Here is a 57,671-nt window from a genome sequence, read left to right on the forward strand (position 1 = left end):
CTTCTTATTTTGATCGCTCAAAAGGGCAGCAATGCCAAGTCAAACATCAGACAGGGTTTAGCGGTCCCGTGCGGCGTTTACGGACTTGTTACACTTGTGAGGAGGAAGCACGAGCTGCTGCTGCTTCCGAGTCGGACAGGTTGTGTCGTGCTGTAGGCAGTGGTTCTTTGTCTCTTGAGGGACGCCCTGAAATCATGGCGGATCAACCTCTTTTATTGCAAGGGTTTCGTGGGCAAATCAATGGTCCATGGAAAGCCGCGACCGTCACCCACCGCTATGAAAAACAAAGCGGATACACAACAGAAATCACACTCGAGGCACCAAACAAGGGAAAAGAGGCAGGAGAAAAGGAAACCTCTGAGTGACAGAAAATCAAAGGGACAACTTGACCCTTTGATCGGTCGTGATGAGGAATAGGTGCAACTTGCACCAATTGCATGAGTACAGCAATAGGGTATTGTTTACCCAATTCCTCAAAGGAGCAATGGTGCAAACATTGCACAATTGCATACTGAAGAGCAATTTGGTCAAGTTGACCGAATTCCTTAAACGCTTCTCTTATTTAATAATGTCCTGAATAATGTGCTTAGGATACAGAAAAATCATCAGTCAATTTATGCTAAAAGAAGTCATACCATCTTATATACGCTGCTTCTCAAATAATACGATTCCAACTCAATGATTGATCATCTCAAATTGCGATTTTGAGCAGAAAAGAAAAAGAGGCTTTAAATGATCTTTGAAAGGTCTTTGAAGACCCTTTGAGAACACCTTAAAAACTCTTTGAAAAAAATAAATTGGTACAAAACCTAGTGGCAAAATATACAAAACCTGCTGGCAAGCTACACTGCTGGCAAGCTACACACACAATAAAAAAGTAATGGTAGCGGAGGAGGGATTTGAACCCCCGACACAAGGATTATGATTCCTCTGCTCTAACCTACTGAGCTACTCCGCCAAAATAAGCAATCATAATTGTCAATAATTACATCTTTTGCGGATATAAGGGGTAGAATAGTAAGATGTCAAGCATCGTTTTTAAGCTTTTCTCTTGTCATTCTATTTTATCCTCGATATGTAAAAGTGTAATTTTCATATGATAAAGTAAGGTAAGGCATGAAAATGGTGCCACGTGTAGCGGTTTTAGGATGCGGTCATTGGGGTGAAAATCATATACGGACACTCCACTCTCTCGGGGCTTTAGCAGCAGTTTCTGATATTGATAATGATCGTGCTGCTAGTTTTGCAACACTGTATGGTGTAGAGGTTGTTACACCAGATGATCTTTTTACTCATCGAGATATTGATGCGCTGGTATTAGCGTTGCCGCCACAATTGCATACGCAAAATGTGCTCCGTGCTGTTAAAAATGGTAAAGATGTTTTGGTGGAAAAACCAATAGCCTTGAATGTTTCTGATGCTAAACGCCAAATTCAGGAGGCTGAGGCCTATGAGCGAGTTTTTATGGTGGGCCATATTTTGCGTTTTCATCCAGCTTTTGAAAAAATGTGTGAATTGGTGAAAAACGGAGATGTGGGAGATGTGCGATATATTTATTCTCATAGATTAGGCTTTGGAAAATTTCACACACACAGTGATGCTTTATGGGATCTTGCCCCTCATGATCTTTCAATGATTTTGGCGTTGACAGGATGTGAACCTTCCGAAATTCGCGGTGAGGGGGCTGCTGTCGTTGATCAGATTTCTGATTTTTCTCATATTCATATGATTTTTCCAAATGGTGTGCGTAGTCATCTTTTTACTTCACGCTTGAGTTCTTATCGTGAGAGGCGTTTAATTGTTGTTGGAACAAAGGCTATACTCGTTTTTGATGATATGGAACCGTGGAGTCGTAAATTGGCAATGCACCATTTTGCCGTTTGGAAAGAAAATCAAGAGTGGGCTTTTAGCATGGATGAGCTGAATTACATTGATGTTTGTGAAGATTTGCCGCTTACTTGCGAATTACGGCATTTCCTTCATTGTATTGAAACGCGTCAATCACCTCGTACAAATGGTGATGATGCTATTGCGGTTTTACGGATTTTAACAGCTGCTGATGTCAATTATAATAGATAAAAGAGATAGGTAGCGCTTTTGCATTCTTGTGATGATCAATGGAGTTAATATGCAATTCATCGACCTTGGGGCGCAGCGTGCGCGTATTGAAGATAAAATTAATTCTGCAATTGCGCATGTAGTCGCTAGTGGTAAGTATATTTTGGGGCCAAAAGTAACAGAATTTGAAGAGAAATTGGCAGAATATCTTGGCGTTAAACATGTGATTGCATGTGCTAATGGAACAGATGCTTTGAAGATGCCTCTTATGGCTAAAAATATTGGTCCAGGCGATGCTGTTTTTTGTCCTAGTTTTACATTTTCAGCAACGGCTGAAGTGGTTGCTTTGGTGGGGGCTGAACCTGTTTTTGTCGATGTTTTACCTGATACATTCAATATTGATGTTGAAAAACTTTCTCACGCTATCGAAATGGTAAAAAAAGAGGGACGTCTAAAGCCAAAGGCTATTATTGCCGTTGATTTATTTGGGCTTTCTGCTGACTATGTGCAAATTGCTCAAGTGGCTGCAAAGGAAAATCTTTTTGTAATTGAAGATGCTGCTCAATCTATGGGGGGGAGAAGCGATAATACTATGTGTGGTGCTTTTGGTGATGTGGCTGCTACAAGTTTTTATCCTGCAAAACCATTAGGATGTTATGGTGATGGAGGCGCTATGATGACCAATGATGATCATTTTGCAGAACTTTTACGCTCTATTTTGTTTCATGGTAAAGGTGAAACGCAATATGACAATGTACGTATTGGTATGAATTCGCGCCTAGATAGCATTCAGGCTGCAATTTTACTAGAAAAGTTTGCGATTTTTGAAGATGAAATGGAAAAGCGTGTGGAAATTGCTCAACGCTATTCCAATGGCTTAAGAGATATTGTTACAGTTCCAGAAATAGGAGAAAATATTCGTTCTGCTTATGCACAATATACGATTAAGGTAAAAGAACGGGATAAATTAAAAGATTTTTTACAAAAAAATTCTATCCCTACAATGATTTATTATAAAACTCCTTTACATCAACAGCCAGCTTATAAACACTTCCCTTATGTAAAAGATTCCCTTTCTGTTTCAGAGTCTTTAGGAGAGTGTGTTTTAAGTTTACCAATGCATCCTTACTTGACACAAACGGATCAGGATATGATTATCAAAAAAATAAGAGATTTTTATCACTCTTGAGAGCGTGTTTTTATCCTTAAAATTATGGTCAAATCTCTATTGGTGATCCATCTTAGAAGGTATTTTTTGTTAAAGTGTGTGGCCAATATTTTGGTATTATTTCCTTTCTAGGACCTATGAAATGTTGTCCTTTAGAGCGGTGATATGATTAGAAAGTGAAGCTTCTAGACAAGAAGATATTTTTTAACAGAACCGTATGGGCTAAGAAACTTTGTCCTTTAGCTTAGCAAAAAAGTCACGTTTAGTAAAAAGGATTTGGGTTATGAAAGTTACAATGAACCTTTGTTGATTTTACTCTTCATTTAAGGTGTTTTAAAAGATAACTTATTTAACAGGGCTTTTGGAGAGAAAAGTTATTTTTTGGCGAATACGTGATGCTAGGTCATTTTTGCTTTTGGATTTTTGAATCAATGTGTTGATGGGTGATGTATTCCCCTCTTGTAGTGCTATTTGAGCCGCCAATGTTGCTGCAAGTTCTTTTGTTTCTTCTCGGAGTTCTTCTAGCAATTGGTGGTTAGCAGTCGTGTCCAGCTCATGAGTTTGGATTTTTTGTAAGCGTTGCTGATAGTGTGCGACTTTTTCACGCATCATTTGTCTTTCCTTTGGAAGTGTGTAGTGTGGCGATATTTTGTTTGATTGCTATCGCTTCTTTGGTGAGAGTATCTTTTGTGGGGAGGCATAGCCGATAAAATTGTTCTGTTACTTGGCTCAGTTGTATTTTTTGTTGGACATATTTTTTTTGCAAAAATTCGTACTTTTGTTGGTTGTTTGCTAATTCTACAGCATGTTGTGCACGAAGAAAATCGTGATTTGCTTCTATTTCCGCGAGTGATAATGGCATTTTCGCACAAACATCTTTATACGCAAAATGAACGGCTTTACGCCAAATAAAAGGAGATAAAAGCACCAGTAACCAGGAAGTGAAAGCAACTCCAAGTATAAAAAAAAGAAATGATTGAATAAGCATAATACCCCTTTTCAAATAAGAAACCGTTTAAAACGGATTCCATGTCGGTCTATGTGTTAATTTTAAATATCCTATATTGATACCAAGGCGTGCGCCGACTCCTGTACGTATTGGGATTAACAAGGTATTATGGTATTTTAGGACATGAAAACCAACACCTGCAATTAAATAGGCCGAACCTGAAATACCACCATAGCGTCTCCATAAATTATTTATGCCACTAAGATTGTAAACTAAGATCATTAAACGGGAGCCTTGGCCGCCAAAATCCCATCCTACTGAGGGACCTTGCCAAAAAACTTTATGTTGACCATAGCTTTTGGTAAAAACCATTCCTTCGCCATAGGTTAATCCAGCAAAAAAGGCACCAGAAGCTTCTTCTCCTAAAATATAGGCATTGGGATAACCATATTTTGAAAAAATATTTTGAATTGCAACAGCCAGACCACTGGCTGTTTTTCCAAAAAAAATATGACCAGAATCAATAATTTCTTGGAGTGAATAATGAGGTTCGTTTTGCTCTATTGGTTTTAGTCGAGCTTGTGTAGTGTTTATGGTGATGAATAAAAGGAAGATTAAAGATATAATATTTTTGTACCAGTATTTGAGCAGAGAGAGAGCCATGGAGTTTTCTCCTTTTATTAGTGATAAACAAAAAGATAATATTAGAATTTTCATCCTATTCAAATAAAAAATAAGATATAAGGTTATTTAAATTCTTGAATTTATTTCTGAATTTTTTAGCATGATTGTTAATGTTTCCTATTATGCATCAGATGTTAAGAGTTTTTCTTTAAAATAAAGTTTGTTTTTTTGAATCTAGGAGTTTTCAATCATTATGACGTTAGATATTTCTTTGAAGCCTATGGATCTTGCTGCTTTGCTTTGTAGTCGTATTTGCCATGATTTGATTTCACCTGTGGGGGCTATTCAAAATGCAATGGAGCTTTATGATGAAGGAGGAGCTGAAGAAGATGCTTTACAATTGGTGCGTTTATCCGTTGCGAGTGCTGCTGCACGTCTACAATTTGCGCGATTGGCTTTTGGTTTTGCTGGTGCAAGTGGAGGACAAATAGATACACGGACTGCAGAGCAGGTTGCTCAACAATATATGAAAGAAGAAAAAGCAACTTTAAAATGGCAAGCTTCTTCTTTATTGTTAGAAAAAGATGAAGTTAAACTTTTGCTTAATTTATTATTGATTGCAAACGCAACAGTTTCTCGTGGTGGTGAAATTGTTGTTATTATTTTGCAAGAAGAAAATAAACGTTCTTTTCGATTTGAGGTTTTCGGTAGAACTCTCCGTATACCCCCTCATTTTCTTGCGTTATTTCGTGGAGAAGTTCAAGAAGAGCTTATTGATGCACATGTCATCCAATTTTATTACACAATGTTACTTGCTCAGATGACAGAGATGAAAATAAATATTGATGAAAGTGATGGTTGTATTGTTTTAGAAAGTGTAAAAAAGCTTTGAATAAGAGAGAAGCGCTTAAGCTGTGTTGGGAAAAGTGGTTTCGATTGAACTTATGAGCGATAAGGTTATATGTGTAAATTGGGTGTGGTTACTTCTTAAGCTTTAAGCGCTTTCTATATGAGATTTTTAGTGCGCGAGTTCTCTACTTTTAATAGAGAAAAGATCTCGGGAAAAAATCTCGGCCCGCTACACTCCGAGATTTTACAATGTGCATGTTCACTGCTTAAGCGGTTTTTCGTACGTTCTCTTCAACTGGATCACGTAATACATAACCACGTCCCCAAACTGTATCAATGTAATTTACACTGGAAGAGACTGCTTCCAATTTTTTCCGCAATTTACAAATAAAAACATCGATAATCTTTAGTTCTGGTTCATCCATTCCACCATAGAGATGATTGAGAAACATTTCCTTGGTAAGGGTGGTACCTTTGCGTAAAGAGAGAAGCTCTAACATTTGGTATTCTTTACCGGTTAAGTGAACAGGGCGCCCTGCAACTTCGACAGTTTTTGTGTCAAGGTTAACGGTGAGATCTCCGGTAACAATAACCGATTGTGCATGTCCTTTTGAACGACGAACAACTGCATGGATACGTGCAATGAGCTCATCCTTATGAAAAGGCTTCGTCATATAGTCGTCTGCTCCAAAGCCAAAACCACGAACCTTATCTTCAATGGCATTCATACCAGAGAGGATTAGGACAGGAGTTTTTATTTTTGCCAACCTTAGAGTCCGCAAGACATCATACCCTGACATGTCAGGCAAATTCAGATCAAGCAAAATGATATCATAATCATAGAGTTTTCCTAAATCGATACCTTCTTCACCCAGATCAGTGATATAAACATTAAAGTTAGCCGACTTTAACATCAACTCAATGCTTTGAGTAACTGCTCTATCATCTTCAATTAATAATACGCGCATTTTAGATCCCTCACTTTGCTCCTTCACGAATCATAAGGAGCATTTCTATTTTATATCAGTTAGCAAAACCACTGTTATAAAAACAATTCATTAAATCAAACACTTATAACAAAGCGTTTATGAACATTTCAGTAGTACGCGTAACAATCACTACTAAATTCCCCACTATCCATGATAGTGGTTAACAAAATATTTTTATTTTTGAAAGAGGCTACAAAATTATTTTAGAAAAATCCTATATTTTTTAACATAATAAAGAAGGAGGGCTTTTTCTATAAACTTTAACTTAAAAAAATTTGTAAAAGAGCTTTATAAATTACTTTTTTATAATTTCAGTGTTTATTTACTGAGCTTTAAACCTCTTCAGTTTATAATGGGGGAAAAGTTAAAGAAATAGTTATTGCTCTTTAAAGCAGATTGTATTTTCAGATGCTTTAATGCAAGGCAAAAATTATTATAATTTCAAGTTAATAGACTGTTTTTGTCGGATAGATATATAACTAAAAGATATTTATTGGGTGTGAATGCGAGTTTTGAGTTGGCGCAATCAAGGAGTAGTGAGTATGAAGCCACGAGAAAATATGGTGCGATTGAGGATGTTTCAAGTGCGTGGAAAGCGCCGTGAAATTGCACAGCTTGAGATGATGATCGCAGAATTTGAACGAATGGTGTTAGAGTTGGAAGCACAGATTACTCATGAAGAACGTAAATCTGGAAACAATGATGTTCACCATTTTGCTTATTCTGCTTTTGCGCGTGCAGCGCGGCAAAGACGTGATAATCTGATCAATTCAATTCGTGATTTAGAACTTCAAAAAACAAATGCTGAAATTGCTCTCCATGAAGCTAATACAGAGCTGCAACGTGCACAGCTTTTGGAAGCACGAGAAAAGAAGATTGCTGCGGATGATAAGGATATTTTGATTCAATCTAATTCAATGGTTGGCTAATTTAATGGCTGGATGATAAAAGCAATTATTGAAAAATCCATTCTTTCAGGTTTATCTTTTGGATATAGTATAAAACAGCCAAACTTTTATCAAGTTTGGCTGTTTTATAGATTGCTTTATGTTATTAATCAATGGCAACTTAATGCCTGTAGTGTTGAATCTTGGTCGTTCGTAATCCCGCTAAACCGTGTTCATCGATTAAACTTTGCCATGAAAGAAATTCTTCTACGGTCAAAGTATAACGGTGGCACGCTTCGTCAAGACTTAACAATCCACCTCTGACAGCCGCAACAACTTCAGCTTTGCGACGAATCACCCAGCGCCGTGTTGTTTGCGGCGGTAGGTCGGCAATTGTAAGCGGACTTCCATCTGGCCCAATAACATATTTCATTTGTGTTTTTATCAAGTTGCTCATTCGTATCCTCTACCTTTAGTCAAGGACTTGATTCGTTTATAGAGCATGAAATTTAAAAAAGAGCTAAAAGCGCTGAAAGAAAAAATTAATAAAGTGATTGGGTATGTAAAAAGAAGCTCAAGTTGAAGTGTGTAGAAGAGATTCTTGCAATATTTTACCGGATTTTTCAAAAGAGAAAAAAGGTTTTCTCCTAAACGATTACCATTATGCCTTATTTCTATCATTCTTTTTTTGTTTGCAGCAGCTTTTAAGAAAGTAATGCCTATGGTTGTGGAAAGGATAAAAAAATAATATAAAGGCAATCAATCGTGTAAAAGTGCTAAAGAGCGTGCATCAGAATGTCAACATATGGCTAGCCATTAAACAGAGCATTAAATAGAGAATGAATACATGTTTTTAAACAGTCTTGATTTACCAGGACAACCTGAGGATTCTCGCATTGTTGTTGCAATGTCGGGGGGGGTTGATTCATCGGTTGTTGCAGGTCTTTTGAAAAAGGAAGGGTATAATGTTATTGGCATTACGTTGCAGCTTTATGATCATGGGGAAGCAACGCATCGGGTGGGGGCGTGTTGCGCAGGACAAGATATTGAGGATGCACGCCGCGTTGCAGAAACACTAGGAATACCGCATTATGTTCTTGATTATGAAAAGCGCTTTCGCGAAGCTGTTATTGATCCTTTTGCAGAAAGTTATGCTCATGGAGAGACCCCAGTACCATGTATTGCATGTAATCAAACGGTTAAGTTTGCTGATTTATTAACAACGGCACGCGAATTGGGAGCAGATGCTTTGGCTACGGGACATTATATTCGTTCGCGTTCCCACGGAGCGCATCGAGCACTCTTTCGTCCTCTCGATAATGATCGTGATCAGAGTTATTTTCTCTTTGCAACGACACAAGAACAGATTGATTATTTGCGTTTTCCACTTGGTGATCTTCCAAAAGCCCGCGTTCGTGAAATGGCAGCAGAAATGGGCTTTGTGGTTGCCAATAAGCATGATAGTCAGGATATTTGTTTTGTTCCACAAGGAAAATATTCAGATGTTATCGCAAAACTGCGTCCAGAAGCAGCTAATCCTGGCGTTATTGTCCATATTGATGGAAAGATTTTAGGTAAACATTCGGGAATTGTTAATTATACGGTTGGTCAACGTCGTGGTATTGGGGTGTCAACGGGTGAAGCGCTTTATGTGGTTTATCTCGATGTGGAAAATGCACGTGTTATTGTTGGACCGCGTGAAATGTTAGAAACGCATAAGCTTTTTTTACGTGATGTAAATTGGCTTGGTGATGAGTCGTTATATAATTTCCCTTCTCAAGGTATTGAAGTGGCTGTAAAGGTGCGTTCAACGCGTCCTCCTCACCTTGCGCGCTTACATTATAAAGAAGGTATTTTTTCCGTTGATTTATTGGAATGTGAAAATGGTGTGGCACCAGGGCAAGCTTGCGTTCTTTATGATGGAAATGGTCATGAGGCGCGTATTCTTGGGGGAGGATTTGTAACACATTCAGAACGTGCAGCTGATACTGAAATGATGTTGAAGCGCGTTTTATGCAATCTCGAAACAAAAGATCCTGTTTCCTCAGAACTAAAAACAACAGCTTTATAAAGCATAGTAAATTGATTTATAATGATATTTTTTAATCTTAAACTTGAATGAGAGACTTCCGGAAGATTTTCTCATTGAAAGTTTGTTTTATGATTGAATCCATCAAAATTATATCTTCTGCACGTCATAAGCGGGGTTAGGGTGTGGAAAGTGATGAAAAAAATGTAAAAATGTTTTTTATCAATGCTTTCAAAGGCTAGGGAACGGCAATATTATTGGAGACTGGTAGATAACATACAACATTAGGTATGTTCTATAACTTGAAGTGTTATCATCTTTAGTGGTCAAAGTTGGTAAAATGAGCAAGTGCAATACCTGAGGCTGTGGCAACATTAAGGCTGTCAAAACCGTCAGTCATGGGAATACGTAAGGTGTTTGATTGTTTTAGTATGTGGAGTGGTAAGCCATCGCCTTCTGTTCCAAAAATAAGTGCTATTCTTTTGCTTTTGTTGGCTTGTTTGAGAGTGTGTGAGGCAGAAGGGGAGAGTGCATAAAGATGAAAGTTTTCATCGTTTAGAGCAGCTATAATGTCATCTATATCAGCGTTTTGCGTATAGGGTACTTTTAAAGCAGCGCCGGCAGAAACTCTTATTGATTTGCGATAAAGTGGATCGCATGAGGTTTTGTCGACAATAATGCCATTACTGGCAAAGGCTGCTGCATTACGAAAAATTGATCCCATATTATCGTGATTCGAGATACCACATAAAACAAGAATCAAAGCTTTTTCTGGAAGATATTGTAAAAAACTTTGTAAGGATGGCAGTATTTTTCGTTTACCAATACCCAGAACACCACGATGAACATGGAAGCCGGTGATATTATCCATAACTTTTTGTGGAACGCAATAAATGGGACATAGGGGCTGTGTTTTTTCTAAAAGCGGTAGAAGTCCAGAGAGACGGTTTGCTACGATGAGCAGTGAGATGGCAGAAAACTCTTTCGAATGTAGTAATGCGGACAATGTTACTTTGCCTTCAGCAATAAATTGATGTTGCCGTCCAACAAGATCTTTTTCACGGATATTATGATAGGCTTTTAGGCGTGGATCATCTGTTTCATTGATTGTTATGATATTCAAATGCATGCGAGATTTTTAGTGCTTTTTTCTTATGATTTCCAGATGTTAGAATTTGTTTTATTTAAAAAGAAGAGATAAAAAAATATTTTTTAAAACTTATGGTAGAATTTGTATTGACAATATGCAACCATAGGTATAATGTAAAAATACTGATACGGAATCATATATTTTTTCTCGTATCGGGTGCAGTGTCTTGGGTCCCCGCTATTTCCCGAGTTCTGTATGCCCTTAGTTTTTAAGGGAAAAGAATCTGGGTCCCCAATGCCCAGATTCTTTTTTTTTGAGGGTAATCATTGTTCTTCTTTTTATATCTAAATTTTTCAGTAAATCATATTTTAAAATCCTGTTGACCTGTAAAGTTACTGTAGAGTGCTAAGATATTTTTTCTAAGGTGCAAAGATGGCTTATAGATGGGTTATAATGCACATCATAAGACTGAAAAATAATGCATGATCATGATAGATTTGAGCAAAAACAAGTTTTTCGTTTATGAGAAGTGAGATGGCTTTAAGTTATTCAGAAAACGATTAATAATGAAGGTTATGTGTTTGATTGCTCTTGGGAAAGCTCTTTTCTCTATTATTTTCTCTCTTCTTTATTTATTGGTGCTGTTCGTATAACTGAGCAGTTTTTACGATAATAATGGTGAGCTGAGGCGTTTATTGTATGATGAAGCTTCTGTAATATTGAGGAAAGATCGTCGTTATGCAAAAAGTATAATGATATGGTTGAAAATATTAATTCCCTATTTCGTGAAGAAAAGGATGAGGTTCATGGATGTAAAAATCAATATACAAAGCTTAACTTTATACTCTATTTTTATTGCGTGTATTGTTTTTGCTTTGAAATATTGGGCATATCACATCACAGGTTCGGTTGCACTTTATTCTGATGCATTGGAATCAATCGTTAATATCCTTGCGTCATTGGCAGCATGGTGGGCTGTTAAAGTGAGTATGAAGCCAGCAGATCATGATCATCCCTTTGGGCATCATAAAGCGGAATATTTTTCCGCAATTCTTGAAGGGGTACTCATTATTATTGCGGCATTTGTTATTTTAAGAGAAGCATGGATAGCTCTTTCTACCGTTAAATTGTTGCAGAAACCTGGAATATGGCTTGTTATTCATCTTATTGCAACTGTCATAAACTGTATGTGGGGAATGGTTCTTATTGGGCAGGGAAAACTCCATCGCTCACCGGCTCTTAAAGCTGATGGAGTACATTTTATAACTGATGTTTTTACGTCGCTTGCAATTTTAATTGGTTTAATTGCCGGTTTTGTCGGAGGATGGGGAGCTTTAGATCCAATTTTAGCGATAATCGTTGCCGTTAATATTCTCTTACAGGGCTGGAAGGTGATTAGAAATGCTGTTCAGGGATTAATGGATGTTGGCGTTGAATTGAATGAAAGCATGCGGATTCGTGAGCTGATTTCTGCAAATGCATCGGGTGCGCTTGAGGTCCATGATTTGCGGACGCGTGTTGCTGGGAGGGTTACTTTTATAGAGTTTCATTTGGTTGTACCTGCTATAATGCCGGTAGGTGAAGCACATAAAATTTGTGATAAAATCGAAGCTGTTCTTCAAAAAGAATTTGATAATGTGCGTATTTCTATTCATGTCGAGCCTGAAGATGAGGCAAAATTGCCTCCCGGTACAACGGTAATCCCTTTTATATAAAAAGATTTTTTCAAATGGGTTGTCATGTTACGAACATTAATTTTTTACGGTGTGGCAACTCATATCTCTTGAAAATACGATGATGCTCTTTTGTTGATTGTATTTTTGCATCAATAAAGGGGAAGATTAAACAGAGTCTCTTAAGGCAAGATTTATTCTGTTATCGTACACTGTCATTTAAGGTGTGGTGAGATAAGACCTATAAAATTTGATCTCTTAAGCATTTTTTGAGTGCGCGGTCAATGCCGAGCAGTAAGGCTTGCTGGTGGCGTTTAATTGAATTACATGAAATGGTTATCCGCTGAAATTGGCTTAAGAAGATGTATTGTTTACGGGGCTGTCAAGAATAGATCTCTTGTTTTTGAGGGCGAGAGGAAATAGAGCTTAATTATAAATTTTATATAAAATACTTTGTGAGACAATAATCATAACATACCTTATTTTACTTATGCTTGCAAAAAAATATTTTTTATATTCATAAAGATTAGAATGGCGGTGGTCTATAGATAATTCTTAGCTCGAGCATATGAAAAGAAAGTATGATACAAGAAATAACAGAGTTTTGCTTGCCTTCAGCCTTCAGTCAGTAAAGGTAATTATAACCGCCATTCTTCAAATATGATTTTATCCGTGTAGATTATACAAAGTTAGACGTTTATCTGAATTATGATTTTATCCGTGTAGATTATACAAAGTTAGACGTTTATCTGAATAGCTTCAGTATATCTATTAAGAATAGAAAAGCTATTTCATATCGCTATGATGTTATTCAAGGGCTCTTAAAACGACGATTCCTGGTGTTTTTGCAACATAATCCATAAAAGGGGTATCGACGACTTTTTCATTTTCTTTGTGTGAAGGAGCATGTCGTAACATCGGCCCTTTATCTGTCATGATAAAGAAACTCACATGTGTTACATCCAATCCAGCAAGTTTTGCATAAATACCAATGAAATCCCCTGATTTTAAACGGCTTATAACCTCTTCATTAATAAAGTTACTTGGAATATACGTTATTGTGCGTTTCACAACTGGAAGTCCAGGAAGATAGCTTTCACCATCAGCTTTTTTGTTGAGATATTTTTCTATTTTTACCGCATGGGGACTTATTTCAGCGGTAATATCAGTGGCGAGTTTATATTCTCTATAAGCCCAATCCGTAAAAAAATGTTTCCGATTTAAAAAATCAACATTACCGTTAATATAACGCGTTTTTATGACGTTATTTATGAATTCTGTTTGGGATGTTGATTTGCGCAATGCTTCAACATAATCCATACAAGTGAAGTTATCTAAGCTTCTAAAATCAATAATCAGTTTTTCTGGTGTATTTTCTGAGCCATGTAACATATTAGCTTTGTAAGGTGTTCCTAAAAAAGCTTCAGAAAGAAAGTCAATCACGGCTCCTTTTTCGTGATCATTTATTTCTGAACGTTTTTTGAGAAGAGCATTTAATTTATTTAAAGTATAGGGATCTAGCTCTACGCTGGTTGTTTGTTGTGTTTCTATTTTATTTTCTATCCCCCCCTCTTGTGAATAAGAATTTTGGACATCACGTCCTATCACTAACATTAAAGTGAGAATTAATAGGGATATTTTTTGCATTTTACACACCATTTTTAAATTTAACAGTTCACGGACAACACGTACTAAAAGAACTGTTTTCTCATGCTTATTAGCATTTTAATGTAATAATAACATATAATATTGATTGATTCAATAAATATAATCAGTTTTTACAGTATTAATATATTTTACGATGATTATTAAATATTTAAATTATTATATGGCATTGATTTATCTAATAGAGTTGATGTTTTAAAAATTAGCAGTATGATAAGTTGTAATAATGTATTATAAAATTAATCATAATATCTATCAAATTATTTTGATATTCTATGTCTTACGATTAATTGTTAATGATTTATTCTCATAAGTATTTTTTTCATTTAATATAAAAGATATTTTTTATACTTTGATAATGATATATCAAGTAAAAAATAATTTTATATTTTTATCTTGACTCTTTTTGTAATTTTTAATTTGTTATTATTTCATATATGAAAATTATACAGCATAGAATACTTTTAAAAGGAAAAGGGAGTTAAAAGAGAGCGGGGGAGTCATTGTATGCGTAAAATAGTGTGTATGTTATGCAAGACCAAATGCTCAATCCGAAATTTGTTCAGCGTGGGCTCATTTTAGTGTTCATCACTTTATTGTTAGATATTCTTTGTATTGCGATCATTTGTCCTGTTTTGCCTGAATATTTTTCTCAATTAACTGGAAAAGAGGTCAGTACATCTTTTGTAGAAAGAGGAAAATTACTTGCAGCTTATTCAGTGATGCAGTTTTTGTTTGCTCCTGTTATTGGCAATCTCTCTGATCGTTATGGTCGTCGTCCTATTTTGCTTCTCTCTATTATTTGCTTTGCTCTTGATAATCTCATATGTGCTATAGCATGGAGCTATTCTATGTTATTTATCGGGCGTCTTTTGTCAGGGATAAGTGGCGCTAGTTTTGCAACTTGTACAGCTTATCTTGCGGATATATCTGATGATAAAACCCGTACACGCAATTTTGGTCTGTTAGGCATTGCATCCGCATTGGGGTTTATTTTAGGATCGTTTATTGGTGGTTTTTTAGGTCAGTTTGGTCCGCGTATTCCGTTTTATTTTGCTGTTGGTTTTTCACTCATTAATTTTATTTTTTCTTGGGTTATGCTTCCAGAAACCCTTTCTTTATGGAATAGGCGCTTTTTTGATATTAAGCGGGCAAATCCCTTAGGTGCTTTTTGGCATCTGAAACAATACCCGATGGTTCTTTGGGTGTTATTGGTCTTTTTTCTTTATTGGTTTGCGGAATCTGTATGGTTAAGCATTTGGGCTTTCATTGCAAAAGAACGCTATGATTGGAGTTCTTTTTCTATTGGACTCTCCTATAGTGTTTTTGGGATAGGCCAATTTATTGTAGTCGCTCTCATTTTGCCTTATTTTTCTAAACGATGGAGTGATTGGCATATTGTTATAGTAGGGCTTTTGTTTGCCTCTGTTGCTATGCTGGGTTATACATTTGCGACGCAGGGGTGGATGGTTTATATGGTTTGTGTGTGTACTATGCTTGAGTATCTTGTTCATGCACCTATACGTGCTATTGCTTCAGCGCAGGTACCGACAAATGTACAAGGAGAACTGCAAGGAGCGATGACATCTGTTATTTCGTTGAGTTTAACATTTGGTTCTGTTTTTTATGTGTTTCTTTTTGAATGTTTTACAGATAAAAATGCACTGTTTTATTTTTCTGGTGCTCCTTTTGTTGGAGGCTTTTTTCTTCTTGTTGTTGCGACAGTTATTTTTGTCTTGCGGGTACGTTAATTTGTTGAGAGGGGCTGGTACGTACTATTTTGCTAGAGAATGCACAAGATAAACAAAATGTATCATTTTATAGGCAGAAAGTTTTTTGTGATATTTGTTTCACAAAGTGTTGTATAGAATATCGATATATCCTTCTCATTTAGTGAAAATAATTTTTTTATTTTGTGATATTGTTTGTATAGGGGAGACCGTATTTTTTCTATTGCTTGCAAATTAATATCCAGTGCTAATGTAGCAGCATATTGAAAAAAAAAGATTAAAACGTATCTGAGTTAGATGTATCAGTATTGTATGAACAATTCCAAATTTTATATGGCAAATTGGAAGTAAAATATTGCTTATATTTGTTGGCATCATTTCTGGAATCGAAAGACAACCTCATTTTGGAAGAATATAACGTTGTAAAATTGAAAAGATGTTTTCTGTTTTGCGATTACTTTTTTATTCGACTTTACAGTTTTCAAAACCATCTACGGCAATATCTTTTAAAAAGTAGAGATTTGTTGCACTGTCTCACACTTTAATTTTTTTATTCTTTAGGAGGAGTTATGCTTCTCATGCACAATAGAATGCTTAAAATTGTATTGTGAATCAAATGCTTATTTGAAGTTTAGACACTTTACTCTTTTTAAAAATAGTTTTTATCGATACACTTACCTTGCTTGGGGGGAGAAGCCAATGATTTTGATGGATACGACCTTAAGAGAAGAGGAGGGAGAAAAATTTAAGTTATTCAGTGCGCTCTTTTTAGTTTTAGAATGATCAATAAGAATATTTATTCAATAAGTTGTAGGTATAAAAATAATATAATTGTGCGTAGGAAGATGATATAATTTAAAGGAGAGAAGTTAAAAGGTGAGGCTTTTTATTTTAAGATATTTTTTTATAATTCATAATGAGATCACTAAAATGCTGAAAGAGGTAGTGGCTATCTTGTGGTCCAGGAGAAGCTTCGGGGTGATATTGAACAGAAAAAACAGGTTTTCCAATGATTCGAATACCACAGTTTGAACCATCAAAGAGAGAAATATGTGTTTCTTGAACATGTTGTGGTAAAGAGGAAGAATCTACGGCAAAACCGTGATTCATCGATACAATCTCAACTTTTCCAGTGTTAAGGTCTTTAACTGGGTGGTTGGCACCATGATGTCCTTGGTGCATTTTCACGGTCTTTGCACCAACCGTAAGAGCGAGAAGTTGATGACCAAGACATATTCCAAAAATTGGTAAATTATGATCAATTAATGTTTTGATTGTTGGAATGGCATATTGAGCCGTAGCTGCGGGGTCTCCTGGTCCATTAGAAAGAAAAACGCCATCAGGGTTCATTGCCAGAATTTCTTTTGCAGTTGTGTGGGCAGGCACAACAGTAATGCGTGCTTTTTGTGTTGCCATAAGGCGAAGAATATTACGTTTAATACCGTAGTCAATTGCAATGATATGAAGATTGTGCACATTGTTTGTACCGTATCCTTTATTCCAACTCCATGGTTTTTCATTCCATTGCATTGATGATTGAGATGTCACGTCTTTCGTAAGGTCAAGATTGACGAGACCTTGCCATTTTTGCGCACGTTTCTTTAAAGAAGGAATATCAAAGTTTCCATTAGCATCGTGTGCAATGACAGCATTTTGTGCACCTTTTTCACGAATAAGAATTGTGAGTGCACGTGTATCAATACCACAAAGTGCAATAATTTTACGCGTTTTAAGCCATTGATGAAGATTTTCATTGGATCGATAATTTGAGGGATGTGTAATGTCTGCTTTGAAAATAGCGCCAACAGCACCATGACAATTGAGAGGAGAGAGATCTTCAATATCTTCGCTATTTGCCCCTACATTTCCTATATGAGGAAAAGTAAAATTAACGATTTGTTGTGTGTATGACGGGTCTGTGAGGATTTCTTCATAGCCTGTGATGGCGGTGTTAAAACACACTTCAGCTTCAGCTATACCTGTAGCACCTGCTCCTTTGCCTTCAATAACGGTTCCATCTGCTAAGACTAAGAGGGCTGTCGGTTTTTTGATACTCCAAGGGTGGCTGGGTGAAGTCGCTTGTATCATAGTATGTATCCACAATTTATTCTAAAGGTATGATGGCTTATTCTCTGAAAGGTATAATGATCAACTTTACACAAAAATCATACCTTTAGCAGATGCTGTGCATATTATTCTGGTAACGTTTCGCTTGAAATAGGCAGTATAAGTACATTCCATGAAGAGGTAAAGTCTTGTTTTAGCTTTTCGAAGATCGAGTCCTTAATTATTTTTTTATTCTCCATTGCAAGATGGATAAAGATTGGTTAAAAGGCATCTTCTTCTTGAACAAAAATTGGATAAATTTATGTTGCGTAACCAGATTGATGGGGCTCTTAGGGCTGCTTTGAAAGCGCAAGATAGTGCGCGTCTTGCTACACTTCGTTTAATGAATGCTGCAGTTAGGGATCGTGATATTCTTTATTATGATGAAGGGAAGCTAGAAGTGGATGATCAGCAGATACAGTCTGTTTTCACTAAAATGCTTCAACAGCGTGAAGAATTGATGCGAGCCTATAAAGAGTCTGGTTGCTTGGAATTGGCAGAGAGAGGACAAGCAGAAATAGAAGTTATTCGTGAATTTCTTCCCTATCAACTTAAGGAGATGGAAGTAGAACAGGTTCTTTGTGAAGCTTTGGCACAAACAAAGGCAGAAAAATTACGCGATATCGGTAAGGTGATGGCATGGCTTAAGGAACGGTATGCGGGGCAAATGAATTTTTCTAAAGTGTGCAATAGTCTTCGTCAAAAATTGCAATAGATCTTGTTAATTCAAGGGGATTGGAAAATATTTTTTATTGTGCGTCGCCTTTGTAAGTCAGTAGGATGTTGATAAATATCATTTATTTTTTATATACATACTATTATCAAAAAAATATTTCTTTGATATCAACGAAATTTTTTTGGCTCTTATAGAGCAATAAACATTCTTTTAAGTATTATATTTTTCTGTTCTTCAAAGCTGTTAGACCATTAAAAAACAAAAAGGTTATAGAGTTTTTACTTTTTAAAAAAAATCTATTATTCGCACTGTTAAAAATTTTTAAACAGGATGATTAAGTTAATTGATACAGATTTCCAATTTTGGGGAGTGTATTATTGTCTTTTTTGCTGTTTCAAAGCATTTGTTTGATAAAGAGTTACCGTATTTTAGAGTAGTGATTATTCAGCAAGAAATTTAAATATAGATGGTTTTATCAATATGGTGTGTATCTTTTTAATTCAAGTGCTGGTTTTAATGATAAGAAAATCAGAATTTTAGAACGTTTTTTCTAGGGAAGAGATTTTTTAAGCTGAGTTGATGAAATAAAAGGATATTTTGAAAAGAAATCTTTGTTTTTAATGTGTTCTTGAGATAATTTTGAAATTCTTTTCTCTGATTAAATCCCTTATAAGCTATATGAAATCTATAAGTTATGCAGAATAAAATGAGTAACCTCTATTTGTGGGGATACAGTGGTGAATCTGTTAAAAATAGTTCAGTTAGCAACAATGGCTTACCCGTTAACCGCAAACGGGAACGGCGTGCCCATAGCGCACCTTGTTGACCAATATGAATGTAATCGCGGGTTAATTTGTCATTGTTAAATAAATAATGTCCTAGAGGTACAGTTCCCAAATGCATCAAGGCTTGATTGTGTAGGAGGGTTTCTTGTGGAATTACAGTGCGTCCAAGGAGCCAAGGTTTATTATCTCCCATTAATATGACTTCGCGTAGCCAATAACGCGCATTTTCGGGGAGATGCTCTGCTTCTTCTGTTAATTTATCTCGCGTAATAAAACATTCGCGTTGTGGTTGAACTTGGAGGCAGGTACAATATTTCTTTAATCGAAGCGTCATTGAGCCCGATTCCATGAGCCAATCGCGAACATTTTCTGGTATTGGAGGATTTTGATCAGAGAACCACTTTAGAGGTGGTAAGATGGAATCTTCAAGATCAGACATCGTTTTACTCCACAGCTAAAGTCTTATTCCATATGTTATGTTGGGTTAAATAGATAGCTCTATTGTAATACAAGGAGTATAAAAGCAGCAAGATTTTAACAGGAAGATATCAAAGGGAAAATCGAAAGCAAAGGTCTTTAAAAGAAGATATGCAGGAAGTATATATTATAGGATTATTTTCATTTAAAAAAGCAAAATAAAGTATTATGTTTTGTTCAAGGCGCTTTCACAATGCATTACGGAAATTTCTTTATCGCATGAGAGCAATGGGAAAAATGTTTCGTGCTTTAAAATTCGTTTGTAACGCATATAAAGAAGAGCTAAAAATTCATCTATGCAAGATGATATAAAGAGGAAATTTTAAGAGGAACAAAACTTTATTTTATACTTTAGAAAGAGAAGAGATATTCAAATCTTTTGAATTGAGATGTAAAGGAGATCGTATTCTTTATAATCAAGAAGTTTATAGTAATGCATATATTTTTGCAAAATATATTATATTATTAAAATTTTGAAATATTACATCACATAATGTGTATTAATTTTATAATAAATTTGCATTAATATTATTAATTTTTACTTATATATTTTTATTATTAAAAATAAATTTAAAAAAACACATTATAATTTAATTTTCATATTTATTTTAGATACTATTTTATTTCATAGATTAGAAAAAATATTTATCATTTTATTCTTGCCGTCTCTCTTTATTTCTTAAGAATGTAAAAAAGCGCTTCGAGTTTTTCGGTAAAAAGGGTATTGTTGATAGAGTGTATAGGTGTTAAGCATTATACGGTAGAATTTTTAATCATCGTTAGTGATTTTTGTAACCTTATGAATTGTTATTACAGTGAGATATGCTGGATTTGCGCACGTGGTACATAAATCAGTTCGTATTTCGTTAAAATAACGCAACATATCTCTCCTGATATGCGTAAGTTTATATAGGTATGAAATGGTGCGTTATAAAGTTCTTTACTGCATTTCGTTTTATAATACGGTGATGGTGTATGCCTAAAATCGCAGCTTAAGCATCTCACCATCATATCAAAATTGGTAACACCAAGTTACAAGAAAATATTTCAAACTCTGCTCGTTGTTTCCTAGTTTTGTATTGAATTCCAAAAGGTGTAAAAAATAAATACTCTATGATCGAATTTTTTGTCCTATCCATATAAGAATACAGGCTCCTATAAAACCTGAAATAAGATAGCCAAGCCAACCAGCAAAACTTACACCTAAAAGACTAAAAAGAAAGCTTGCTAGCGCAGCGCCAATAATCCCTAAGATAATATTTAACAATATTCCTGTTTGGCTTTTCATAATATACTGTGCAGCCCAACCTGCAATCCCGCCGATAATAATAGCAGCAATCCAACCTATGTTTGCATTTTCCATGATACCCTCCTTTGCCTGAATTTAAATTCTAACTAGAGTAAACTTTGTAAAAATCAAGGTTTATTCCTTTTTTAACCAGTGGAAAGGATATTTCTTTTAGATATTTTACTTATTACTTTCCTTTATATAAAAATAATATTCACATTTATATCATAATAATACTTAATAAGTATAAATATACAACATATTTTAATTTATAAATAAATTAATTAATTGATAAATATGAATAAAAGAAGAAAATATTAGTAGAAATGTTCTAAGAACTCATAAAGTGTATTTATAAGCTTTTTAAGCTCTCTCTTACATTAAAAAAACAATTGTGATTAAAGAAAGTAATAAGTAAAATGGATATTTAAAAGTTTGGAGCTTGCCAATTGATATCAATGATGTTTGAAATGAAAACTGTTTCGTTGACACGTTATAGCATGGCTGTATAGGTTGAACCTCTACCAATCTTGATATAAATGTTGCATTTTTGTGGGGTTTTGTATTTCTTATAGAGTATTTCTGTTTCGCTGCTACTGTGAAGCGGTTCCCTTTTTACAAGGCGGGTTTAGGTTGGAACTATCATACTCTTGACCTATTCTTTATGTGTTTAACAGTCTTGGCTCTGAGATGGTTAGGCATTTTTACGTCTTTCTTCAAGAATTCTATTCTACATGCTGCTTTGTTTGTAATGTGCAAGCAGATGACTTTGAGCAATTCATCATGTATAGATTTTAAATGAAAGAAACTTACGATGCAGAAAGCTCATTTAAATTGTCGAATAATAAGATATTATTGATTAGATCAATATCTTGACCATATTCAAAATTGAATAATCGATGTGATGTGTGTTTTATTCAAGTTATTTGAAAAGTTTAAGTTTTTTCTGCTTGTTCTTCAGCAGGGTTGCGTAGACGAGAACTTTGAAGAAGTCCCTGTTCTTCTAAAATGGGGTAGATCATTGAGGTCAAAAGAGAGTTGATTTGTTTGAGGTCGCGCACAGTGTCGAGATGAAGACTGGATGATTCTACATTTTTGAGATCCCCTTCACGCAGACGTTTAAAATGTTTTAAACTCATCTCTTTTTCTAAGTTTCGTAGTTGATCTTTTTTTTGTACCAATAGGTGTGCAGTGTGTGTATCACGTGAGACGAGAACGTTAAATGCTATATGCGCGTTGGCTAGTACAATGGCGTGGAAACGAAGGAGGTCACTCCAGCCCTCGCTGCTGAACTGTAAACCTTTTTGTTGTTTCTTTTTAACCAGCATCAACATATTATGAATAATGATATCGCCTGCTTGGTCTAATTTTATACAGGCACCTAGAAGTTCTTGCGTTTGAAGAGCTTCTTCGTCAGATAATTTTTGTCCCGCTAATCGTGCAAGATAAAGTTTGATGGCGATATGTTTTTTGTCCAATATGGTGTTGAGTTGGTTGAGTTCACGAATAATATTGGGATCAGGCTTTTCATAAAGTCCCATAATTTTTTCTAGCATGATGTCTACAAGATCACAAATATGAATGACTTCACGCATGACATTCGAGAGGGCGAGAGTTGGGCGATCAAGAACACTGTCATCAAGAGCTGTTTGATCGGATAAATTGAGCGTTTTATCGGTTTGCGTTTTTTTTGCACTGATATGAACAATTTGAGTGGTCAATTTTAAAACCCACTTTGAAAGCGGTATTCCAGCAAGGAGAATGAAAACATTAAAAATGATATGGGCATTAATCACTTGAGTAGGGGTGTTTTTGCCAAGCCATGTGATGGGTGGTTGAAAGGAGAGAAATAAGACAAGTACAAGGATTGAACCAGCCCCACGCATGAGTAAATTCCCCAAGGGAACGAGGCGAGTATTAGGAGAGGCGTTGCGCGTTAAAAGTGGTGCTATAAGAGAAGAGCCAAAGTTGACACCAAGAACCATGACAACACAGAGTTGCGTATGGATAAGATCGTAGTTGGCAAAATTGACTAGCAAAATGATTCCTGCAATGGATGAATGTAAGAGGTAGGTTAAGCCAGCAGCCAACAAAAAAGTGGAAATAGGATCGGTTGAAAGATAACGAATGATGCTAGGTAAAATTTCGCTTTCACGTAAAGGTTCTGTCGCGGTACTTATCATCTCTAAAGATAAAATCAAAAGACCAATACCGATGACAATACGTCCTATTTGACGCCATTCACGTTTTTCTGTTGTCATGAAGATACAAGTGCCAATTAAAAGACACAAGGGTACAACAAGAGTGAGGTCATAGGTGAGAATTTTTACAACGATTGCTGATCCTAATTCTCCTCCACGTACAGCCATAAGTCCTGCTACTCCAGAGACAAAACCAGATTCAACGAAAGAGCCAACGAGGAGTGTTATTGCTGTAGAGCTTTGTAAAATCATTGCTGTAAAAAGCCCAAAACTTACGGCAAACAATGGTTTTGAAACGACGTGGCACATTTTATATTTAAGTCTGTCACCATAGGCGCGTTCAACTCCTGTGCGCACCATGCGTGTGGCCCAGAGAAGTAAAGAAATAGCGCCGGCAAGATGAAGGAGTACCAATGAACCATTCATGATACTTTATTCTTTCTTTGTTGTTGTGAATGTGGTTGCCTCAAATTAATAAATTGAAGTTTATTGTTTTTATTTCACTTTTGCTTTTAATACTTGATTAAAATCATAACCGCTTGGATTTTGAAAAACCTTTAGACCGAAACAGGGTAGAATGGAATAAAGGTGATCAAAGATATCGCCTTGAATTTGTTCATAGTCGATCCAAACGGTGGTGTTCGTAAAGCAATAGATTTCTAAGGGTAAACCATTTTCTGTAGGAGGTAATTGTCGTGCCATATAGGTCATATTAGGGTTGATGTTTAGATGCTGTTGTAGATAAGCAAAAACATAAGCACGAAAAGTTCCAATGTTGGTTAAACGGCGCGTATTGGCTAAGACATCATGATTTTTATCTAATTGAGCGTTCCATTGTTCGATTTCTGCTACTTTTTGCGTGAAATAATTTTCTAATAAATTAAATCGGGAAAGATATTTTTGTTCTTCTTTTGTGAGAAAATGGATACTTGATTGATCAATAAAAAGGGAGCGTTTGATGCGTCTTCCACCCGATTCTTGCATTCCACGCCAATTTTTAAAAGGGTCGGTCACAAGTTTACGGATAGGAACTGAGGTGATGGTGTTGTCGAAATTTTGAACTTTAACAGTATGCAAGGCAATTTCAATAACATCACCATCGGCACCGAGATTGGGGATTTCAATCCAATCACCAACGCGAACCATATCAGTAGATGAAATTTGAATACCGGCAACGAGAGAAAGAAGCGTATCTTGAAAAATTAACATGAGAACCGCGGCCATTGCACCAAGACCGGAGAAGAGAATAAGAGGGGAGCGGTCAATCAATGTAGCGACCATTAAAATTGTTGCAACAGCAAAAAGTGCAATTTTAGCAATTTGAATATAACCTTTTATTGGTTTTAGTCGTGCTGTTGGTCGTTGTTCGTAAAGGATGTTAATGACATTGAGACAGGAAGAAATTGTCAGGACGACAAAGAAGATAATGAAGGCGTTGGCAACATTACTGATGACAGTGCTAAATGCATCGGGCAATGTTGAGATAAAATTAACACCAATTGAAAGAATAAAAGCTGAAATGATATCCGCTATGTATTGAATAGCATTATTAATATCGATCGTTGTATTTTGGGGGAGAAAAGAAGAGAGTTTTTTTGCTCCGTGAATAAGTAATTTTCGTCCTAGAAAGTTCACTAAAAGGGCAGCTATAGTAAGAATAACAAGCCAAGAAATAGCCTCTAACCAAGGATATTGAGCAATAAATTCGATCACTTTTTATTCTCCATTTCTAAAAATATATGCAGTTGAGGGTTTAAAATTTTACAACTGCTTAAGAGGAAGTATTGGAATTATGCTCTAAAGTCGTTAAATATGCAAAAAAGAATTTTCAAACTCTGTGAGAGATAATGCGTTTTCCGCCCGATTTCCTTAATGAACTGCGTACGAGACTCCCAATTTCAACAGTGATTGGTCAACGGGTGGATTTTGATCCTCGAAAAAGTAAGCCTTCACGGGGAGACTTTTGGTGTTGTTGTCCATTTCATGGTGAAAAAACGCCAAGTTTTCATTGTGATGATCATAAAGGGCGCTATTATTGTTTTGGTTGTGGTGTAAGTGGAGATATTTTTACCTTTTTGTGTGAGCTTGATGGATTGCACTTTTCAGAAAGTGTAGAGCGTTTGGCTGATTTTGCGGGAATGAAACTCCCTATTTTGGATTCACAAAGTCATAAACGTCAACTGGAAAAAGCTGACCTTTATGATGTGATGAAAATTGCCACAGATTTTTTTCAATATAATTTACGCGATAAAGGAGGTATACAAGCACGTCGTTATCTGGATGCACGTGGTGTTACACCAGAGCTTGTAGAGCGTTTCCGCATTGGTTTTGCACCGGTAAGGCGTACGGCTTTGAAAGAAGCTTTAGGTACACGGGGCATTTCAATAAAGCAAATGGAAGAATGTGGGCTTCTCTCAGTGCATGAGGAGAGCGCAGATTCTTATGACCGATTTAGAAATCGCATTATGTTTCCTATCGAAGATTTGCGTGGACGTGTGGTGGCTTTCGGAGGGCGTGCATTAGAGAAAGAGACACGAGCAAAATATCTCAATAGCCCTGAAACAGTGCTGTTTCATAAAGGAAATATACTTTATAACGCGGCAGCAGCTCGCAAAAATAGTCGCTTTGTTGGCGATGAAAAAATTCATTCACTCCTTGTTGTTGAGGGGTATATGGATGTCATTGCATTGACTAAAGCTGGTTTTGAAGGAGTTGTAGCACCCTTAGGGACAGCATTAACGGAAGCGCAAATTGAGCTTTTATGGCAGATGGGGAAGGAACCTATTTTGTGTTTTGATGGTGATGATGCTGGTTTAAAAGCTGCTTTTCGTGTTGCTGATCGTGTGTTGCCTCTTTTAAAGGCTGGGGTTTGTGTACGCTTTGTTTTGTTGCCACAAGGGAAAGATCCTGATGAAATTGTTTGTGCTGGTGGAGCTCAGCTTTTTTCTTCTTTTTTGCAAAAAGCTATTCCTTTGAGTGAGCTTTTATGGTGGCGTGCTACCTATGGAAAGCATTTTGAAATTCCAGAGGCACGAGCAGCGCTAGAAAAACAACTAAAACAACAAATTTTTACGATTAAGGATGAAGATGTCCGTCGTTATTATTTGCAAGATGTAAAAAAACGCCTTTTTGATTTTTTTCGTCCCTCTTTTTCGAAAAAAAGGGGGGAAGGGCGATATGGTCAATCTTCACCAAATAGGACCTTTAAAGATCAAACCTTTTCTCTGTTAGCAAATTCTGAAATAGTACGAAATTCTTCGCAATCTATCCCTTTGCGTGAAGCAGTGATTTTACTCACTTTAGCTTACTATCCTGAGTTGTGGTATGAAAATTTTGAAATTCTTTCTGAGTTAGAATTAAAAAATACTCAATTGATAATTTTTCATCAAGCTATGTTGGAAATTCTTGGGGACCAACAGCTTCATGATAAAGAGACGATGGTTGCGTTCTTAGAAAAAAGAGGGCAAAAGGCTCTGTTAGAGCGTATGAAACATCTTGTGCAAAATATTGGTATGCGTATTATTCCTGGTGGAGCCCCTATAGAAGATGCGCGTGCTATATTAAAACAAGCTGTCTACTTGCATCTTCAAGAACACCACCTACATAAGAGGTTACAGGATATTGAAGAGCAACTTGTAGAAAATCCTAAGAGTGAGGTTTTTGATCTGCTTCGTGAGGTAAAAAATGAGCTGGAGCAGATGCAGGCAACAGAAGCGTTAATTGAAGGATTTGGAAGTTGGTTGGATGAAAAAATAGACGGGAATACACAAGATACGATAAAATGATTCGCTTTTTTAATGCGAATCAGTCACTTAAATTTTAGATGAGGAAGTTTATGTGGAGTGACATTTTTATAAAGATGACAATTAAATTTTAGGAAAAGCGGGTAAATTTTAGGAAAAGCGGGAAATTGGTTCTTACGATAGGGTGCAGAGATTATCTCAGAAGGGCTGAGAGGTGTCGGGGAAACTTCTGGAGTTTTCCCGCGTTTTTGTCTGGATGTCAAGTTTGTCTGGATGTCAGGGCGTATACAAAATGTATTCTTTCCAATGGTAATCTCTTAACAGGAAGTATATATGAGTAACTATTGGTAGATTTTAGTGAGAACAAAAAAACTGGTCACATGGAAACTGTGAAGTGATCGAGTGGAGTTATGGTATGGCAACAAAGGTTAAACAGAAAGATAATGCAGAAGTAACAAACCAAGCGAGTTTGGATAGTCCTCTTCTTGATTTTTCTGATGATGCCATCAAGAAAATGATTAAACTTGCCAAAAAAAATGGTTACGTAACAATGGATGAACTCAATGCAGTTCTTCCTTCTGACGAGGTTACATCCGAACAAATTGAAGATATCTTGGCGATGTTCTCTGAGATGGGGGTTAATGTTGTGGATGATGAGGATGAAGTCGAGTCTGAAAATTATGAAGAAGAAGTTACGGTAGAGGGGGGTGATTTAGTAGAAGCCTCTAGCCACGCAATTGCAACGACAACGAATAAACGCGAAGTAACAGATCGTACGGATGATCCGGTGCGTATGTATTTGCGTGAGATGGGAGCTGTTGAGCTTCTTTCGCGGGAAGGCGAAATTGCCATTGCTAAGCGTATTGAAGCAGGGCGTGAGACAATGATTGCAGGACTTTGTGAGAGTCCTTTGACTTTTCAGGCTCTTATTATCTGGCGTGACGAGTTAAAAGAGCAGCGTATTCTTCTTCGTGAAATTATTGATCTTGAAACGACTTATGCTGGTCCAGAAGCAAAGCAGGCTCCTGTTATTGAGCGAAGTGAAGTTGATAAGACCGTAGAAGAAAAAATGTCTTCTGGTATACGTAATATGGGGGAGAGCGCAGGAGAGAGAAACATTGAAGACGATGATGAAGAGGACGAGGACGATGTTAACTTATCGCTTGCTGCAATGGAAAATGAACTTTGTCCTCAAGTTATGGAAACATTAGATTTTATTGCTCAAACCTATGTAAAATTACGAAAATTACAAGATCAGCATGTTGAAAGCAGTTTGGCAGAGCGTAAAGAGGGGGCCCTTACATCTTCTCAGAAGAAGAAATATATTCAATTAAAGGGTGAGTTGATTCAAGCAGTAAAATCTCTTTCTTTAAACCAAAATCGTATCGAAGCTTTGGTTGAACAGCTTTATGACATTAATAAGAGATTGATTCATAATGAAGGTAAGCTGAAACGGATTGCCAATAGCTATGGCATTGGCCATGAGGATTTTTTAAAAGAATACCAAGGGCGTGAATTGGACGCAGATTGGATGAATTATATTGCTGCTTTGCCTACACCTGGTTGGAAAGAGTTTTCGGTGCGTGAAGCAAAAGAAATCCAAAAACTGCGAAGTGAGATACAAAATCTTGCGCAAGAAACGGCTATTTCGATTGGTGAATTTCGTCGGATTGTTATGCAGGTGCAGAAAGGTGAACGCGAATCAACAATTGCAAAAAAAGAGATGGTAGAATCTAATTTGCGTCTTGTCATTTCAATTGCAAAAAAATACACCAATCGTGGTTTGCAGTTTCTTGATCTTATTCAAGAGGGCAATATCGGTTTGATGAAGGCTGTGGATAAGTTTGAATATCGGCGCGGCTACAAATTTTCAACTTATGCAACATGGTGGATTCGTCAAGCTATTACACGTTCAATTGCTGATCAGGCACGTACAATTCGTATTCCTGTTCATATGATTGAAACAATTAATAAAATTGTTCGTACCTCGCGTCAGATTCTCCATGAAATTGGACGAGAACCAACACCAGAAGAATTATCTAGCAAGCTTTCTATGCCGTTAGAAAAAGTACGAAAAGTTCTTAAAATTGCAAAAGAACCCATTTCTCTCGAAACGCCTGTTGGTGATGAAGATGATTCCCATTTGGGTGATTTTATTGAGGATAGGAATGCTTTATTACCAATTGATGCAGCTATCCAAGCTAATCTGCGAGATACGACAACACGCGTTCTTGCTTCATTAACACCACGAGAAGAACGTGTTTTGCGGATGCGTTTTGGAATAGGGATGAATACCGATCACACATTGGAAGAAGTGGGACAGCAGTTCTCAGTTACAAGAGAGCGTATTCGTCAAATTGAAGCAAAGGCACTTCGTAAATTGAAACATCCTAGCCGTTCACGAAAATTGCGCAGTTTTCTCGATTCTTAAATAAAAGAATTCGTGTGCATTTTAATAACTCCCTCTTTCTTCTTAATGAAGGGGGGAGGTGCTTCATGTTGTACTTGGATACTTTCTTGAGAAAAACATAGGAAGAATTTGAACAATCTAGAAAGTTTTCGATGTTTAATGTTTCTCTTAGCTTTGGGGCTTTATACTTCTCTGTCTCAAAAGAATAGATATAGGGCAAAGGGTGGTTATGGAGTAGAGAGTAGGGGGCTTTCAAGAAATGAACGATAAAAACATTACCTTGCGTATAGCGCGGCTCGTTTTTAAGAAATGAGATCTGTTAGGAATAAACTTATATTGCAACATACGGACTTTTTGATGAAAAATGTATATTCTTTGCGGAATTTTTCTATCATTTTAGGTGACGCATTTTATTCTTCGTTAAGTTTACAAAGAGATGTTTCAATAGGTTATGTTCATTTATATGCGCTATTTTTGAATATTCTCTTTTTATTCAGATAGCTTTTAAGAACATGGTTTAAAGTATACATTGAGTTGAATCTTTTTAAGAGACAGAAATAGATAAAATTATAGAAATTAAACGTTTCATTTTTTATAGATCGTCTTAATTAAAAAAGGTGTGTCTGAGTTTATGAGTGGAGAACTTCCCTTTTGGAAAGTAAAAAAATTAGAAGAGATTTCCATTTCTGAGTGGGAGAGCCTTTGTGATGGCTGTGGCTGTTGTTGTCTCCATAAAGTTGAGGACGATGATACGGGTGACCTTTATGCAACCAGTATTGCTTGTCGTCTTTTAGATGGGGAAACCTGCAGGTGTCGAGATTATGCTCATCGTAAATCAATTGTACCAGATTGTATATCGCTAGATATTACGACAGTTAAAACAGCGCGTTGGCTTCCAGAAAGTTGTGCTTATAGATTAATTTATGAGGGAAAAGATCTTCATTGGTGGCATCCATTGGTATCAGGGGATTGTCAGACGGTACATACAGCGCGTATTTCTGCACGCGGACAAATAGAGATTTACGAAGACGAATTATTATCTGAGGAAGATTATCTTTATCACATTACTGGTCTTCTACGTGAAGGCCAGTAATATGATTTTTTATACAACTTGTTTGTGACTTAATCGATCGCAAAGACTACAGTGACGCTCACGTTATAATTTAATTCACCACCTGCAAAATTTGTATTTGCGTAGCTTACATCTGCTGCTCTACTCATGAGACGTGGTGTTGGGTGATAGTAATCATCCTTTTCATTGATTTCAATAATTTTTCCTAATTTTAAATCGGCTGCTTGCGCTATCGTTTGCGCTTTTTCAATGGCTTCAGTAATGGCTTTTTTACGTGCTTCTTGATAAAATGGCTTTGTATCTGCGTTGGTAAAAGTAATGCCGTTAACTGAATTAACACCTAGTGTCATCGCTTGATCAAAGATTTTACCAGCATTGGTAAGATCACGAATGCGCACCGTTAAAGAATTTGAAACATGATAGAGTTTTTCATTATTCTTTTTTTCGTGGTGTTTATCAGAGGTCGACTGATAAATGGATAAGCCTGATGTTTGCAAATCATTTGCTTGGATGCCATTGTTTTTAAAAGCGTTTATAATATCATTGATGGATTGATTATTGGAATCTAATGCCTTTTGGGCAGTTTTGTCATAGGTAACAACGGCTAGATTAATAATGGCCATATCCGGTGCTGCTTGACTTTCTCCGATTGCTGTCACTGTAATCGTTGCATTTTTCATTTTATTCTCTTCAGCATAAGCACGTACAGTCAACGATGTGGCTAAGAGTGTAAATGCTAATATAACTGTTTTAACCAGAGAACTCTTCAGTGGTTGAATTTTCTTTTCTATCATATCTATACCTTTATATTTGTCAGTTAATTATTCTCTCATTTTTAAGAGTTTTTGTAAAGAAATTAGAGCACTGAAAAAAAAACCAATAGAAAAGAGAAAAAGATGGGTTATAATCTTTGTCAGCTCTTGTATCATAGGGCATTTTAGTTTAGAGAGAAACAACCTATGTGGGGCCTGTAGCTCAATTGGTTAGAGCCAGCGGCTCATAACCGCTTGGTTGGGGGTTCGAGTCCCTCCGGGCCCACCAATAGGGAAATGTACAATAGAAAAATGGATCGTTTATATAAAAGTTTTGAGATTCTACCTTTTTCGTTTTTTATTTATTTTCCTGTTTGTTTTAGAAGCTTTTGGTCGTTGTTTGTTGCAGTTTTTCCTCTCAGTCGCTTTAATATGATGGTATGTTTTCTTAGTCTCATCAAAGAAGTTCTCTCATTTGCAACCTTTTAGCATTTGGATTAACTGATATGGGTCGCTATTTACTTTCTTAATTCATATACTGTTTTGTACTTTTTCTATATGGTGTTCTTCATAAAATAGAAGGCTAAAAGCTTCATTGGATAAGTTTATTTATACTTGTTCTGCAAATAAACAGACCTCAATAAAACCAATTTTAAAGATTGTACCTGTTCAGAACAAATGGCTCAAAAAACATTTAGTGTAAATTTGCTTTTTTCTAAGTGATGTTAATGTTTTTTAGATGTTCGAATAGCATCATTGTGATGAAAGGTTAGTGTATAAGAGAATGTGATCTATGGGCATTCATATGTATCATGGGGGCAACGATGATAACATTTGTTGATATTTTCTTTTTCCCAAGAAAGGAATTCTATTTAATGTCTTGAGAAATATTGTTCATAGTGACGGTGGCGTGTTTTCTGAAAAGAATTTTATTAATTGTTCTTTGAAAAGTCAATTGAGTGATTGTTTCTATCGCTTTGCATCATCCAGATTCTATTGTAATAAGCATTTTATTATTCTGTAAGAAATGTTTTCTATGATATTGGAAAATTTGTTAAAATACCATTTTCTGTTTTTGTGTATTTTTTGCTTAATGTTTAAATTATAGAGTTTTCATGTGATCCGAATTATTATTGAAGAGCAGATGTCTTTTTTGATTTTACTCTGATAAGGAATTGGCAATATTGCGGTAAACCTAGCACTTTTTTGTATTGCTAACATTTTTCTCGTATTGATCGTATAGAGAGTTTTATCTTTATTATGAGTTTTTTCTCTTATGAAAAATTATTGGCAGGGAGGGTGTTTTTTTGGAAAAGTATACTTCTTCTTCAAAGTCATACTTTGAAAATATAATTCTTCATTTGCATAAGGGAATTTCTCTCTTGTTGTAAATCTGTATAAAATTTACGTACAAAGATTGTGCGTGATGATTCGTTTTATTTTTTAATAGTATCATTTTTGCTTATGATAGAGACTTATATTAGTATTTACAAGGTGCGTTTAGAGGAGAGGTTACCTGTAAATGTGTTACAGAGTTTTAGGTAGTGTGGCTCTGTTTATAAGAATTTATTCCTATAACATTGTTATATTCTTGCTTTGCAATATTGTTAAAAAAACATAGATGGTGCTATGTAGAATAAATTGTGATGTATTTTTTTCAAAAAAGCTTTTTCGTGTTCTCTTATATAGAGTTCAGGAGTGTCTTCAGGGATATTTTCACATTAGTTTTTATTGGTCCGAATCGCAAGATCTGCGTAACATTATTCGCGTTTTTGATAGATTATACCAATTTTCATAAGAAGGTCTGGATCGTGTGATGCTTTCTGTTTCACTATGGTACATGACTAATAGAACTTCATCTGATTTTGTAAAATAAGTTTGTACACAATTGCTTCCATACTGCCTATTGCAAATATTTTTTTCTAAGGTATGAGATATATTTTGAACGCTTTAGCGTTATATAGTGTGACTACATGGAGTATGACTATGAAGAATGATAAAAAATTTGAAACAACTTTATCTGATATTATTGTGAAATGGGAGTCTTTATCGACGTCTCAAAAGCAAGCGATATTGGATAAAGTAGAAAATGCTACAGATTCTGCTCATTCAACAGAACATTTAAGGCTTCAATCTTCTTTTTATCTCCAGACGAAATCAAAGTTATGAGTTTTAAGTCTTCATCGGAGATATTGAAACCAGTTATTACATATATGGCACTAGCATTTCCCAGTGTATTCAAAATAGCCATGAGTTTATCTACAGAAGGTCTCTTGCCTCCATTTATCATTTGTTGGACGTAATTTTGTCCACAGCCTGCAGCTCTGCTTATTTCAATCATTGTTCGTCCGTCACTTTTTATCAATTCAACTAAGCGTTGGAACCAATCTTTTTCAGTCTTTGTCATTTTTAGACCTTTACATATTTACGCTATAGCGTTAATATTGCGTTGCGAATCCAGAATATATGATACAAGGAGCGTGAAAATATCCATGTGTAGCTCTTCGCTAAGGAAGCATATAGAGTTGTTTTTAACTAATAACAAAATGTCCCCATACACTTTCAGATTCGAATCAATAAAAATGGTTGCTTAGTTCCACGGTTGTGAAAAAGTAAATGTGTATACCAGAAAGGGCGATACACACTCGTATGTTTATGAGATTTCACTATGATAGTATACGTAGCAGCATTATAAATCAAGATATACCCCAACATCAGAATTTGTAAAAAAATTCTGCGTTGAGGTAGTGTGTGAATATAACGAAGCTTTAGAGCCTTAAGAGATAGGATAATGGCTGTAGAAAAAATGTAAATTGCATAGACAAAGAATACTGATTTCTTCTTTATTGTAATAAATTAGATCACTATCAGATGGTATATCGTATATATGCGTAAAAAAATGGGAAATATCAAAAAAGTGATCTTGGATATTTTATTAAACAGGAAGGTAATCTGATCCACAAAGGTGGTTGTTTGGTAGAATTGTACATTCGATCAATGCCCTTATGGGGATGAATGTGTTTTTATGATGCTGCGGTTTATAATGAAGTCTGTGTTTATAATGATGTTGTTATTGATAACAATGCATTAACATATGGTTGTTTAGTGGTTCGTAAGAGTTCGCATGTTTATGAAAAATAAGAACTTTATCGTTATTTGAATATGAGTGGAGATGCATATGTTTATGCTAATGCGGTCTTTTTTGATCAAGTTTTGAATGCTCAATGTATTGAATTTTGTGGTGATACTCGTGATTTTAGAAAGGCTCGAGTTTATAATGATGCTTTAATTTGTGGTGATGTAAAGGTTTGTGGGAAGGCAAAATTTTACAGAAATGCTGTGCTTTGTGACACTGAAGATTTTTGTAATAATGAAAAACTTTCATATATAGCCGCATTCCACATGGCGTAAAAAGGAAGATAGGAACGATTTGGGCAAGGCTTGTATGATTGGATTGCGTCGTTAGTTTTATTTGACGTTCCTTATTTTTTGTATTTTGTGTCAATAAATATGTCGCAAATAATTGGTGTGAGTGTAGATTTAGCCGCTTTCAGAGATTTGTTTGCGTCATTTATCAATGCTTTAATGGAGAAAATAAGAACGCCGAGAGTGATTGTTCACACTTGGAACATGCGATTTATTGCATTCTTTTTTTGATTGAGGATGAAACAAATTGGTCAAGATGATCACTTGAGCGACAATTAAGGGAGATCCAAATGAGTGTAAACGAAATTTTATTGGGAGCAATGATTGTTGTTTTGTTGTGCAGCGGGGTTATATTTCGATTTTCTTTATATTATCGCAGTCAAGTGAAAATTTTAAAAGAGGAATCTAGAAGAATAAAGCATGAGTTTTTAAGAGATTCTATGAAGATGACTGAAGAACGAGATAGGGCTATTAGAGAGCAAAGTATGGTGATTAAAAGACGCGACCAAGCAATTGAAAAACTGAAAAAACAAATTAAGCAATATGAAAAAAATGAAAAGAAATATAAAAAAATGCTTAAATCTGAAGATGATAAAGAGTGATTGTATTCATATTTTGCATTAAAGGGTTTGGAAATGTGTTAGGAAGATTGGAATGACGAGAGAGATAAACTTTAATGAAGCCAATTATGGTGCTGATGGAGAGATTGTATTGGAAGAGAATATTCAAGTTTACTCTGATTTTATGAAAATATTTAAGTTTATAAGACAGAGCGTCGTTGATCATAAAATAAGAGTTTATGATGATAAACCAGTTTATAGGTAGGCTAGTTATTAAAAAGCGCGTCTATACAATCCAGCAATTTTATATTATTGCTGGAAACAGTTTTGCACGTTCTTTTTAGATGTAAGGTATAAATGCTACGATAGTTTCAGCTAATAGGTATAAAAAATTGCATGATAATAGAAAGAAAGAGATATTTGCTTTTTATGAAGATGAAATGGGTAAGTCAGTTATGATTATCAGATACAGAAGAGGAATATGAACGTAAAAGATATTAATATCTTTTAGAGTAAATATATTTCTCATTGATGATTTATCTTCTCTTCATGTGCGTTTATTTTTTATGAAAAATACAAAACTTAAGAGATTTTCTTTTTTATAAAGGCTATAGAGATTTGAGTATGATTGAAAATAAACATATAATCTGTAAGAATATGAATGTTCTTTGTGAGTGTCAGAAATAATACAAAAACTTCCTCTCATTGAGGGCAAATCAATCACTTTTCATTTATCACAAAAGTAACTACCATACCATTATACAAAATAAACGCTTGTTTTAATGGTAAAGAATGTTAGGACTGTAGTTCTCTAATAAGAGCCTTATGTGTAATTTCTTTTATTTGCTCAATATTGATTAGGATATCTTGTTTTGTTGGATAACCTTTACTAGAAAAAGCAATTTTTTGTGCATCTCCTGAGATTAAACGCCAGTACCATTGATTGTGAACTCCTTGAAACACCTCAAAATACATGCTTCCCACCTCATAAAATAGCTGATAATTTTCAGGATAAATATTTAACTAATCCGCTTGTAAACATTAATGTATGTCTCTCTAGGAAGTCGTCAATATATTCCCCTTAAATTTTCTGACCTTAAAAATAATTTCTATGAGAGCTATTATTCTTTTAACAAGAAAAAATTTATTGTCAATAAGATATGAATGAGAATTTTATACTATAAAATTATTTTTTTTAATTTAAAGACACTATACTTTCATTTACAATGCAAATATTTTTCTGTCGTTACAGAAATAAAGTTTATAAATTATATAAAACTTCACCAGCATGGATAAAGTAAAAAATACTTTTTTCCATACTGGTGTTTAATCATTTCTTGCTTTTTCTTTTGAAATAGACGTTTATTGATTAGCTATAACCTCTTTTTGGGATACGCTTCGAATGAGCAAATCAATGAATAAGCTAAGAGTATAAGAATTGGCCATTTTAGCTTTCATATCGATAAGAGAGGTTGTAGTTTTAGGGTTAAAACCATTTGATAAACCTTGTCTTGACAAATATTGCTGCAATTTTTCATAAGAACTGTCGATTTTTTCTTGATTTAGTTTTTCGTTACGATCACTATCGGCAAGTGTTTCTTCCAGTCCCTCGATTTTTTTAATAAAATAATTCCAGTCAAAATCACCTTTTGTATATTCGGTGTCAAACATTTTTCCTTGTCCAGTTAAAAGCCAATTAATATTGACACCATATAACGTGCGGTATGTTTGTAAGACACTAAGATTGGGTTCTCTCTCTCCACGCTCATAAAAAGCAATGGAATTTTTTGTCATGCTAAAACTTTTAGCTAAGGTTTCACGTGATGGATCGCCTAAAGCAAGACGTACATAACGTAAACGTTTTCCAAATATGGTTTTTGATTCAGTTTCAGGACGTGCCACGAATTATCTCCCTCGGTAAATCATCATGGTATAAATCATTAAATAATAAAAGCACACTATGTATTAATATTCTATGATATAATGTCAATATTATAGCTTTAATTTCTTGTTATTTTTTTATTTGTGTAGATAGAAAGCAATCTTGCACTTATTGTATTGACAATTGATATTCACTTCAAAACAAAATTCCTTGTTGCTACATTTGTCTCTTGCTTTTTTTGAGAGAATTTTCATGTAACTTTACCATATATATTCTATACACCTCTGCATTAATAGATGCAACTTTAAAGAGATGCAAACTTTGGATTGGTACTGGGTGTGCTTAGATGAAGTAGAAAATAAACTTTGAGGAATGATCATGTCCCTATTACGCTATTTTGGGTTTGCTTTTTTTTTCACGATTATTGGTGTCTTTTTAGGAGGGGTTATTGGTTGGTTTGAAACGGAAAGTATTACTGGTTTTCTTAAATATTTTTTTATTTGCTTTGTTTTAGGAATTTTGGAAATTTCTTTATCTTTTGATAATTCTATTATCAATGCGCGTGTTCTTAGTAGAATGAGTCCATTGTGGCGTCGTCGTTTTCTTATATGGGGTATTTTGATAGCTGTATTTGGGATGAGAATTGTTTTTCCATTATTGGTGGTTGTCGTTGCTGTTGGGATTAATCCAATTGCGGCAGTCAAATTAGCGATATGGGAACCACATCGATATGCTGAAGTTTTAACCGATGCGCATATGGGGATTGCTGCTTTTGGAGGAACTTTCCTTATGATGGTTGGCTTAAAATATTTTTTTGATTCTGAAAAAGAAGTGCATTGGCTTAATGTTATAGAGAGATTTGCTCAAAAGTTTGGGGCGCTTGTTGGAATTGATATTGCAATTGTTTTGATTTTGATCTTATTTGTTTCAACTCAGATTGACGCAGAAAATAAAATAACTTTTTTATTAGCAGCACTTTATGGACTTTTGACCTTTATCGGTGTTGAAGTTGTCGGTCATCTCTTGGATACTCCTCAAAAGACTTTAACAACAGTAGCTCACGGGGGAGTAGGGGCGTTTCTTTACTTAGAAGTTCTTGATGCTAGTTTTTCTTTCGATGGCGTGGTTGGTGCTTTTGCCTTTTCACACAACCTTTTTATTATTGCGATAGGTCTTGGTATCGGAGCATTTTACGTTCGTTCTATGACAATTATGTTGGTTGAATCAGGAACATTATTGCATTATCGTTATTTAGAGCATGGTGCTTTTTATGCAATTCTAGTTCTTGCAGTGATTATGTATCTGCAAACGATTATATCGGTTCCTGAAGTTTTAACAGGACTTGTGGGAGTCTGTATTATTGGAATGGCATTATATTCTTCGATTCGTTTTAAGCATCGTCAATTAGATGAACATGTTGTATCTAAGTAATGGAGATTTCTTCCTTTTTCACACTTTTGTTTATCGCATATCTTTGAATAGAAAGAGGTCTTTTATGCAAAATAAAATACTATTTTATTGCTTATTGATGTTTTTGTTTTAAAGAGGAGATCATTGCACGATTTCCCCTCCATGAGGGAAATAATGTATAATCTTTTGGATAACTTTTGACGTATAGAGGCTTTTTGACTTCAATATAAGGTGCAAGTTTACGCTATACTTTTTACCAGCTTTCAGTATCATAACTGCTCTTGCATTTAATGATTCATAAGAAGCCTTTTGGCTGTTTTTTTTGCAAGATTTTTATTCATACATCAATCCTATTTGTGATGTTTTAAGAGAATGGTGTTGAAATAGGGTTGAAATGAGAGAATTTTACGATATTTTCGTTCCTTACTTAAATAGGTAAAAAAATTTATTCATTATAAATCAGAATGTTATAATGGTAGATGAGAAAAGAATATTTTAGGAGAGCATTAACAGTTCTATCCCTGCTTCGTTCATAGTTTTAAGCATAGTGTTTAGTGATCCGTTTACATCAATACCAGCACAAGCATTTAATGAAACACTGACTTTAAAACCGTATTGTATGGCGTGAAGAGCAGAGAATCCGACACAAAAATCAGTTGCTAAGCCACACATAATGAGCTTGGTAAAACCATGTTCTTTGAGATAAACATGTAAACCTGTTGGTGTTTTTTGATCATTTTCAAGAAAAGCAGAATAGCTATCCATTTTTTGATTATAGCCTTTTCTAAGGATAAGTTGTGCCTTTTCTACTCTAAGAGATGGATGGAATTCTGCTCCTTGTGTTCCTCGTATGCAATGATCAGGCCAAAGTATTTGAGGACCATAGTCAAGAATGACTGTATCATAGGGCTTTTTTTCAGGATAGCAGGAAGCAAAGCTGCAATGGTTTTTGGGATGCCAGTCTTGGGTTAAGATAACGTGGTGAAAATGATTTATGAGATTATTGACGGCGGGTAAAATAGCATCACCTTGAGGTACGGCAAGTGCTCCACCTAGTAAGAAGTCATTTTGAACATCAATGACGATTAAGGCTTTTTTTTCCATAAATATATTCCTATACGAGATGAGCTTTTATCGTATTTTTAAAAAGCTATATGTCGTCTTGAAGTTTTGAAATGATGTGCTGGATATTGATATTATTTTTATAATTATCAAGCCAAAAGAGGGGGATGGATAAGTTTTTACAATTGGTTTTATAGTTTTTTACGAATTGTAACCACGTACCAATGGGAAGTGCGCTGTAGTCATTTGTTGCTACGTGTTGATGCAAAGCTTTCATGATCATTGGGCTTGGGACGTCAGATCCCATAAGGCGGCGGTCGTTTTGTAAACGTAATTTAAGCCATATCAAGGCAAGGGGTGAAGTCCATTGCTTTCCGTAGCAAAAAATCGATGAAAAAAGAGAAGGATTTTTTACTGCGTAATATAAAGCCCATAAAGCGAGAAAAGAAGGCGCATAGAGAATTGCTTTTCTTTGTGGTATCATATTACATTGATAAGTCGGTTTAATACGATAAAAATACAATGTTATATCTGGTATGGAAAAGAGAGGCAAGGTTTGATAACAGGTTTCAGGGACAGCTAAAAAGATTTGCTTTTTGCTCTTTAGGGGGATGTTTTTTTGCATTCAGGACCATACTGGGGCTTGTGAGATTAGAAAAAATGTACCAATATAAAGCGAAAAGCTTTTGATACGATGTAAGTGCTATTTACTGTACTGTTTCAAAAAGCAAAAGCAGTTTTTTTCAAAATCCTAATCTTTAATATCGCATAATATAAAGAGAAATTTATGGCACGTCAATTTATCTATCATATGGCTGGGCTTAACAAGTCTTACGGCAATAAAAAAGTTCTAGAAAATATTCATTTGTCTTTTTATCCAGATGCGAAGATCGGTATTTTAGGGCCGAATGGTGCAGGGAAGTCAACTATTTTACGTATTATGGCTGGGCTAGATAAAGAATATACGGGAGAAGCATGGATTTCTGAAGGAGCACGCTGTGGTTATCTACCACAAGAACCTTTGCTTGATGCGAGCAAAGATGTGCGTGGTAATGTGATGGAAGGTGTTGCAGATAAACAGGAAATTCTTGAGCGTTATAACGAATTGATGATGAATTATAGCGAGGAAACGGCTGATGAAAGTGCACAGCTTCAGGACATTATTGACAGTCAGAATCTTTGGGATTTAGAAAGTCAAGTGGAAATGGCTATGGCTGCTCTTGGCTGTCCGCCAGCCGATGGGGATGTAACAAAACTTTCGGGTGGTGAGAAGCGGCGTGTTGCACTTTGTAAATTGCTTTTGTCAAAACCTGATTTATTACTTTTGGATGAACCGACAAACCATTTAGATGCTGAAACGACGGCTTGGCTTGAGAGGCACCTACGTGAATATCCTGGGGCTGTGCTTTTGATAACCCATGATCGTTATTTTCTCGACAATGTAACGGGTTGGATTTTAGAATTAGATCGCGGTAGAGGTATTCCTTATGAGGGGAACTATTCTGCTTATTTGGGGGCTAAAGCCAAGCGTTTGGCTCAGGAAGGCCGTGAAGAGGCAGCGCGTCAACGTGCTTTATCACGTGAGCAAGAATGGATCGCTTCTAGTCCAAAAGGGCGACAAGCAAAGTCAAAAGCTCGGATTAAGGCTTATGATGAGTTGGTTCAAGCAGCACGTGAGCGCCGTCCTGGAGAGGCGCAAATCATTATTCCTATTGGAGAAAGGTTAGGACAAGTTGTTATTGAGGTTGATAATCTCTCTAAAGCTTATGGTGAACGTGTATTGATTGATTCTCTTTCTTTTAAACTTCCTGCTGGTGGCATTGTCGGCGTTATTGGGGCCAATGGTATGGGAAAGTCGACCTTGTTTAAAATGTTGACGGGACAGGAAAAGCCCGATTCAGGTCAGATACGTATCGGTGAAACAGTTCACATGAGTTATGTGGATCAGAGTCGCGATTCCTTGGTGGGGGATAAAACTGTTTGGGAGGAAATTTCTGGTGGAAATGACATTATTAAATTAGGCAAATATGAGATGAATAGCCGCGCTTATTGCGGGGCTTTTAATTTCAAGGGGGCAGATCAGCAGCAGAAGGTGGCAAATTTATCAGGAGGGCAGCGCAATCGCGTACATTTGGCGAAACTTCTAAAAGAGGGGGGAAATGTGCTTCTTCTTGATGAACCGACAAATGATCTTGATACTGAAACATTGGGTGCATTGGAAGATGCATTGGAAAATTTCGCTGGTTGTGCAGTTATCATATCGCATGATCGTATGTTTCTTGATCGATTGGCAACACATATTTTAGCCTTTGAAGGTGATGGTCATGTAGAATGGTTTGAAGGTAATTTTGCTGAATATGAGGCTGATAAAGTTCGTCGTCTTGGGGCGGAATCTCTTAATCCTAAGCATGCAAATTATAAACCTCTTACACGCTAGAATTTTTTATCTTATCGCAACTTTGTTAGAATAATAGTGTATTTTATTGCGTTTGTTATTTCATAAATAAAGTGTGTGTGTACTCTGTGGGAGTTTTTATTCATTGAAAAGAGTAAGAGACACTTTATGAAATTATGACCTAAATAGGGTTATTTTACTCATGATATATAACCGGTTATTTTTTGTAAAACTGCAATGAAAAGGAGGGGATGGAGCGTATAGTATTACTTCTACAAATGCCTTGGTCATTGAGCATTATCATCTTTACTTAATAAAAATGCAAGCTGGCATTATCATGTTATTTTTTCTCAATAGTATGCAGTTTTTGTTTTGAGGTGGGCATAAAAGGTATTTTTATCCATCTGTCCCCTCCGTTTATGAGCTGTAAGAGAATGATTTGGATTGATTTATCATGAATAGATTTGAAATGAGAAAAATCTACGGTATTCCGGTTTTTTATTCAAGTTAAAAATGAATTATTATTATAAATCAATGTATTCTCATTATAACGAGAAGCAGGGAGATAAGATCTGTTCGTTTTTTACATTAGCCTATTTTTTTCATAGTATGATAAAATAGAGAGAACAAAATAGATGAGAATATGCGTTGTATGCTTGACTTTTTTTCCTATAAACAAATGTTTATAGGAATGTTTAGGGGATAATTATGAAAAAAAGTGCAAGTTTAGATGCAATGATTGTGCTGCTGAAAGCGGTCGCAGAAGTAAGCCATTTACGTGTTCTTAGGCTCTTACATCATGAAGATTTAACAATTCCTGATTTTATTTTTATTCTTGATCAGTCGCAAGCGTGTATATCACGATATTTACGTTTATTGTACGAAGCACGATTGATTGAGCGTTATCAGAAGGGGGATAGCCTTTATTTTAAGCTTTGTCATGATTTTTGGGGTAAAGACATTGTGATAGGTATTCTTTCGGCTTTGCCAAAGGATGATGTGTTGTTAGCGCATGATTTAGAACGTTTGAAGGATGTTAAAAAGCAGCGTCAAAAAACGAGGAAGAAGCATTTCTTACAAAATGCGTTGCAACGGGATGTATTACGGTCATCCTATATGGCAGATCATGGTGTAGAAAACTCGTTACTTGAAATCATTGGCGATAAACCATTTCAGACGATGTTGAATATTGGAAGAGGTGGAGACTCTATCTTAAAATTGTTTTCTAATCTTTATACGCATGCGGTTCAAGTTGTGCTTGATAGCAATGTTTTTCACTTGTCTGTTGGAGATACAACTTTTGATTTAGTTATTCTTCATTGGGTTTTACATTTTCTTGAAAATCCTGAAATATTCCTTCATGAGATATCAAGTGTTTTGCGTCCTCATGGCCGTTTATTGATTGTGGATTTTGGTTATCATGAAATTGAGTCTTCATATTCTGATCAAGTGCATATGCGTTTTGGATTTTCGGCTTTACAAATAGAACAATGGCTTAAAAATGCGGGACTTGTTCTAGAACAAACGGTTTGTCTTACTCCTATACAAAATGAAAACAGTGAGGAGGGGATTGCTACGCTTTGGCTTGCTCGTGATCTGCGTTTATTGGTTGACGATATCAAAGATAAACAAGTAGATTTTGCATAAATCGCGTTTGTTAACGTGCTTTATACTCTGATTTTTCTCAAGGAATAGCGTAGAGATAAAACTTTATTCAATCATTGATAAGCTATTGTTTTTTACATTTGTATTATGTTTTTATATGGGAGTATTGGTGTTTTATAGCGGCGTGTAGGCTGTATAATGAAGCACCTTCTATAGAGTTAAGCCTATGAGGATCATTATTTAAGGTGTTCTTGCTATCATATTTATGTTATTAGCCAATATATTGATTTTAAAAGATCATTGATTTTTTTAGACTCAATAAGAGGTTTAAATACAGGAATGTTGTTTCATTTCAAATTTCCTGTTTCAGAATCCGAAAGAGTCTGTTTGTCTGCTACAAAAGAAGGTATTTATCTTAATGATACCGTTTGTAAAAGAAAATACATTTTCTAAATGTGAGAGCGGCTGCAATATGATATAATGCCGCACAATATAATCATAGTGAAGGCTCATACCTTTATAAATATCAGAGATGGTGGTGCCCAATAGATCTTAAAATATCTCTTTAAAACAGGTTTTTAGATAAGGAGTACCTTAGAACTTTTAGTGAGGGGTGCAAAAAGATGCTCTAAAAAGACGAAAAAGTAAAAGGGTAAGACAATGCATTATATTCATAAAAATAAGATCGGCGATGATCTATGGATAGTCTGTGGCTGAAAGTAGGAAAGAAAAGCGTGATATTACACTAAAGTTTCGTATCTCTTTATCATGAGAAGTTATGAAGATTATTAAATAAGTCCATTGTTTTTGCCAAAAGTATTTTCTTTCTTTTTATGTTTGCCTCTCATCTTATGACGCAGTCCGTGGTTATAGCGTAAAATTGATAGGGCACCATCGTCTTTAGTTTAAGTAAAAGTTGTAAGCCGGCATCATTGTTTTATGTTTTTTATCCATATGCTTCTTCTTGTTTGTGATGTGCGATAGTATGGCTATTCATTAATTCAATAGACGAAGATTGAAAATAAGGGAATCTTACGTTCTTGAGGTTTCTCATGTAAATTGTAAAATGATGAGTTATGATTGTAAATTAATGAATTGTTTACGTTAGAAGAACAGAATATAAAAATTTTTGAGCATAGAAACTACTGTGTGTATTATTTTACGGGATCATTTAAATGATAGAGATTAAGAGAAAATGTCTGCATTGATTTCGGTTTGTTATGTTAAAATGCGTTAGAGACTGTTGGTTATTGTAAAATGGTTTATCGTTATTTGGAATGACGATGGGGCGTGATTCGAAAAAAATACCTTCAGAGTTCTCATTTTCTCATAAGATTAAGCTGTTTAAGTTCCTCATTGATTGTTACATGAGGGATGTAACAATATTTTAATGATCATTTACAGAAATTTTTTATAAAGATAGATAAGATTTTATTTTCTCTAATTTATTGTTTTATTTAAATAATTCATAGCTTTCTTGCAAGAAGATGTTTTCCATTTTTTACGGTTATTTGTGTAAGATTTTAAAAATCTACGTTTTTCTTTTTGTGGTGATTGCTGTTGGAAAAGTGATTCTACTTTTACGTAGTTTTATTTTTATAGGGTGGATACGTAGAAATTACTGTTTTTTAATATGATCATCAGAGTTATGAAAGAAACTATTTAAAAGTTATAATGATCGTAGATTCTAATTGATGCTTATTGAAATAAAATTGCTTCAAATTGGGTCATTTTAAACTTTTTTTGCCTAAATTTAAACATTTTTAAATAATTTATAATTCTTTTATGTTTTTTTGCGTAGAAGATGATAAGAATTTCTTGTTGTTTAAAGAATTTTATTCCATAGCAAGAATATTGCATCGGCTATCTTAGTGGTTGATGTAAGAGGACAATCGGGGAACCTCCTCCCCCCCCCCCGCGTGGATCCCCTAGATTGTCTGGCCTGACTGAGGATTTCCTCAGTCAGGCTTTTTGTAATTATTTTAGGAAATGTAAGGTGTTATTAGGGGGGGAGTGTAAGATCTGTTATTGTTTCGCCTATAGTACCTAAATACATAGAGGGGCGAGTCTTATTGGGCGGATAGTGTTAGCGTATTCATTTTTAATAATTTGATTTTTCTTTATTGAGGCATTGTTGCATGTTATAAGAAGAATCGTAAAAGGAAGCTATGTTTGTATTCTGTGATCTTTAGGTAAGAGATAATGGGATCTTTTTCACATCGTATTATTTTTATTTTATTTGTATTTTTTATTTCTGGCGCTGTCTTTTTTGCTTCTCAAAGTAGTGCTGTTTATCAGTTTTTTTCCGGTCGCTCTTCTTTTTCTTCTCAGCAGCTTGATGTAACAGAGGAGGAGTTGTTAGAGAGATTATCCGTATCTTTTCCAGATATTATCAAGCATCTTTCTAAGATGACCCCTCAACAGCAGGAGTTGTTTATTGCGCAGCTGCGTCGTGATGTAATTGCGCTTGCTTCTAAAAGTGGTCAGAGTCGTGAGCAGGCTCAAAAATCTGGTGAAACTGTTGCTATGGCTCTCTCAAAAGCGATTTCTCGTCCTTCCGTTGCTAATGCTTATTTTTAGCTATTTTTTAATTGCGCTTTTGGGTTTTATTTTAAGGAGAAAGAGCTTTTCGTGAAATTTTGAAAAGTGCGAGGAGATAATCAATTTGTAAGGTATTAACAAAATTTATCTCTCAAAAGGTAAGCAATTGGAGTATAAGGGTAATGTTGCAATCATTACAGGAGTGATAGAAAGTCTATCAAGGGTATTGGTCCAAGTTAATTGCATTATCAATCGCTACAATGACAAAAGCAGTATTGATTATAATAAAACACGTTAACTGCATTTTATATGGCGGTTATTTTTTATTTGATATGAGAAAATAAAATTTTTTAAAGGATTTAAGCTTTTTTTGTTCTACGGATTTTAGGATATTTATCCACTTGTATGATTTCTGAAAATGAGGTGCAAGACTGATAAGATGATAGTCTGTGACAAAGAAAAAATATTTGAATGAAGATGAGAGGTCTATTTTTATTTAAAAAGGCTTTGGGGGTATTGAGTTTTCTAACATTTTTCAAAAAAATAGACACAAGTAATTGTTAAGCTTTGTTGTAGGGATAAAAACGGATATAACTTTTTTAGTATATTGTTTTATAATGATAATTTATCATTTTATATTGAATGAGAATCTTAAGAATTGTAAAATCCTCTCATTTTAAATTTATCCATGGTGAAAAAATTAAAATCAGTTTCTTGTATACCACAAGTAGAGGCTTGTGTGGATAAAAACTCTTTTAAAAAGGAATTAAAAAGCTTCTTTGAGACATCTTGAGAGCTAAAAGTCTGTTCCAATATTTTGAATTGGTAAAGAGTATGATGGTTTTAATATATTTATGAATTTTTTATGCGCAATGATGGGGAGATTTGTTTTGTGATTTTTTGAGATTTTATCGGACATAAAGAGTGCAGTGGGTGTTTATTAATCAGAGAGAAGCGTTGATAACGGTTTATATTTTTTGTGAACCTTTTTTGATATCGAGCATCTTCGGTAAAAAGATGCTCTTGTCTCTCTTTCTTTGAGGGATTGATCTCAATAAAAAAATTAATAATCTTATGTAAAAAATATTACATCTAGTTCAGATGCTATTTTTTTAATATAAAAATTGATTGATACAACAGTGATAGCCGCAAGTTATAGATTATATCATTTTATTTGATACGCTATAAGATTAATTATAGTCTTTTTATTTTTTTTATTTTATGATATAGAGAAATCTGAGACTTGTGCATAAAGATATATTCTTTTATTTCATAATTTTATCTTGAAATTGTCTTACTATTTCCTTTTTAAAGACGTTCTTTTGCTTTCTTTTTTGTATAATACATTTGCAAATTACTTGCGGCTAGAATTTGAGAATGTTTGAGTGAAGAGAAAGAAAATGCAATTTTTGAAAATCTTGTTAAATACAGCATGTGCTGTATTTTTTGTATTTGATATAAGTTGGACTCATAGTGTCTTAAATGTTGCGGAATCACGAGAAACCTCAGTGATTGTTGCTTCTAAGATTTCTGCTCGTCCTTATGAGTTTCTTATTCAGAAACTTGCGAATAAATATAATGTTCCCGTTAATTTAGCACATGCTGTTGTAAAAGTTGAAAGTAATTATAAGGCAGGTATAAAGGGGGCTGCTGGCGAAGTAGGTTTGATGCAAATTAAACCCTCTACGGCACGAGGGTTGGGCTTTAGTGGTTCTGTACAGGATTTGTACGATCCTGCGACCAATCTTGAATATGGTATGCGTTATTTGGCACGGGCCTATAAACTCAGTGGTGGAAGTACGTGTGGTACAATCCTTAAATATAACGCAGGTCATGCTGCAAAAAAAATGAATTCCATTTCAGCGAAATATTGCGCAAAAGTAAAGACTTATCTGGCTTCATTAAAATAAAAACATCTGTTGAGAGAGGTTTGTCATAAAATATTTTAAGATGCTATTTTCACGGAGCAGAAAATGTTTTATAAATCAGTATGTCAGTCGGCTGGGCAGCCGCGCTTGTCTGATACTGAAATACGGCAGGTGAGGAAAGTCCGGGCTCCATGGAAAGACGGTGCCGGGTAACACCCGGCGGGGGTGACCCTAGGGAAAGTGCCACAGAAAGTAAACCGCCTATTTTTATAGGTAAGGGTGAAAGGGTGGAGTAAGAGCCCACCGCGCATTCAGTAATGAATGTGGCAAGGTAAACCCCACCGGGAGCAAGACCAAATAGAAATGACGTGCAAAATTTAATTTGCAGCCGATTTCCGGGCGAGTCATTCGGGTAGGTTGCACGAGGCGGATGGTAACATCCGTCCCAGATGAATGGTTGCCATGTAAAGTGTAAGCTTTACTCTACAGAACCCGGCTTATAGGCCGACTGATATTTCATGATGATACGCGATATTTTATAAGATCAATTATATATGGTCTTTTATGGAGTCTATGTGTTTGAAATAGACACTTGAGCAAAGAGTGTTTTAAAAAATTATAACATTTCTTTAAGTATAATGCGTTAGGATCTGTTTTGGGATAACTTTAGTTTTTTCGTTCATTGTGATTAATGTGAAAGTTGAAGGCTAGGTTATTCTAAGATCAGTTGCCATGAGAGAGCTGTTGATTTAAGACAGCATAACTTCAAGACGGATTATTTTGATAAAGCAGGATCAAAGAGCTGAACGCCATATTCCAGTGTTGTTACAGCCAGTTTTGGCTGGGCTTATGCCATTGGTTGGAGCAAAAGTGATTGATGGCACCTTTGGTGCTGGTGGTTATACGCGCGCTTTGTTAAAGGCAGGGGCACAGGTGATTGCTCTTGATCGTGATCCTTATGCTATCAGTGCAGGACAATCGCTTGTTGAAGAATTTTTTCCACGCCTTCGTTTGGTCCATATGGCGTTTTCACAGCTCGATCGTGTCGTTGAAGAGAAGGTGGATGCAGTTATTTTGGATATTGGTGTCTCTTCAATGCAGCTTGATGAAGCAGAAAGAGGTTTTTCTTTTCAAAAAGATGGTCCATTGGATATGCGAATGGCTCAGACTGGTTTTACAGCCAGCGATGTTGTCAATCATTTAAAAGCAAGGGATTTGGCACGTATTTTTAAGATATTAGGGGAAGAGCGTTATGCGGGGCGAATTGCACGGATGATTGAAAAGCGTCGTGTTGTACAGCCTTTTTTGCGTACAGGTGATTTGGCGTATGCTATCGAAATGTTGATAGGACGTAAGCCGGGAGATCGTATTCATCCGGCAACACGTGTATTTCAGGCTCTTCGTATCTATGTTAATGATGAAATTGGTGAATTGGCATGTGGTTTATTTGCTGCTGAACGCGTTTTAAAAGCTGGAGGCCGTTTGGGGGTTGTCAGTTTTCATTCTCTTGAAGATCGTATGGTCAAAAGATTTTTTTCGGCTCGTTCTGGAGAATGTATGAGATCACGCTATCTGCCAGAAATAAAGGCTACTCCAGCAACATTTTTTCCTTTGTTTAGAGGTGGGATCACGGCAACTAAAGAGGAGTTACAGAAAAATCCTCGTTCACGTTCTGCGAGGTTGCGTATTGGTGTACGGACTGAAGCAGAGGCTCTTGCAGCAGATATGAAATTATTTGGTTTAGCAGAGATTGCCAGTTTTGAAGGCAGCAAAAAATGACAGTTTTTCGTACATTTGATATGATTTTAGTGTTGATTATGATTTGTATGGCAGGACTTACTTATAAGGTAAAATATGATGTTCAAAAGCGAATGAACGAAGTTCTTCATCTTGAGCATGAAATTGCTGCAGCAAAAAATACGGTAAGTTTGCTTCATGCTGAGTGGGCTGTGATGATAAGGCCTTCACGCATGCAAAAACTTGCGAAACGTTATCAGAAAGAACTTGGGTTAGAGGTTATACAGCCGCGTCAAATCGTGGAGTTTAAAGACATTCCGGTACGGGTACATGATCAAATTGAAGAAGTGATTAAACAAAATATCTTGGAAGATAATCAAGATATTTTGACAAATAATCGGGCTTCTCAGATCAATAGTGTTGTCCAAAAAGGCGCGCAGTAATGAAATCGACTTTTTTATTCTCACAGAAGAAAAAGCGCTTAAAGAATTCGTTGAATAATCATAATGTTTCTGTTCGTCGTCCCTATTCTAGTCGTCCACGTTTGCTTTTTTCGTTGTTCTGCTTTTTAATTTTATATGGCATCATGGGGGCTTGCCTTATTTCTTATGGGTTGGAAGGTGGACAGATTGAAGAAGCAAAAGGGCCTGGAGTTCTTCAATTGATGGCACGGCCTGATATCGTTGATCGTAATGGTCGTTTATTGGCAACAGATATTAAAACTTATTCACTTTTTGCTGAGCCACGACGTATTATTGATGTGGATGAAACAATTGAATTGCTCTCAACAGTTTTGCCTGATCTTAATTGGCAGGAAACCTATAAGCGCTTAAAAAGAAAAACTGGTTTTTCTTGGATACAGCGTGGGTTAACACCAATGCAGAAGACACAAATTATGGCTCTTGGTATACCAGGAATTGGTTTTCGGACTGAAATTCGTCGCTTTTATCCTGATGGACCTGTAACTTCCCATATTCTCGGCATGGTGAATGTTGATAATCAAGGCATTGCAGGTATGGAAAAATATATTGATGATGCGGGTTTGAGTGCTCTGCGTGCTGCTGGTCTTGCCATGGAAGAATCATTAAAACAAGTTCAGCTTTCGATTGATGTGCGTGTTCAGGCAATTGTTCATGATGAACTTATTCAGGCTATGAAGCGTTATAAGGCAATTGCTGCAGGAGCTGTTATTTTAAATATACATACGGGGGAAGTTTTGGCTTTGGCATCACTACCAGATTTTGATCCTGGAAATCCTATTGAAGCTTTAAAAAGTGATCGTCTCAATCGGATGACGGCAGGAGCTTTTGAAATGGGATCGATTATTAAAAGTTTTACGACCGCCATGGCACTTGATTCCAATATTTTTTATTTAAACAGTATTATTGATGCTTCAAAGCCAATAAAAGCAAGTAGTGGGTATACTATTCATGATTTTCATGGAAAAAATCGACCCTTAACGTTATGGGAGGTTTTTATTTATTCTTCTAATATTGGTTCTGCTAAAGAGGCATTGGCGATAGGGATTGATAAACATCGTGGTTTTTTACAAAAACTTGGATTACTGGATCGTCTCACAACAGAGTTGCCTGAAGTTGCCCACCCTATTGTGCCACATCATTGGAAGGATATACATTCTATGACGATTTCTTTTGGGCATGGTATGGCAACAACCCCCTTGCAAACAGCTGTCGGGGCTGCTGCTTTAATGAATGGTGGTTGGTTAATTGCTCCGACATTTTTAAAACGGACAAAAGAACAAACTCTGCACCATGCAAAACGGGTTTTGCAGGCTAAAACAAGTCAAAATATGCGTTACCTTTATCAATTAAATAGTGATATTGGTTCTGGACGTAATGCAAAAGTAGAAGGCTATCGTGTAGGTGGTAAGACAGGAACAGCTGAAAAAGTTGAAAATGGAAAATATTCTAAAACAAAAAATTTCAATAGTTTTCTTGCTGCTTTTCCTATTGAAGATCCTGCTTATGTTGTTTTAACAATTATCGATGAACCAAAGCCAGAGGAGGGACAGCGTTCAGCAACAGCGGGAATGAATGCTGGACCAATGCTTGCTAATATTGTTCGTCGCACAGCTAGTTTTCTTGGTGTAAAACCCGATTTTAAAAAAGAATATGAGCCTCTTTTAAGTAAAAAGAGCAATTCAAGTTTCGTTAAACAACGGTAAAATGAATATAAAGGTGCGTTATCATGTTGTTGGGAACAGTTTTTACAGAATGTGTTGAAGATGAAAGTCTTTCTTCAATAGAAATAACAGGAATCAGTGTGGATTCTCGGCAAGTTTTGCCAGGCTATGTTTTTGTCGCTGTTCAAGGAAAAAAAAGTGATGGAAGACACTATATAGATGATGCGATAAAGCGTGGCGCACGAGCAATCGTTACAGATTATCATGCTGTTCTTGAGGATTTATCTGTTCCCATTTTACGTGTTTCTAATGTTCGTCATAGTTTAGCGTTGGCAGCTGCACGTTTTTACGGTTCTCAGCCTGAAACGGTCGTTGCTGTGACTGGTACAAGTGGTAAAACATCTGTTGTCTCTTTTCTTCGGCAAATTTGGACTTATGCTGGATTTTGTGCTGCGAGTATAGGAACTGTTGGTGTTGTTTCTCCTAAACGGAATGTTTATGGTTCTCTCACAACACCTGATCCGGTCGTATTGCACCGTCTTCTTTATGAAATTTCTCATGAAGGTGTGACTCATGCAGCTCTTGAAGCTTCTTCGCATGGGCTTGACCAAGGACGACTTGATGGAGTCCGTTTAACGGCTGGTGCCTTTACCAATTTAGGGCGAGATCACATGGATTATCACACGGGGGTAGAGGATTATTTGCGGGCTAAAATGAGGTTGTTTGATACACTTTTGCCTGTATCTGCTCCTGCTTTGATTTTTGCTGATGATGTTTATTCACAAAAGGTTATTGATGTTGTTACACAAGCGCGCCGCCGTGTCTTGACAATTGGTCGTAAGGGGCAATTTATCACGATTAATCGTGTCGAACATCAACGCTCAAAACAGTGTATTGAGTGTCGTGTGGAAAACAATATTTATACATTTGATTTGCCTTTAGCTGGAGATTTTCAGGTCGCCAATGCGCTTATGGCAGCGGGGTTAGCAATTGCAACGGGCGTTTCACCTCGTAAGGTTTTTTCTGCGCTTGAAACTTTGCAGGGGGCACCTGGGCGGTTAGAGTTTGTGGGAAAGACAGAAAATAATGCGCTTGTTTACATTGATTATGCCCATAAACCAGAAGCTTTGGAGCAGGTTTTGCTTTCTGTTCGTCCCTTTACGCAAGGGCGCTTGATCGTTGTTTTTGGTTGTGGAGGAGATCGTGATCAAGGAAAAAGACCTTTGATGGGAAAAATTGCGGCGGATAAAGCGGACATTGTTATTGTAACGGATGATAATCCTCGCACAGAAATGCCAGAAAAAATACGCAAGGATATTTTACAGGCGGTGCCAACAGCAATAGAGATAGCAGATCGTGGAGAGGCTATTTCTTACGCGGTGGAGCTTTTGAAAGTTGGTGATACATTAATCATTGCTGGAAAAGGTCATGAGGATGGCCAAATTATAGGGCAGACAACTTATCCTTTTTCAGATCGTCTGAAAGCGATAGAAGCTTTAGAGGACCGAAAAAAATGACAGCTTTATGGGATAAGCAAGCACTTGTTGCTGCAGTTAATGGTGTTGTAATGGGAAGCCTGCCAGAAACTTTTTCTGGGGTTTCCATTGATAGCCGTACTCTTGCGGAAGGGGATGTTTTTTTCTGCATTAAAGGGCATCATCTTGATGGTCATGATTTTGCTGCGCAAGCTTATGAACGAGGTGCAGGCGTTCTTATCGTTGCGGAACACCGTTTGAGGGATATGAAAAAGATATCGGCTCCACTCATTGTCGTTCCTGATGTTTTGAAAGCCTTAGAACAACTTGCACAAGCTGCACGCAAACGTTCAAGAGCTAAGATTATCGCGATAACAGGATCGGTGGGAAAAACAACGACAAAAGAAGCTTTGAAACAAGCACTTGCAACGGCTGGGAATGTTCATGCGAATCTCGCTTCTTTAAACAATTGCTGGGGGGTTCCACTCACTTTAGCGCGGATGCCTGTGGAGAGTGATTATGGTATCTTTGAAATTGGCATGAATCACAGAGATGAAATTCGCCCTCTGGTCAAACTGGTTTGTCCGCATGTTACTCTCATTACGCATATTTGTGCAGGACATATGGGTTTTTTCAAGGATCTTGAAGAAATAGCAAAGGCAAAAGCTGAAATTTTTGAAGGATTGGATGAGGAAGGCATTGCCATTTTAAATGCGGATAGTGATTTTTTTTCTTATCTCGTTCAAAAAGCAAAGAAATGCGGTGTAAAAAAGATCTTAAGCTTTGGTGAGACTAAAGATGCTGATTATCAAGCGCATGATATACGTCTTCTAACCGATAGTTCTTCTATGATTGTGCGTATGGGGGGGCGGGATAGGGAGGTCCAAATTGGTGCTCCTGGGCGCCATATTGTGCAAAATAGTTTAGGGGTTATTGCTGCTTGTGATGCTATGGGGGTTGAGCTAGAGCCTGTTTTTCTTTCTTTTCGCCATTTTTCTTCTCAAAAGGGGCGAGGTGTTCGTTATCGACTGTCTTTATCAAATGGGGGTGAATTTTATCTCATTGATGAAAGCTATAATGCAAATCCTGCTTCTATGCGTGCTGCACTTGAGCTTCTTGCTACAGGGCCTGTAGGGAAAGGGGGGCGGCGAATTGCTATTTTAGGAGATATGCTAGAGTTAGGGGAGTATAGTGAAAAGCTTCATCGTGATTTAATAAAACCAATACGTCTTTCTGGTGCTAATCCGGTTTTTCTATTTGGTGAGGCGATGAAATCTTTAGTCAGTGATTTGTCTGCTGGTGTTAAGGTTCATTATGCTGAAAATATTGAGAAAATTTTATCGCTTCTTTTAGCAGAAATTTCTTCTGGGGATCTGCTTATGGTTAAATCATCCAATAGCCTTTGTTCATCAAATATTGTGACTGCATTGTTTGATCGCTATAAAGCGGTTTCTTCATAGTTTTAAGAGGTTTTTTTATTCCATGATGCTATTTTTTTCTTCGTTTAGTGATTGGCTTCCAGGTGTGAATGTATTTCGTTATATTACTTTTCGCACGATAGCAGCTATGCTTACTTCGGGGCTTATCGTCTTTTTGTTTGGACCTAGCATCATTGCTTCTCTTAAATTGCGGCAGGGTAAGGGGCAACCGATTCGTGCTGATGGTCCTCAAACACATTTTAAAAAGGCTGGAACACCTACAATGGGTGGATTGATGATTTTAATCGGCATTGTGGTATCGGCATTTTTATGGGGTAATTTATCGAATATTTACTTTTGGGTATCGCTATTGGTTATGCTTTCTTTTGGGGGAATTGGATTTTATGACGATTATCTTAAGGTCACAAAACAAACAGACAAAGGATTTTCTGGGAAAGCACGATTAAGCTTGGAGTTTTTTGTTGCGGCAATTGCGGCTTTTGCCATCTTGAAAATTGGCTCATCTGGATTAGCTTTGCCTTTTTTAAAAGATTATCTTATCAATTTGGGCTGGTTTTTTATTCCTTTTTCTGCTTTCGTCATTGTTGCGACGGGTAATGCGGTTAATTTAACGGATGGACTCGATGGGCTTGCTATTGTTCCTGTGATGGTTGCAGCTTTATCTTTTGCTCTGATTGCTTATCTTTCTGGTAATATGAATTTTGCTGATTATCTCCAAATCCATTATGTATCGGGAACAGGTGAATTGGCTGTTTTATTGGGAGCTGTTGTTGGGGCAGGGCTTGGTTTTTTATGGTTTAATGCACCACCTGCAGCTATTTTTATGGGAGATACTGGTTCATTGGCTCTTGGAGGACTCTTAGGGACTGTTGCGGTTGCTACGAAACACGAAATTGTTTTGGTTCTTATTGGTGGGCTTTTTGTTGTGGAAGCTTTTTCAGTCGTTATTCAGGTTGGTTATTTCAAATTAACAAGAAAACGCGTGTTTCTTATGGCACCGATACATCATCATTTTGAGAAAAAAGGCTGGACTGAAAGCCAAGTCGTGATACGCTTTTGGATTATTTCGATTGTTCTCGCTCTCATAGGTCTTTCAACACTTAAATTGCGGTGAGAATGTGATTTCTGTTACGTGTTATAAAGGTCAAAAAGTTGCTCTGTTTGGATTGGGACAGTCTGGACTAGCAACGGCACAAGCATTGATGTGCGGTGGCGCAGAAGTGGTGGCGTGGGATGATAGTTCTTCAAGCGTGCAAATGGCTTTTCGGCACAATATTCCAACACGAGATCTCCGTTATGAAGATTGGTCAGAATTTGTTGCATTGATTGTAGCTCCTGGAGTTCCTTTAAGTTATCCTCAGCCCCATTGGATTGTTGAAAAAGCACGAAAAAAAAATATAGAAATTATCGGTGATATTGAATTATTTGTTCGTGCGCGCCAGCATTTTTTACAACATTATGGTTTGTGTGACCAAGATGTTCCTTTCATTGCGATTACGGGGACGAATGGCAAGTCAACCACAACGGCTTTACTTGCGCATTTGTTGGAAAAAATGGGCTATGATGTGCAGATGGGGGGAAATATCGGAAAAGCAATATTGACGCTTAAGCCATTTGTTAAAAAACGTATCTATGTGATTGAATGTTCATCATTTCAAATTGATCTTACTCCCTCTCTTCAGCCGACCATTGGACTTTTATTGAATTTAACACCTGATCATATTGATCGACATGGGAGTTTTGCCTGTTATGTGCAAACCAAAAGGCATCTGATTGCTCAGGCTTCTCAGGCTTTCATTTCAGTTGATGATGCAGCTTGTCGGGTTTTATATCAACAGTTACTTCATGATGGGAAGCAAATTGAGGCAATTTCCAAGGATCATTTTGTTGAAAATGGTTTTTATGCAGATGGGACCAAGCTCTTTTCTGTTCGTCAAGGACAGAGTCATATGCTTGCAGATCTTGCTCCTATGGCGGGGTTACGTGGGAGTCATAATGCGCAAAATGCCCTTATGGCATTAGCAACATTGCAGGCTTTAAAAATAACCGATCCTTCTGTGAACAAGCATTTGGCAAGTTATAAAGGGTTGGATCATCGTATGCAGCAGGTGCGTAAAATGGGGGCGGTTTTGTTTATCAATGACAGCAAGGCTACTAATGCAGATGCAACAGCTCCTGCGCTTTCCACCTTTAATGATATTTTTTGGATTGTTGGAGGACAGGCAAAAAAGGGAGGGATAGAGTCTCTTAGAGAATTTTTTCCTAAAATTCGTAAAGCTTATTTGATTGGGAGCGCGGCGGAAGAATTTGCTCGCACTATTGGATCTGCTTTTCCCTTTTCTATGAGCTTAACTTTGAAAAATGCGGTGCGTGAAGCAGCTGTTGACGCAATGGGTTGTAAGGAAAAAGAGGTGACGGTTCTTTTGTCACCTGCTTGTGCAAGTTATGACCAATTTAAAAATTATGAAATGCGAGGCGAAGCATTTGTCTCTTTTGTGATGCAGTTACAATAAAAAAGCATCAGTTATAAAAAAATATTTTTGCGTTAAGACTCCAGAATCTTTTTTTGTGTAATTTAGTTTTTAAAGTGTTTGTTAAACAGGCTGGGGAACCATATTACTTTGAGATAATTTATAAAATGGATAAGGTGGATACCATGGTGACGCGTGCAGATAGAGATCCAATTGCTAATTGGTGGTGGACGATTGATCGCTCTATCTTTGCAGCTTGTTTAATTTTAATGGGAATTGGCATTATGCTGTCTTTTGCTGCCAGCCCTATTATTGCAAAAAAAATCGGAATTGCTGATAGTTTTTATTTTGTTCGGTGGCATATCATTTTTAGCATTTCAGCATTTTTTACGATGGTTACCATTTCCTTTTTTTCGCTTTCTAATATTCGTCGTTT

General features: G+C 36.1%; 47 protein-coding genes, 2 tRNA genes, 1 other RNA gene and 1 pseudogene (1 of these 51 running past the window's edge). 32 read left to right on the forward strand and 19 right to left on the reverse strand.

Annotation, left to right across the window (positions count from 1 at the left end):
- Positions 1 to 365: pseudogene (locus tag ACFINS_RS06170) on the forward strand (late control protein); the annotation flags it as partial.
- Positions 366 to 881: 516 nt separating this feature from the next.
- Here ACFINS_RS06170 and ACFINS_RS06175 read toward each other — a convergent pair.
- A tRNA-Met gene (locus ACFINS_RS06175) sits at positions 882 to 958 on the reverse strand.
- A gap of 164 nt (positions 959 to 1,122) precedes the next feature.
- On the opposite strand from ACFINS_RS06175, the gene ACFINS_RS06180 reads away from it, so the two are divergent.
- Complete coding sequence (locus ACFINS_RS06180) at positions 1,123 to 2,079, forward strand: Gfo/Idh/MocA family protein (protein WP_375706005.1); 957 nt, start codon at positions 1,123 to 1,125, stop codon at positions 2,077 to 2,079.
- Positions 2,080 to 2,128: 49 nt separating this feature from the next.
- Complete coding sequence (locus ACFINS_RS06185; protein ID WP_375706006.1) at positions 2,129 to 3,247, forward strand: DegT/DnrJ/EryC1/StrS family aminotransferase; 1,119 nt, start codon at positions 2,129 to 2,131, stop codon at positions 3,245 to 3,247.
- Positions 3,248 to 3,571: 324 nt separating this feature from the next.
- On the opposite strand, the gene ACFINS_RS06190 is transcribed toward ACFINS_RS06185, so the two are convergent.
- From ACFINS_RS06190 to ACFINS_RS06200, 3 genes are read right to left on the reverse strand one after another with little or no spacing between them, the layout of a single operon-like run.
- Positions 3,572 to 3,838, reverse strand: a complete 267-nt coding sequence (locus ACFINS_RS06190) for a hypothetical protein (protein ID WP_375611955.1) — start codon at positions 3,836 to 3,838, stop codon at positions 3,572 to 3,574.
- On the reverse strand, positions 3,828 to 4,214 hold the full coding sequence (locus tag ACFINS_RS06195; RefSeq protein WP_375611956.1) for a hypothetical protein: 387 nt from the start codon (positions 4,212 to 4,214) through the stop codon (positions 3,828 to 3,830). Before ACFINS_RS06195 ends, ACFINS_RS06190 begins: the two co-directional genes overlap by 11 nt.
- Before the next feature lie 27 nt (positions 4,215 to 4,241).
- The gene (locus ACFINS_RS06200) at positions 4,242 to 4,838 is read right to left on the reverse strand and encodes a DUF1134 domain-containing protein (RefSeq protein ID WP_375611957.1); all 597 of its coding nucleotides are present in this window, start codon (positions 4,836 to 4,838) and stop codon (positions 4,242 to 4,244) included.
- 214 nt (positions 4,839 to 5,052) lie between these two features.
- Between ACFINS_RS06200 and chpT the strand changes: the two genes are divergently transcribed.
- Positions 5,053 to 5,691, forward strand: a complete 639-nt coding sequence (gene chpT, locus ACFINS_RS06205) for a histidine phosphotransferase ChpT (RefSeq protein WP_375705989.1) — start codon at positions 5,053 to 5,055, stop codon at positions 5,689 to 5,691.
- 223 nt (positions 5,692 to 5,914) lie between these two features.
- Here the strand turns inward: chpT and ctrA are convergent, their stop codons facing one another.
- A complete protein-coding gene (ctrA, locus tag ACFINS_RS06210) occupies positions 5,915 to 6,616 on the reverse strand; it encodes a response regulator transcription factor CtrA (protein WP_273790819.1) in 702 nt (233 codons plus the stop codon).
- A gap of 563 nt (positions 6,617 to 7,179) precedes the next feature.
- On the opposite strand from ctrA, the gene ACFINS_RS06215 reads away from it, so the two are divergent.
- Positions 7,180 to 7,566, forward strand: a complete 387-nt coding sequence (locus ACFINS_RS06215) for a flagellar export protein FliJ (RefSeq protein ID WP_375606932.1) — start codon at positions 7,180 to 7,182, stop codon at positions 7,564 to 7,566.
- A gap of 139 nt (positions 7,567 to 7,705) precedes the next feature.
- On the opposite strand, the gene ACFINS_RS06220 is transcribed toward ACFINS_RS06215, so the two are convergent.
- Complete coding sequence (locus tag ACFINS_RS06220; RefSeq protein WP_273790817.1) at positions 7,706 to 7,981, reverse strand: DUF1153 domain-containing protein; 276 nt, start codon at positions 7,979 to 7,981, stop codon at positions 7,706 to 7,708.
- 390 nt (positions 7,982 to 8,371) lie between these two features.
- Between ACFINS_RS06220 and mnmA the strand changes: the two genes are divergently transcribed.
- Positions 8,372 to 9,595 (forward strand): tRNA 2-thiouridine(34) synthase MnmA, encoded by a 1,224-nt coding sequence (mnmA, locus tag ACFINS_RS06225; RefSeq protein WP_375700934.1) that lies wholly within the window; start codon positions 8,372 to 8,374, stop codon positions 9,593 to 9,595.
- Positions 9,596 to 9,872: 277 nt separating this feature from the next.
- Here the strand turns inward: mnmA and ACFINS_RS06230 are convergent, their stop codons facing one another.
- The gene (locus ACFINS_RS06230; protein ID WP_375611960.1) at positions 9,873 to 10,682 is read right to left on the reverse strand and encodes a TrmH family RNA methyltransferase; all 810 of its coding nucleotides are present in this window, start codon (positions 10,680 to 10,682) and stop codon (positions 9,873 to 9,875) included.
- A 767-nt stretch (positions 10,683 to 11,449) separates the two neighbouring features.
- On the opposite strand from ACFINS_RS06230, the gene ACFINS_RS06235 reads away from it, so the two are divergent.
- A complete protein-coding gene (locus ACFINS_RS06235; RefSeq protein WP_375700933.1) occupies positions 11,450 to 12,358 on the forward strand; it encodes a cation diffusion facilitator family transporter in 909 nt (302 codons plus the stop codon).
- Between the two features lie 765 nt (positions 12,359 to 13,123).
- Here ACFINS_RS06235 and ACFINS_RS06240 read toward each other — a convergent pair.
- Positions 13,124 to 13,963 (reverse strand): DUF1460 domain-containing protein, encoded by an 840-nt coding sequence (locus ACFINS_RS06240; protein WP_375611962.1) that lies wholly within the window; start codon positions 13,961 to 13,963, stop codon positions 13,124 to 13,126.
- Positions 13,964 to 14,511: 548 nt separating this feature from the next.
- On the opposite strand from ACFINS_RS06240, the gene ACFINS_RS06245 reads away from it, so the two are divergent.
- Positions 14,512 to 15,732, forward strand: a complete 1,221-nt coding sequence (locus ACFINS_RS06245) for an MFS transporter (protein WP_375611963.1) — start codon at positions 14,512 to 14,514, stop codon at positions 15,730 to 15,732.
- Positions 15,733 to 16,602: 870 nt separating this feature from the next.
- Here the strand turns inward: ACFINS_RS06245 and carA are convergent.
- Positions 16,603 to 17,799, reverse strand: a complete 1,197-nt coding sequence (gene carA, locus ACFINS_RS06250) for a glutamine-hydrolyzing carbamoyl-phosphate synthase small subunit (protein WP_375611964.1) — start codon at positions 17,797 to 17,799, stop codon at positions 16,603 to 16,605.
- 235 nt (positions 17,800 to 18,034) lie between these two features.
- On the opposite strand from carA, the gene ACFINS_RS06255 reads away from it, so the two are divergent.
- On the forward strand, positions 18,035 to 18,532 hold the full coding sequence (locus ACFINS_RS06255) for a GatB/YqeY domain-containing protein (protein WP_375611965.1): 498 nt from the start codon (positions 18,035 to 18,037) through the stop codon (positions 18,530 to 18,532).
- A gap of 678 nt (positions 18,533 to 19,210) precedes the next feature.
- Here ACFINS_RS06255 and ubiC read toward each other — a convergent pair.
- From ubiC to ACFINS_RS06275, 4 genes are all read right to left on the reverse strand, one after another.
- Positions 19,211 to 19,717 (reverse strand): chorismate lyase, encoded by a 507-nt coding sequence (ubiC, locus tag ACFINS_RS06260; protein WP_375611966.1) that lies wholly within the window; start codon positions 19,715 to 19,717, stop codon positions 19,211 to 19,213.
- Between the two features lie 1,149 nt (positions 19,718 to 20,866).
- A complete protein-coding gene (locus ACFINS_RS06265; RefSeq protein ID WP_375611967.1) occupies positions 20,867 to 21,118 on the reverse strand; it encodes a GlsB/YeaQ/YmgE family stress response membrane protein in 252 nt (83 codons plus the stop codon).
- An 860-nt stretch (positions 21,119 to 21,978) separates the two neighbouring features.
- Complete coding sequence (locus ACFINS_RS06270) at positions 21,979 to 23,670, reverse strand: Na/Pi cotransporter family protein (protein WP_375705990.1); 1,692 nt, start codon at positions 23,668 to 23,670, stop codon at positions 21,979 to 21,981.
- 69 nt (positions 23,671 to 23,739) lie between these two features.
- Positions 23,740 to 24,957, reverse strand: coding sequence for a mechanosensitive ion channel family protein (locus ACFINS_RS06275; protein WP_375621381.1), 1,218 nt, complete (start codon positions 24,955 to 24,957; stop codon positions 23,740 to 23,742).
- A 134-nt stretch (positions 24,958 to 25,091) separates the two neighbouring features.
- Here ACFINS_RS06275 and dnaG point away from each other — a divergent pair, with 134 nt between their 5' ends.
- From dnaG to ACFINS_RS06290, 3 genes are all read left to right on the forward strand, one after another.
- The gene (gene dnaG / locus ACFINS_RS06280; protein ID WP_375705991.1) at positions 25,092 to 27,029 is read left to right on the forward strand and encodes a DNA primase; all 1,938 of its coding nucleotides are present in this window, start codon (positions 25,092 to 25,094) and stop codon (positions 27,027 to 27,029) included.
- A gap of 373 nt (positions 27,030 to 27,402) precedes the next feature.
- Positions 27,403 to 29,418 (forward strand): RNA polymerase sigma factor RpoD, encoded by a 2,016-nt coding sequence (gene rpoD / locus ACFINS_RS06285; RefSeq protein WP_375611971.1) that lies wholly within the window; start codon positions 27,403 to 27,405, stop codon positions 29,416 to 29,418.
- A gap of 610 nt (positions 29,419 to 30,028) precedes the next feature.
- Entirely contained in the window at positions 30,029 to 30,490 is a 462-nt protein-coding gene (locus ACFINS_RS06290; protein ID WP_375646443.1) for a YcgN family cysteine cluster protein, read from the forward strand.
- 29 nt (positions 30,491 to 30,519) lie between these two features.
- Here ACFINS_RS06290 and ACFINS_RS06295 read toward each other — a convergent pair whose 3' ends face one another.
- Entirely contained in the window at positions 30,520 to 31,263 is a 744-nt protein-coding gene (locus ACFINS_RS06295; protein ID WP_375611973.1) for an SIMPL domain-containing protein, read from the reverse strand.
- A gap of 170 nt (positions 31,264 to 31,433) precedes the next feature.
- Here ACFINS_RS06295 and ACFINS_RS06300 point away from each other — a divergent pair.
- Positions 31,434 to 31,510: transfer RNA gene (locus tag ACFINS_RS06300), tRNA-Ile, on the forward strand.
- Between the two features lie 1,697 nt (positions 31,511 to 33,207).
- Entirely contained in the window at positions 33,208 to 33,390 is a 183-nt protein-coding gene (locus ACFINS_RS06305) for a hypothetical protein (RefSeq protein ID WP_375611974.1), read from the forward strand.
- Here the strand turns inward: ACFINS_RS06305 and ACFINS_RS06310 are convergent.
- Complete coding sequence (locus tag ACFINS_RS06310; RefSeq protein WP_007347852.1) at positions 33,314 to 33,628, reverse strand: helix-turn-helix domain-containing protein; 315 nt, start codon at positions 33,626 to 33,628, stop codon at positions 33,314 to 33,316. The genes ACFINS_RS06305 and ACFINS_RS06310 overlap by 77 nt on opposite strands.
- Before the next feature lie 608 nt (positions 33,629 to 34,236).
- Between ACFINS_RS06310 and ACFINS_RS06315 the strand changes: the two genes are divergently transcribed.
- From ACFINS_RS06315 to ACFINS_RS06330, 4 genes are all read left to right on the forward strand, one after another.
- Positions 34,237 to 34,362: a hypothetical protein gene (locus ACFINS_RS06315; protein WP_375611975.1), complete on the forward strand. Its 126-nt coding sequence runs from the start codon at positions 34,237 to 34,239 to the stop codon at positions 34,360 to 34,362.
- 21 nt (positions 34,363 to 34,383) lie between these two features.
- Positions 34,384 to 34,632: a hypothetical protein gene (locus tag ACFINS_RS06320; RefSeq protein ID WP_375651030.1), complete on the forward strand. Its 249-nt coding sequence runs from the start codon at positions 34,384 to 34,386 to the stop codon at positions 34,630 to 34,632.
- Positions 34,633 to 34,937: 305 nt separating this feature from the next.
- Complete coding sequence (locus tag ACFINS_RS06325; protein ID WP_375613354.1) at positions 34,938 to 35,249, forward strand: hypothetical protein; 312 nt, start codon at positions 34,938 to 34,940, stop codon at positions 35,247 to 35,249.
- A gap of 52 nt (positions 35,250 to 35,301) precedes the next feature.
- Positions 35,302 to 35,472: a hypothetical protein gene (locus ACFINS_RS06330; protein ID WP_375705992.1), complete on the forward strand. Its 171-nt coding sequence runs from the start codon at positions 35,302 to 35,304 to the stop codon at positions 35,470 to 35,472.
- 530 nt (positions 35,473 to 36,002) lie between these two features.
- Here ACFINS_RS06330 and ACFINS_RS06335 read toward each other — a convergent pair.
- Together ACFINS_RS06335 and ACFINS_RS06340 are read right to left on the reverse strand one after the other, a co-directional pair.
- A complete protein-coding gene (locus ACFINS_RS06335; RefSeq protein ID WP_142416545.1) occupies positions 36,003 to 36,182 on the reverse strand; it encodes a DUF1508 domain-containing protein in 180 nt (59 codons plus the stop codon).
- Between the two features lie 387 nt (positions 36,183 to 36,569).
- Entirely contained in the window at positions 36,570 to 37,109 is a 540-nt protein-coding gene (locus tag ACFINS_RS06340; protein ID WP_375611979.1) for a helix-turn-helix domain-containing protein, read from the reverse strand.
- Positions 37,110 to 37,467: 358 nt separating this feature from the next.
- On the opposite strand from ACFINS_RS06340, the gene ACFINS_RS06345 reads away from it, so the two are divergent.
- Positions 37,468 to 38,520, forward strand: a complete 1,053-nt coding sequence (locus ACFINS_RS06345; protein WP_375651025.1) for a DUF475 domain-containing protein — start codon at positions 37,468 to 37,470, stop codon at positions 38,518 to 38,520.
- A gap of 474 nt (positions 38,521 to 38,994) precedes the next feature.
- Here ACFINS_RS06345 and pncA read toward each other — a convergent pair whose 3' ends face one another.
- Together pncA and ACFINS_RS06355 are read right to left on the reverse strand one after the other, a co-directional pair.
- Positions 38,995 to 39,603, reverse strand: a complete 609-nt coding sequence (pncA, locus tag ACFINS_RS06350; protein WP_375638342.1) for a bifunctional nicotinamidase/pyrazinamidase — start codon at positions 39,601 to 39,603, stop codon at positions 38,995 to 38,997.
- 46 nt (positions 39,604 to 39,649) lie between these two features.
- Positions 39,650 to 40,186 carry a hypothetical protein gene (locus ACFINS_RS06355; RefSeq protein ID WP_375611982.1) on the reverse strand — a complete coding sequence of 179 codons (537 nt, stop codon included), beginning with the start codon at positions 40,184 to 40,186 and terminating at the stop codon, positions 39,650 to 39,652.
- A gap of 162 nt (positions 40,187 to 40,348) precedes the next feature.
- Here ACFINS_RS06355 and ettA point away from each other — a divergent pair, with 162 nt between their 5' ends.
- The 13 genes from ettA to ACFINS_RS06420 all read left to right on the forward strand — a co-directional run.
- Positions 40,349 to 41,998 carry an energy-dependent translational throttle protein EttA gene (gene ettA / locus ACFINS_RS06360; RefSeq protein WP_375613359.1) on the forward strand — a complete coding sequence of 550 codons (1,650 nt, stop codon included), beginning with the start codon at positions 40,349 to 40,351 and terminating at the stop codon, positions 41,996 to 41,998.
- Between the two features lie 666 nt (positions 41,999 to 42,664).
- Positions 42,665 to 43,603: an ArsR/SmtB family transcription factor gene (locus ACFINS_RS06365; RefSeq protein WP_375651017.1), complete on the forward strand. Its 939-nt coding sequence runs from the start codon at positions 42,665 to 42,667 to the stop codon at positions 43,601 to 43,603.
- A 2,160-nt stretch (positions 43,604 to 45,763) separates the two neighbouring features.
- Positions 45,764 to 46,141, forward strand: coding sequence for a hypothetical protein (locus tag ACFINS_RS06370; protein ID WP_375613361.1), 378 nt, complete (start codon positions 45,764 to 45,766; stop codon positions 46,139 to 46,141).
- 1,361 nt (positions 46,142 to 47,502) lie between these two features.
- The gene (locus ACFINS_RS06375) at positions 47,503 to 48,012 is read left to right on the forward strand and encodes a lytic transglycosylase domain-containing protein (protein WP_375705993.1); all 510 of its coding nucleotides are present in this window, start codon (positions 47,503 to 47,505) and stop codon (positions 48,010 to 48,012) included.
- A gap of 83 nt (positions 48,013 to 48,095) precedes the next feature.
- An RNA gene (gene rnpB, locus ACFINS_RS06380) (RNase P RNA component class A) lies at positions 48,096 to 48,486 on the forward strand.
- A 264-nt stretch (positions 48,487 to 48,750) separates the two neighbouring features.
- Positions 48,751 to 49,749, forward strand: a complete 999-nt coding sequence (gene rsmH, locus ACFINS_RS06385) for a 16S rRNA (cytosine(1402)-N(4))-methyltransferase RsmH (RefSeq protein ID WP_375611987.1) — start codon at positions 48,751 to 48,753, stop codon at positions 49,747 to 49,749.
- Positions 49,746 to 50,150 (forward strand): hypothetical protein, encoded by a 405-nt coding sequence (locus ACFINS_RS06390; protein WP_375611988.1) that lies wholly within the window; start codon positions 49,746 to 49,748, stop codon positions 50,148 to 50,150. The genes rsmH and ACFINS_RS06390 overlap by 4 nt, the downstream gene beginning before the upstream one ends.
- Entirely contained in the window at positions 50,150 to 51,892 is a 1,743-nt protein-coding gene (locus tag ACFINS_RS06395; RefSeq protein ID WP_375611989.1) for a peptidoglycan D,D-transpeptidase FtsI family protein, read from the forward strand. Before ACFINS_RS06390 ends, ACFINS_RS06395 begins: the two co-directional genes overlap by 1 nt.
- 23 nt (positions 51,893 to 51,915) lie before the next feature.
- Positions 51,916 to 53,367, forward strand: coding sequence for a UDP-N-acetylmuramoyl-L-alanyl-D-glutamate--2,6-diaminopimelate ligase (locus ACFINS_RS06400; RefSeq protein WP_375611990.1), 1,452 nt, complete (start codon positions 51,916 to 51,918; stop codon positions 53,365 to 53,367).
- The gene (gene murF / locus ACFINS_RS06405; RefSeq protein WP_375705994.1) at positions 53,364 to 54,785 is read left to right on the forward strand and encodes a UDP-N-acetylmuramoyl-tripeptide--D-alanyl-D-alanine ligase; all 1,422 of its coding nucleotides are present in this window, start codon (positions 53,364 to 53,366) and stop codon (positions 54,783 to 54,785) included. The genes ACFINS_RS06400 and murF overlap by 4 nt, the downstream gene beginning before the upstream one ends.
- A 22-nt stretch (positions 54,786 to 54,807) precedes the next feature.
- Positions 54,808 to 55,878 (forward strand): phospho-N-acetylmuramoyl-pentapeptide-transferase, encoded by a 1,071-nt coding sequence (mraY, locus tag ACFINS_RS06410; RefSeq protein ID WP_375611992.1) that lies wholly within the window; start codon positions 54,808 to 54,810, stop codon positions 55,876 to 55,878.
- A gap of 4 nt (positions 55,879 to 55,882) precedes the next feature.
- Positions 55,883 to 57,277 carry a UDP-N-acetylmuramoyl-L-alanine--D-glutamate ligase gene (murD, locus tag ACFINS_RS06415; protein ID WP_375613367.1) on the forward strand — a complete coding sequence of 465 codons (1,395 nt, stop codon included), beginning with the start codon at positions 55,883 to 55,885 and terminating at the stop codon, positions 57,275 to 57,277.
- 143 nt (positions 57,278 to 57,420) lie between these two features.
- Positions 57,421 to 57,671 carry the 5' end (the start) of an FtsW/RodA/SpoVE family cell cycle protein gene (locus tag ACFINS_RS06420; RefSeq protein ID WP_375638336.1) on the forward strand. 904 nt of this gene lie beyond the right edge of the window, so the window shows 251 of its 1,155 coding nt (coding positions 1–251); its start codon is at positions 57,421 to 57,423; its stop codon lies off the right edge, out of view.

The organism is Bartonella sp. AA2SXKL, from assembly GCF_042197205.1.
In the GTDB taxonomy this organism is placed as follows: domain Bacteria; phylum Pseudomonadota; class Alphaproteobacteria; order Rhizobiales; family Rhizobiaceae; genus Bartonella.

Excerpts from the sequence above, each read along its gene's own strand:
- ACFINS_RS06180 (WP_375706005.1), top strand. The coding sequence starts at position 1,123 with ATGGTGCCACGTGTAGCGGTTTTAGGATGCGGTCATTGGGGTGAAAAT.
- ACFINS_RS06185 (WP_375706006.1), top strand. The coding sequence starts at position 2,129 with ATGCAATTCATCGACCTTGGGGCGCAGCGTGCGCGTATTGAAGATAAA.
- ACFINS_RS06190 (WP_375611955.1), bottom strand. The coding sequence starts at position 3,838 with ATGATGCGTGAAAAAGTCGCACACTATCAGCAACGCTTACAAAAAATC.
- ACFINS_RS06195 (WP_375611956.1), bottom strand. The coding sequence starts at position 4,214 with ATGCTTATTCAATCATTTCTTTTTTTTATACTTGGAGTTGCTTTCACT.
- ACFINS_RS06200 (WP_375611957.1), bottom strand. The coding sequence starts at position 4,838 with ATGGCTCTCTCTCTGCTCAAATACTGGTACAAAAATATTATATCTTTA.
- chpT (WP_375705989.1), top strand. The coding sequence starts at position 5,053 with ATGACGTTAGATATTTCTTTGAAGCCTATGGATCTTGCTGCTTTGCTT.
- ctrA (WP_273790819.1), bottom strand. The coding sequence starts at position 6,616 with ATGCGCGTATTATTAATTGAAGATGATAGAGCAGTTACTCAAAGCATT.
- ACFINS_RS06215 (WP_375606932.1), top strand. The coding sequence starts at position 7,180 with ATGAAGCCACGAGAAAATATGGTGCGATTGAGGATGTTTCAAGTGCGT.
- ACFINS_RS06220 (WP_273790817.1), bottom strand. The coding sequence starts at position 7,981 with ATGAGCAACTTGATAAAAACACAAATGAAATATGTTATTGGGCCAGAT.
- mnmA (WP_375700934.1), top strand. The coding sequence starts at position 8,372 with ATGTTTTTAAACAGTCTTGATTTACCAGGACAACCTGAGGATTCTCGC.
- ACFINS_RS06230 (WP_375611960.1), bottom strand. The coding sequence starts at position 10,682 with ATGCATTTGAATATCATAACAATCAATGAAACAGATGATCCACGCCTA.
- ACFINS_RS06235 (WP_375700933.1), top strand. The coding sequence starts at position 11,450 with ATGGATGTAAAAATCAATATACAAAGCTTAACTTTATACTCTATTTTT.
- ACFINS_RS06240 (WP_375611962.1), bottom strand. The coding sequence starts at position 13,963 with ATGCAAAAAATATCCCTATTAATTCTCACTTTAATGTTAGTGATAGGA.
- ACFINS_RS06245 (WP_375611963.1), top strand. The coding sequence starts at position 14,512 with ATGCAAGACCAAATGCTCAATCCGAAATTTGTTCAGCGTGGGCTCATT.
- carA (WP_375611964.1), bottom strand. The coding sequence starts at position 17,799 with ATGATACAAGCGACTTCACCCAGCCACCCTTGGAGTATCAAAAAACCG.
- ubiC (WP_375611966.1), bottom strand. The coding sequence starts at position 19,717 with ATGTCTGATCTTGAAGATTCCATCTTACCACCTCTAAAGTGGTTCTCT.
- ACFINS_RS06265 (WP_375611967.1), bottom strand. The coding sequence starts at position 21,118 with ATGGAAAATGCAAACATAGGTTGGATTGCTGCTATTATTATCGGCGGG.
- ACFINS_RS06270 (WP_375705990.1), bottom strand. The coding sequence starts at position 23,670 with ATGAATGGTTCATTGGTACTCCTTCATCTTGCCGGCGCTATTTCTTTA.
- dnaG (WP_375705991.1), top strand. The coding sequence starts at position 25,092 with ATGCGTTTTCCGCCCGATTTCCTTAATGAACTGCGTACGAGACTCCCA.
- rpoD (WP_375611971.1), top strand. The coding sequence starts at position 27,403 with ATGGCAACAAAGGTTAAACAGAAAGATAATGCAGAAGTAACAAACCAA.
- ACFINS_RS06290 (WP_375646443.1), top strand. The coding sequence starts at position 30,029 with ATGAGTGGAGAACTTCCCTTTTGGAAAGTAAAAAAATTAGAAGAGATT.
- ACFINS_RS06295 (WP_375611973.1), bottom strand. The coding sequence starts at position 31,263 with ATGATAGAAAAGAAAATTCAACCACTGAAGAGTTCTCTGGTTAAAACA.
- ACFINS_RS06305 (WP_375611974.1), top strand. The coding sequence starts at position 33,208 with ATGAAGAATGATAAAAAATTTGAAACAACTTTATCTGATATTATTGTG.
- ACFINS_RS06310 (WP_007347852.1), bottom strand. The coding sequence starts at position 33,628 with ATGACAAAGACTGAAAAAGATTGGTTCCAACGCTTAGTTGAATTGATA.
- ACFINS_RS06315 (WP_375611975.1), top strand. The coding sequence starts at position 34,237 with ATGTGTTTTTATGATGCTGCGGTTTATAATGAAGTCTGTGTTTATAAT.
- ACFINS_RS06320 (WP_375651030.1), top strand. The coding sequence starts at position 34,384 with ATGAGTGGAGATGCATATGTTTATGCTAATGCGGTCTTTTTTGATCAA.
- ACFINS_RS06325 (WP_375613354.1), top strand. The coding sequence starts at position 34,938 with ATGAGTGTAAACGAAATTTTATTGGGAGCAATGATTGTTGTTTTGTTG.
- ACFINS_RS06330 (WP_375705992.1), top strand. The coding sequence starts at position 35,302 with ATGACGAGAGAGATAAACTTTAATGAAGCCAATTATGGTGCTGATGGA.
- ACFINS_RS06335 (WP_142416545.1), bottom strand. The coding sequence starts at position 36,182 with ATGTATTTTGAGGTGTTTCAAGGAGTTCACAATCAATGGTACTGGCGT.
- ACFINS_RS06345 (WP_375651025.1), top strand. The coding sequence starts at position 37,468 with ATGTCCCTATTACGCTATTTTGGGTTTGCTTTTTTTTTCACGATTATT.
- pncA (WP_375638342.1), bottom strand. The coding sequence starts at position 39,603 with ATGGAAAAAAAAGCCTTAATCGTCATTGATGTTCAAAATGACTTCTTA.
- ACFINS_RS06355 (WP_375611982.1), bottom strand. The coding sequence starts at position 40,186 with ATGCAAAAAAACATCCCCCTAAAGAGCAAAAAGCAAATCTTTTTAGCT.
- ettA (WP_375613359.1), top strand. The coding sequence starts at position 40,349 with ATGGCACGTCAATTTATCTATCATATGGCTGGGCTTAACAAGTCTTAC.
- ACFINS_RS06365 (WP_375651017.1), top strand. The coding sequence starts at position 42,665 with ATGAAAAAAAGTGCAAGTTTAGATGCAATGATTGTGCTGCTGAAAGCG.
- ACFINS_RS06370 (WP_375613361.1), top strand. The coding sequence starts at position 45,764 with ATGGGATCTTTTTCACATCGTATTATTTTTATTTTATTTGTATTTTTT.
- ACFINS_RS06375 (WP_375705993.1), top strand. The coding sequence starts at position 47,503 with ATGCAATTTTTGAAAATCTTGTTAAATACAGCATGTGCTGTATTTTTT.
- ACFINS_RS06390 (WP_375611988.1), top strand. The coding sequence starts at position 49,746 with ATGACAGTTTTTCGTACATTTGATATGATTTTAGTGTTGATTATGATT.
- ACFINS_RS06395 (WP_375611989.1), top strand. The coding sequence starts at position 50,150 with ATGAAATCGACTTTTTTATTCTCACAGAAGAAAAAGCGCTTAAAGAAT.
- ACFINS_RS06400 (WP_375611990.1), top strand. The coding sequence starts at position 51,916 with ATGTTGTTGGGAACAGTTTTTACAGAATGTGTTGAAGATGAAAGTCTT.
- murF (WP_375705994.1), top strand. The coding sequence starts at position 53,364 with ATGACAGCTTTATGGGATAAGCAAGCACTTGTTGCTGCAGTTAATGGT.
- mraY (WP_375611992.1), top strand. The coding sequence starts at position 54,808 with ATGATGCTATTTTTTTCTTCGTTTAGTGATTGGCTTCCAGGTGTGAAT.